50 protein-coding genes and 2 riboswitches (1 of these 52 running past the window's edge) are annotated in these 57,671 nt (G+C 40.9%); of the genes, 37 read left to right on the forward strand and 13 right to left on the reverse strand.

Annotated elements, in window-relative coordinates; all coding sequences use genetic code 11:
- Positions 1–311: 311 nt before the first annotated feature.
- The gene (locus AC6CHV_RS24220; protein WP_341333187.1) at positions 312–773 is read right to left on the reverse strand and encodes a hypothetical protein; all 462 of its coding nucleotides are present in this window, start codon (positions 771–773) and stop codon (positions 312–314) included.
- An 829-nt stretch (positions 774–1,602) separates the two neighbouring features.
- Here AC6CHV_RS24220 and AC6CHV_RS24225 point away from each other — a divergent pair.
- The gene (locus AC6CHV_RS24225) at positions 1,603–2,139 is read left to right on the forward strand and encodes a glycerol-3-phosphate responsive antiterminator (protein WP_498079820.1); all 537 of its coding nucleotides are present in this window, start codon (positions 1,603–1,605) and stop codon (positions 2,137–2,139) included.
- Positions 2,140–2,488: 349 nt separating this feature from the next.
- Here AC6CHV_RS24225 and AC6CHV_RS24230 read toward each other — a convergent pair whose 3' ends face one another.
- Positions 2,489–4,849, reverse strand: a complete 2,361-nt coding sequence (locus tag AC6CHV_RS24230) for an EAL domain-containing protein (protein ID WP_498079821.1) — start codon at positions 4,847–4,849, stop codon at positions 2,489–2,491.
- Positions 4,850–5,108: 259 nt separating this feature from the next.
- Here AC6CHV_RS24230 and AC6CHV_RS24235 point away from each other — a divergent pair, with 259 nt between their 5' ends.
- The 21 genes from AC6CHV_RS24235 (at position 5,109) to AC6CHV_RS24335 (ending at position 28,744) form a co-directional block, all read left to right on the forward strand.
- On the forward strand, positions 5,109–5,339 hold the full coding sequence (locus AC6CHV_RS24235; RefSeq protein WP_121449197.1) for a DUF1659 domain-containing protein: 231 nt from the start codon (positions 5,109–5,111) through the stop codon (positions 5,337–5,339).
- 36 nt (positions 5,340–5,375) lie between these two features.
- Positions 5,376–5,591 carry a DUF2922 domain-containing protein gene (locus AC6CHV_RS24240; RefSeq protein ID WP_341333184.1) on the forward strand — a complete coding sequence of 72 codons (216 nt, stop codon included), beginning with the start codon at positions 5,376–5,378 and terminating at the stop codon, positions 5,589–5,591.
- Positions 5,592–5,652: 61 nt separating this feature from the next.
- Positions 5,653–5,823, forward strand: a complete 171-nt coding sequence (locus AC6CHV_RS24245; RefSeq protein WP_121449195.1) for a YvrJ family protein — start codon at positions 5,653–5,655, stop codon at positions 5,821–5,823.
- A 314-nt stretch (positions 5,824–6,137) separates the two neighbouring features.
- Positions 6,138–11,525 (forward strand): LysM peptidoglycan-binding domain-containing protein, encoded by a 5,388-nt coding sequence (locus AC6CHV_RS24250; protein ID WP_498079822.1) that lies wholly within the window; start codon positions 6,138–6,140, stop codon positions 11,523–11,525.
- A gap of 570 nt (positions 11,526–12,095) precedes the next feature.
- Positions 12,096–13,190, forward strand: coding sequence for an SEC-C metal-binding domain-containing protein (locus tag AC6CHV_RS24255; RefSeq protein WP_498079823.1), 1,095 nt, complete (start codon positions 12,096–12,098; stop codon positions 13,188–13,190).
- A gap of 300 nt (positions 13,191–13,490) precedes the next feature.
- Positions 13,491–14,495, forward strand: coding sequence for a 3-dehydro-L-gulonate 2-dehydrogenase (gene yiaK / locus AC6CHV_RS24260; protein ID WP_498079824.1), 1,005 nt, complete (start codon positions 13,491–13,493; stop codon positions 14,493–14,495).
- A 111-nt stretch (positions 14,496–14,606) separates the two neighbouring features.
- Positions 14,607–15,581: an NAD(P)-dependent oxidoreductase gene (locus AC6CHV_RS24265; protein ID WP_498079825.1), complete on the forward strand. Its 975-nt coding sequence runs from the start codon at positions 14,607–14,609 to the stop codon at positions 15,579–15,581.
- 205 nt (positions 15,582–15,786) lie between these two features.
- Positions 15,787–16,824 (forward strand): DctP family TRAP transporter solute-binding subunit, encoded by a 1,038-nt coding sequence (locus AC6CHV_RS24270; RefSeq protein WP_498079826.1) that lies wholly within the window; start codon positions 15,787–15,789, stop codon positions 16,822–16,824.
- 184 nt (positions 16,825–17,008) lie between these two features.
- Positions 17,009–17,500: a TRAP transporter small permease subunit gene (locus AC6CHV_RS24275; protein WP_498079827.1), complete on the forward strand. Its 492-nt coding sequence runs from the start codon at positions 17,009–17,011 to the stop codon at positions 17,498–17,500.
- Positions 17,501–17,526: 26 nt separating this feature from the next.
- Complete coding sequence (locus tag AC6CHV_RS24280) at positions 17,527–18,831, forward strand: TRAP transporter large permease subunit (RefSeq protein WP_498079828.1); 1,305 nt, start codon at positions 17,527–17,529, stop codon at positions 18,829–18,831.
- A 72-nt stretch (positions 18,832–18,903) separates the two neighbouring features.
- Positions 18,904–19,908, forward strand: a complete 1,005-nt coding sequence (locus tag AC6CHV_RS24285; protein ID WP_498079829.1) for an alcohol dehydrogenase catalytic domain-containing protein — start codon at positions 18,904–18,906, stop codon at positions 19,906–19,908.
- A gap of 10 nt (positions 19,909–19,918) precedes the next feature.
- Positions 19,919–20,674 (forward strand): glucose 1-dehydrogenase, encoded by a 756-nt coding sequence (locus tag AC6CHV_RS24290; protein WP_498079830.1) that lies wholly within the window; start codon positions 19,919–19,921, stop codon positions 20,672–20,674.
- An 89-nt stretch (positions 20,675–20,763) separates the two neighbouring features.
- Positions 20,764–21,756 (forward strand): Gfo/Idh/MocA family oxidoreductase, encoded by a 993-nt coding sequence (locus AC6CHV_RS24295; protein WP_498079831.1) that lies wholly within the window; start codon positions 20,764–20,766, stop codon positions 21,754–21,756.
- A 27-nt stretch (positions 21,757–21,783) separates the two neighbouring features.
- Positions 21,784–22,242 carry a YhcH/YjgK/YiaL family protein gene (locus AC6CHV_RS24300; RefSeq protein ID WP_498079832.1) on the forward strand — a complete coding sequence of 153 codons (459 nt, stop codon included), beginning with the start codon at positions 21,784–21,786 and terminating at the stop codon, positions 22,240–22,242.
- Positions 22,243–22,346: 104 nt separating this feature from the next.
- Positions 22,347–23,024 carry an FCD domain-containing protein gene (locus tag AC6CHV_RS24305; protein WP_498079833.1) on the forward strand — a complete coding sequence of 226 codons (678 nt, stop codon included), beginning with the start codon at positions 22,347–22,349 and terminating at the stop codon, positions 23,022–23,024.
- A 135-nt stretch (positions 23,025–23,159) separates the two neighbouring features.
- Positions 23,160–24,179 carry a zinc-binding dehydrogenase gene (locus AC6CHV_RS24310; protein WP_498079834.1) on the forward strand — a complete coding sequence of 340 codons (1,020 nt, stop codon included), beginning with the start codon at positions 23,160–23,162 and terminating at the stop codon, positions 24,177–24,179.
- A 130-nt stretch (positions 24,180–24,309) separates the two neighbouring features.
- The gene (locus AC6CHV_RS24315) at positions 24,310–24,675 is read left to right on the forward strand and encodes a hypothetical protein (protein WP_498079835.1); all 366 of its coding nucleotides are present in this window, start codon (positions 24,310–24,312) and stop codon (positions 24,673–24,675) included.
- 129 nt (positions 24,676–24,804) lie between these two features.
- Positions 24,805–24,933 carry a YwzD family small protein gene (locus tag AC6CHV_RS24320; protein WP_498079836.1) on the forward strand — a complete coding sequence of 43 codons (129 nt, stop codon included), beginning with the start codon at positions 24,805–24,807 and terminating at the stop codon, positions 24,931–24,933.
- 315 nt (positions 24,934–25,248) lie between these two features.
- Positions 25,249–26,220, forward strand: a complete 972-nt coding sequence (locus AC6CHV_RS24325; protein ID WP_498079837.1) for a Gfo/Idh/MocA family protein — start codon at positions 25,249–25,251, stop codon at positions 26,218–26,220.
- A 337-nt stretch (positions 26,221–26,557) separates the two neighbouring features.
- Positions 26,558–26,643, forward strand: a riboswitch (cyclic di-GMP riboswitch).
- An 88-nt stretch (positions 26,644–26,731) separates the two neighbouring features.
- Complete coding sequence (locus AC6CHV_RS24330) at positions 26,732–28,408, forward strand: methyl-accepting chemotaxis protein (RefSeq protein ID WP_498079838.1); 1,677 nt, start codon at positions 26,732–26,734, stop codon at positions 28,406–28,408.
- A 186-nt stretch (positions 28,409–28,594) separates the two neighbouring features.
- Positions 28,595–28,744 carry a DUF4083 family protein gene (locus AC6CHV_RS24335; protein WP_498079839.1) on the forward strand — a complete coding sequence of 50 codons (150 nt, stop codon included), beginning with the start codon at positions 28,595–28,597 and terminating at the stop codon, positions 28,742–28,744.
- 88 nt (positions 28,745–28,832) lie between these two features.
- Here the strand turns inward: AC6CHV_RS24335 and AC6CHV_RS24340 are convergent, their stop codons facing one another.
- From AC6CHV_RS24340 to AC6CHV_RS24350, 3 genes are all read right to left on the reverse strand, one after another.
- Positions 28,833–29,288, reverse strand: coding sequence for a hypothetical protein (locus tag AC6CHV_RS24340; protein WP_498079840.1), 456 nt, complete (start codon positions 29,286–29,288; stop codon positions 28,833–28,835).
- 179 nt (positions 29,289–29,467) lie between these two features.
- The gene (gene tagU, locus AC6CHV_RS24345) at positions 29,468–30,400 is read right to left on the reverse strand and encodes a polyisoprenyl-teichoic acid--peptidoglycan teichoic acid transferase TagU (RefSeq protein WP_498079863.1); all 933 of its coding nucleotides are present in this window, start codon (positions 30,398–30,400) and stop codon (positions 29,468–29,470) included.
- A gap of 459 nt (positions 30,401–30,859) precedes the next feature.
- Positions 30,860–31,681 (reverse strand): purine-nucleoside phosphorylase, encoded by an 822-nt coding sequence (locus AC6CHV_RS24350; RefSeq protein ID WP_498079841.1) that lies wholly within the window; start codon positions 31,679–31,681, stop codon positions 30,860–30,862.
- A 133-nt stretch (positions 31,682–31,814) separates the two neighbouring features.
- On the opposite strand from AC6CHV_RS24350, the gene rbsK reads away from it, so the two are divergent.
- The 14 genes from rbsK (at position 31,815) to AC6CHV_RS24420 (ending at position 47,267) form a co-directional block, all read left to right on the forward strand.
- The gene (gene rbsK / locus AC6CHV_RS24355; RefSeq protein ID WP_498079842.1) at positions 31,815–32,747 is read left to right on the forward strand and encodes a ribokinase; all 933 of its coding nucleotides are present in this window, start codon (positions 31,815–31,817) and stop codon (positions 32,745–32,747) included.
- An 81-nt stretch (positions 32,748–32,828) separates the two neighbouring features.
- The gene (locus AC6CHV_RS24360; protein WP_498079843.1) at positions 32,829–33,755 is read left to right on the forward strand and encodes a nucleoside hydrolase; all 927 of its coding nucleotides are present in this window, start codon (positions 32,829–32,831) and stop codon (positions 33,753–33,755) included.
- Between the two features lie 200 nt (positions 33,756–33,955).
- Positions 33,956–35,104 carry a M20/M25/M40 family metallo-hydrolase gene (locus AC6CHV_RS24365; protein ID WP_498079864.1) on the forward strand — a complete coding sequence of 383 codons (1,149 nt, stop codon included), beginning with the start codon at positions 33,956–33,958 and terminating at the stop codon, positions 35,102–35,104.
- A 171-nt stretch (positions 35,105–35,275) separates the two neighbouring features.
- Positions 35,276–36,163: a formyltetrahydrofolate deformylase gene (purU, locus tag AC6CHV_RS24370; protein ID WP_498079844.1), complete on the forward strand. Its 888-nt coding sequence runs from the start codon at positions 35,276–35,278 to the stop codon at positions 36,161–36,163.
- A gap of 213 nt (positions 36,164–36,376) precedes the next feature.
- Entirely contained in the window at positions 36,377–37,243 is an 867-nt protein-coding gene (locus AC6CHV_RS24375; RefSeq protein WP_498079845.1) for an SIS domain-containing protein, read from the forward strand.
- Positions 37,244–37,429: 186 nt separating this feature from the next.
- A complete protein-coding gene (locus AC6CHV_RS24380; RefSeq protein ID WP_498079846.1) occupies positions 37,430–38,464 on the forward strand; it encodes a DctP family TRAP transporter solute-binding subunit in 1,035 nt (344 codons plus the stop codon).
- A gap of 68 nt (positions 38,465–38,532) precedes the next feature.
- Complete coding sequence (locus tag AC6CHV_RS24385; RefSeq protein ID WP_498079847.1) at positions 38,533–39,045, forward strand: TRAP transporter small permease subunit; 513 nt, start codon at positions 38,533–38,535, stop codon at positions 39,043–39,045.
- Positions 39,045–40,322 (forward strand): TRAP transporter large permease subunit, encoded by a 1,278-nt coding sequence (locus tag AC6CHV_RS24390; protein ID WP_498079848.1) that lies wholly within the window; start codon positions 39,045–39,047, stop codon positions 40,320–40,322. Before AC6CHV_RS24385 ends, AC6CHV_RS24390 begins: the two co-directional genes overlap by 1 nt.
- Before the next feature lie 116 nt (positions 40,323–40,438).
- Positions 40,439–41,476 carry an alcohol dehydrogenase catalytic domain-containing protein gene (locus AC6CHV_RS24395; protein ID WP_498079849.1) on the forward strand — a complete coding sequence of 346 codons (1,038 nt, stop codon included), beginning with the start codon at positions 40,439–40,441 and terminating at the stop codon, positions 41,474–41,476.
- 130 nt (positions 41,477–41,606) lie between these two features.
- Entirely contained in the window at positions 41,607–42,431 is an 825-nt protein-coding gene (locus AC6CHV_RS24400; protein WP_498079850.1) for a 2-amino-3,7-dideoxy-D-threo-hept-6-ulosonate synthase, read from the forward strand.
- A 19-nt stretch (positions 42,432–42,450) separates the two neighbouring features.
- Entirely contained in the window at positions 42,451–43,956 is a 1,506-nt protein-coding gene (locus AC6CHV_RS24405) for an FGGY family carbohydrate kinase (protein WP_498079851.1), read from the forward strand.
- Positions 43,957–44,916, forward strand: a complete 960-nt coding sequence (locus tag AC6CHV_RS24410; RefSeq protein ID WP_498079852.1) for an NAD(P)-dependent oxidoreductase — start codon at positions 43,957–43,959, stop codon at positions 44,914–44,916.
- Between the two features lie 110 nt (positions 44,917–45,026).
- Entirely contained in the window at positions 45,027–46,010 is a 984-nt protein-coding gene (locus AC6CHV_RS24415) for a ribose-phosphate diphosphokinase (RefSeq protein ID WP_498079853.1), read from the forward strand.
- Positions 46,011–46,130: 120 nt separating this feature from the next.
- Positions 46,131–47,267 (forward strand): SEC-C metal-binding domain-containing protein, encoded by a 1,137-nt coding sequence (locus AC6CHV_RS24420; protein WP_498079854.1) that lies wholly within the window; start codon positions 46,131–46,133, stop codon positions 47,265–47,267.
- 78 nt (positions 47,268–47,345) lie between these two features.
- Here AC6CHV_RS24420 and AC6CHV_RS24425 read toward each other — a convergent pair whose 3' ends face one another.
- From AC6CHV_RS24425 to AC6CHV_RS24455, 7 genes are all read right to left on the reverse strand, one after another.
- Entirely contained in the window at positions 47,346–48,650 is a 1,305-nt protein-coding gene (locus tag AC6CHV_RS24425) for a solute carrier family 23 protein (protein ID WP_121445516.1), read from the reverse strand.
- The gene (locus AC6CHV_RS24430; protein WP_498079855.1) at positions 48,650–49,240 is read right to left on the reverse strand and encodes a xanthine phosphoribosyltransferase; all 591 of its coding nucleotides are present in this window, start codon (positions 49,238–49,240) and stop codon (positions 48,650–48,652) included. The genes AC6CHV_RS24425 and AC6CHV_RS24430 overlap by 1 nt, the downstream gene beginning before the upstream one ends.
- A 109-nt stretch (positions 49,241–49,349) precedes the next feature.
- Positions 49,350–49,451: riboswitch (purine riboswitch) on the reverse strand.
- A 452-nt stretch (positions 49,452–49,903) separates the two neighbouring features.
- Positions 49,904–50,389: a CBO0543 family protein gene (locus AC6CHV_RS24435; RefSeq protein WP_498079856.1), complete on the reverse strand. Its 486-nt coding sequence runs from the start codon at positions 50,387–50,389 to the stop codon at positions 49,904–49,906.
- 3 nt (positions 50,390–50,392) lie between these two features.
- Positions 50,393–50,887 carry a CBO0543 family protein gene (locus AC6CHV_RS24440; protein ID WP_498079857.1) on the reverse strand — a complete coding sequence of 165 codons (495 nt, stop codon included), beginning with the start codon at positions 50,885–50,887 and terminating at the stop codon, positions 50,393–50,395.
- A gap of 340 nt (positions 50,888–51,227) precedes the next feature.
- Positions 51,228–52,511 (reverse strand): allantoate amidohydrolase, encoded by a 1,284-nt coding sequence (locus AC6CHV_RS24445; protein ID WP_498079858.1) that lies wholly within the window; start codon positions 52,509–52,511, stop codon positions 51,228–51,230.
- A gap of 874 nt (positions 52,512–53,385) precedes the next feature.
- A complete protein-coding gene (locus AC6CHV_RS24450; protein ID WP_498079859.1) occupies positions 53,386–53,916 on the reverse strand; it encodes a hypothetical protein in 531 nt (176 codons plus the stop codon).
- 229 nt (positions 53,917–54,145) lie between these two features.
- Positions 54,146–54,625, reverse strand: a complete 480-nt coding sequence (locus AC6CHV_RS24455; protein ID WP_341333167.1) for a sigma-70 family RNA polymerase sigma factor — start codon at positions 54,623–54,625, stop codon at positions 54,146–54,148.
- A gap of 590 nt (positions 54,626–55,215) precedes the next feature.
- Here AC6CHV_RS24455 and AC6CHV_RS24460 point away from each other — a divergent pair.
- Positions 55,216–56,400 (forward strand): acetyl-CoA C-acyltransferase, encoded by a 1,185-nt coding sequence (locus AC6CHV_RS24460; protein WP_498079860.1) that lies wholly within the window; start codon positions 55,216–55,218, stop codon positions 56,398–56,400.
- A 116-nt stretch (positions 56,401–56,516) separates the two neighbouring features.
- Here AC6CHV_RS24460 and AC6CHV_RS24465 read toward each other — a convergent pair whose 3' ends face one another.
- Positions 56,517–57,671: the 3' portion of an ATP-binding protein gene (locus tag AC6CHV_RS24465; RefSeq protein ID WP_498079861.1), read on the reverse strand. 402 nt of this gene lie beyond the right edge of the window; only the last 1,155 of its 1,557 coding nucleotides appear in the window; its start codon lies beyond the right edge, outside the window — the gene reads right to left on this strand; it ends in the stop codon at positions 56,517–56,519.

The raw sequence follows: 57,671 nt of genomic DNA on the forward strand, positions 1-57,671 counted from the left end.
ATATAAGTAGAGTTATGTCCGATAAAATTCGGGCAATGTCCGATATCTGGGAAACTCTGTCCGATATATTCACAATTTTGTCCGATACCCCAAAATCCACTATGGTTCGGAGTTGCCAGTGGGTCGCGGGGACAGGTCCCTTGCCCCTGACAAAAAATGTTCCCTCGGGATGAGGCATTTTCAAGCAAAAAAGAGACTCATAGAGTCCCTATAAGCGCGGCGAAATCTCCTGATAGAGTCCTTCATCCTTCGCACACTGTCCGCCATATGCGAAAACGACGAGAATCGGCCCCGTGGTTCAGTCACCACCCCTAATGATACGACCACAAAATCGTCCAGTTGCCGTTTTCGTTTACAACGAAGACGTCTTGGTGGATGGTGAAGGTGCCGTATGCGCTTTTGTATGTTTGGGTGATGGGCACTTTATAGACGTCTTGAAAAGTTTTAGTGTTTTTGGCCATTTGCCAGCTTTTGAGATGTTCAACTTCCTCTACCGTATATTTGAAGGTATCGGTCCCGAAGTGACCCACGAAGACATGATTGCGCTGCTGGATGTAGTCGGCTTTTTCAAACCGCTCCTGCATCAGGGGATGGAACAATTCCCATGAGCTGCCAAAATCCGCATCTTGCTCAAATTTATAAAAGGAGTGGACAATCTCCTTTGCATCCTCCTCCGGTGATGAACGAAACATTGAAAAAAATAGAATCACAATCAGAATGGCCCCAACTGAAACTAGGATCAGTTGAATCGGCACGCCGCGTCGTCGTCTCATATATAAACAAAAGCCTCCTTAAGCTTGTTTACTAATATGGATATGCCCTCGGAAAGTTGTCCTAGTACAAGAACAGAATAACTTTATGGGTCAGGGGGACAGGTCCCTCGTCCCGCGCATGTGGGACAAGGGACCTGTCCCTGTGTCCCTCAGACAATAAAAAAAGCTAGAGCTTAAACTCTAGCGCTGGTTTTACTGAATCGGGTTAGAAATGGACGGCGTGGACCGTTTTTGACTCGTATGAAATAAATCCGATCTTGGAGTCGTTTGTAAAAGCGAACTCCGATGATACTTAAGGGTGTCCAGATTTCTTTAAACGTATAATAAGACACTTTTAGAACTCCTCCCCTAATCTTAATAGTGATCTCTATTTACTGTCTTAATTTTAGAATTATCTGAAACTTATAGTTATAGGATAGCATGTCCACTTTGCATAAAATGTGGAAACTTGTAGAAAAAAATTAAAATTTTTATGCATTTTTAGACAAATATCATCAAAAAAGGCCTGTTTTAGGAAAGTTACCCTAAAAATACCCCAATAATCGCTATAAAATTACATCGATTTTCCCAATATACATTTTTCTAATACATTGTTAGTATATAATTATAGTAAAATACTACATTGGATAATTTCATGTTAAACTAGTTATTCATTCTTGTTAGTTAATGTAGGGAATGGAGTTTTCTACATTTGACTATAAATTTTTTACCTGTAGACTTTTTTCTCTTTTGCCCTGCTCCAGTGTGAGTAGGGTCTTTTTTTGCTGTTTTTCAATAGGTGAAGGGAGTGTATACTACTTATAAAAGACGGAAGAAAGAGGTGAGACAGTTGGATCAACAGATATTGCCCGCGTCTACAACGATGAAGGAATTCGAGTCCTTTTTAAAAAGCAAATATGAAATTGGGATTTTCACGGAAACTCACATCGCTCAGCTGAAAAATATTAATCGAATGGCAAGGGAACATGGGAAGAAGATGATCTATCATGTGGATATGGTACAGGGGATAAAAAGTGATGAGTATGCAACCGAATTTATTTGCCAGGAGTTTCGACCGTATGGGCTGATTTCGACAAAATCAAGTGTCATCCTAAAGGCGAAGCAAAAGGGAGTTTTTGCGATTCAGCGGATGTTTTTAATTGATACGCATGCTCTTGAAAAAAGCTATAAGTTGATTGGAAAAAATAAACCCGACTACATTGAGGTGCTGCCAGGAGCCATGCCTTGGATGATTAAAGAGGTCAAAGAAACATTGAACATTCCAGTGCTAGCAGGTGGTCTCATTCGGACGAAAGACGATGTCCAAAGAGCACTTGAGGCAGGAGCGACAGCGATAACGACGTCTAAAAGGGAGCTTTGGGTCTAACGCGAAAGCTCCTTTTTGAATTATTTTGGCATAATTTGTTGGTAAGTTTTTATGAAAACGTTATCATTTTTCCGTTATAATGTTCATAAGAGAAATGAAGGGGGCGAAGTGATGGAAGAGAATACGAATCAATTAGCTGTTGGTATGGTGTGGGGAACAACATTGAGCATTCCCTTGTGGATCGCGTTTTTTGGTTGGATAAAGCTTCTATCACAGCTCTTCTTATAATCGGATTTTGGGGGTGGTCTCTTACAAAGAGGACCACCATTTTTTATATTTGGTGGGACTTAAGAAACACACCCTTATTGTAAAAAAATGGTGGGACAAGGGACCTGTCCCTGTGACCCACTTATTTTTTTAGCCATTTTTTTTCGAATTCTGCTTTTGGGAGTGGCTTGCCGTAATAGTAGCCTTGGCCATAGCTGCAGCCTTCTTGGATGAGGAAGTCGAGTTGTTCCTTTGTTTCAATGCCCTCGGCGACGACCTTGACGTTCAGATTATTAGACATTTGGATGATCATTGTGATGATGCTTTTAGCGTCTTTATTAAATGCTTTGATGAAAGATTGGTCAATTTTCACAAAATCAATTGGCAATTGGTGAAGTACATTAAGGGAGCTATAGCCTGTGCCGAAATCGTCAAGACTGATGCTGATTCCTAGTTTCTTCAATTGCAGGACATGATCAATTGATTTTTCCAAATTGAGTAAGGCGCTTTCTGTGATTTCGATGTCTAAGCAACTGAGACAGGCAGTTCCTCCTGAGTTCACATCCTGGATAAAACGAAAGAGATTCTGCTTTTCAAAATGCTTTGCTGAGATGTTTACCGAAACTTTTCCGATCGTAAAACCTGCTTTTGCCCATGAATGAATCGATTCTAACACTTGAGTAATCGCCCACTCACCGACATCTACAATTAGGCCTGTTTCCTCCAACACATGGATAAAGACATCTGGACTAACCAAACCTTTATCAGGGTGATTCCAGCGTAATAAAGCCTCTGCGCCACGAAAAGTGCCTGTTTGGATTTCAAATTGTGGTTGATAATACAGCTCAAATTGATTTTTCTCAAGGGCTTCTTTTAAGTTCTGCTCAAGAAGAAAGCGTTCCTCGACCTTTTTTAAGAGAGTTTCGTGATAAAACACAATGTCACTTCCGTCAATTTCCTTTGATGCATACATCGCAAGGTCTGCCTTCTGAAGTAATTCTTCTACGTTTCTAGCATCAAATGGGAAACGTGCAATCCCAATACTAGCAAAAACCTCTAAAGTAAACTCTTGAAAGGTGATCGGCAGGCGAATTTTATCTGCAATTTGAATGACCATTTTTTTTAGCGTTTCTTTATTCACAACTGAAAAAGCAACGGCAAATTCATCTCCACCGATATGATAGGCAGCACCGTGATCCTTTGTTTCCCTAAGTCGGTTGGCGACCTCAACTAAAACAGCATCTCCAGCTAAATGTCCGTAGCGGTCATTTGTCTTTTTAAATTCATTTAAATCAAGGTATACAAGGCTATAAGGGATTTGTTCCGCCATGTTTTTGGCCATATCCTCACTAAGCTTTCGTTTGTTCGGCAGATTTGTGAGGGGGGCATGATAAGCCATGAATTGAACCTTTTCCAGATTTCTTTTTTCTTCTGAGATGTCTTTAATCATCCCGTAGATTCCATGAATCTTATGATCGACAGAAATTGGAATATTTCTGACAGTTAAATCTATGATTTCACCAGAAGAATTGTACATTTGAACTTCATACTCAACCACTTCACCTGTCAACGTTTTCTCAAATTGCCGTTTCGCAAATGCTTGGTCATGTTCAGGTATGAATTGTAGATAATGCATTCCGATCATTTCTTCTTTTTTCATCTCTGCAAGGTTTTCTGCAGTTAGATTTAAATCAATAATGGTTCCCTTAAGGTCCATCATGATAATTGCAAGCGAATTTAACTCATAGAGGGAGCGATAATAGCGCTCCTGACTTGCTAATTTTCTTTGTTCAGCAAGTAGTCTTTGATGATACCTATTGCCGATTAATGCAATGAACATAAACAAAAATACACTTAATAAAAGGAATGGCACAATAACATTGCTCGTATAGACTTGATCATCGTATGTTATCACATGCTGAAGTCCTTTTATCGAGAGCAGATGAATGCTTATCATGGAAATTCCAAATAACACACCGATTAATCCTATTTTCACCGAATGGTTTTTAAGTAGTTTCTGCTTAACTAGGTAGCTGGCAACCGTGTTAAGAATGAGGCTAGTAAGCACGCTAAATAAAAACCATTTATTATAAAAAGACAGAGTGAAGGCACTGTTTGATACGATGATGATAAAATAGGCAGCACTGTTTCCGATTGTAAATAAGGTTGCCGGTACAAGATACGGAGTATTCCGATTTAATAGTAATTTTAATCCTAAAAAGCTCGTTATGAACATCACCATAAAAGATACACAGAATGCCGCAATCCGAAAATTCACAGTAGAAAATTCGAAAAGACCAGAAATTCCGACGACATAAGCTGTCTTGGTTCCAAGGCTAAAGGTTAGGGTAGCGAGTAGAAGCCAAATGATCTCGTTTCGTTTAGTAGACTTCGGGACTAGGTTTAACGCGATATCAAAGCAAATGATGCTCGCAGAAAGCGCAATGAAAATGGAAAATAGAGAGTATGCAATATTGAGTTCAGACATAAAAATAGATATCATACGTACACCTCAGCGACATGCAAATGTACGATTAGTATGAGCCAATAGGGGGAATTTAATGGGACCTCCAATAATTTTTTCTTTTTTAGGTATAAGATGGGTGAAAAGGGGTCATGCTGTATAATGTATTCCCCCCCTTTGTTATATATTTTTGTTGGCCTCCCTAGTGGAGGTATTTTTTTTGCCTAAATTTCTTTTAAATGATGCCCCTTTTTGCCCCTTCCCCCTCTATAACAATAGTGTAAAGGAGGTGAGGGACATGGCAGCAAAACAAGAGATTCTAGATACACAGTTACGTCTTGTGTTTGAAAACGGTGTGGACAGTAAGGGTAAGCTTATCTATAAAAACAAAAACTATAACAACATTAACCCTTCTGTATCTGCGGATGATTTACATGCAGTTGCAACAGCAATCATCGGTCTTCAAACATTAGAACTATCTGACATTGAGCGTAACGATAGCTTTATGTTAGTAGGCACTGCAGAGTAATCTTTATGTTGAATTTTAAGAAAGGGGGAGTAACGAATGGCAAAAACACTAGAAATGCAGTTTACGAATTTGGGTGGGAAAACAGCAACCGTTTCGATTGAAAATCCAGTGGAACCAGTAGATGTACAAGCTGTCAATGCAGCAATGGATTTAATCGTAGCGACGGATGCGTTCCTAACATCTGGTGGACCAATTGTAGCAAAAAAAGGCGCACGTATTGTAGAGCGCAATGTTGAAGAAGTTCAATTGTAATGAAATTGGAGCCAGCTCTCTTTTGAGAGTTGGCTTTACTTTTAGAAAGGAGGAAAATGGGGTGGATCAGCTACTGCCTTTTATCCAGGAGGTTGGCTTTCCAGTCGTCGTGACATTCTATCTGCTGCATCGAATCGAAACAAAGCTTGATAGTGTCATAGACTCGATTCAAATGCTGCCACAAAGCATGAAGGCCGAACCACCATTTGATACGAAGAAAAATATATCGTAGAGAGCAGACACCTGACTTGGATGAGTCGGGTGTTTTTTATAGGGGTAAACTGGTCGAAAGTCTAAAAAAAGGAATGAATAAGAGGGAAGTTGAGAAACTAAGACGAGAAGTATCAACGTTATTCAGTGGATTCGAATCTGTCTGAATAACGGGCCTCCGGCGGATGCCGCGATTTTTTAGAGGAAACCTTTCGAGTAAAGACCAAAGACTAAGAGCGCAACATCCTGTTGCAACGTCTTTGTGACCCACATCGTGTGGGCCTAAAAAATCGGGCGCAAATAAGCCAGGGCGCATTTGATTAGGAGGTGTTTCGTTTGGAGATTCGAGGGTATAAGCTAGAAAAAAATAATAATGAATATATACTAGTTGTCTATGTGGAGTCTCATATGACAGAGTTTGCCTCTGAGTTTGGCAACCATATTCATGAGGAAAGAAAGGAACTGAACACACAAATTCGTCATCTTGCAAAAGAAAAATTCCCGCACCTGCCGGTTAGGATGGCAAAGGTGATAGCGGGATCGATGCTAATCACCACTTTTTACTTAGGAGCAACCGCGCCAAATGTGGGGGCGCAAACTACTAGTGGGCAAACACAGTCCGTCTATGATATGTACACAGTAAAAGCGGGTGATACGCTTTACTCGATTGCAACTCGTTACAATGTATCGGTCGATTCAATCAAAAAAATCAATGGCCTTACATCAAATATGCTATTTGTCGGTCAACAACTAAGGCTACCGTTCTTTACATATACTGTAAGCTCAGGCGATACATTGTATAGTATCGCCAAGCGATATAACACGACAGTAGACCAAATTCGTAGTACAAACCAATTAAAATCTGACATGCTGATGATTGGCCAAAAACTGAGAATTCCGCAACTCCAGGCGGCAAGTACGACTACACCACCGCCAGCTGAAGAGACAGTAGCAACACCACCGCCGACAGAAGGGACAATTGCAACACCACCCGTCGGAGAAACTATACCTACACCGGCACCAACGACGGAAACATCAACCTACACGGTTAAAGCGGGCGATACGTTGTATGGGATTTCTGTAAAAGTTGGTACGACCGTTGATCAGTTGAAGTCACTTAATCATTTGACGACAAATGTGCTTAGCATTGGGCAGGTATTGAAGGTTCCAGGGACGACGAGCCAAGTACAGCCTGAGGAAACGGCACCTACACCGACTGAACCAGAACCTGCACCGACAAATCCAGCTCCGGCTACATCGTATACGGTTGTGGCAGGCGATACTTTATATAGTATTTCGCAACGATTTGGCGTATCGGTAGGCGATATACAAGCAGCAAACAATTTATCTTCAACAAATTTATCGATCGGCCAGGTGTTGGCGATACCGGGGGAGGTGAATGCTCCAGAAGCACCGTTGCCTCCACCAGAGGAGCCAACCGTTGTACCAGAAGAGCCTGAGTCACCGCCTGCAGACACTACTGCACCAATCGTGCCTACACTTGCGTCAATTCCATTGGTTTCAACAACGAATCAATCAAATCTTAAGGTGACGGGTACGACCGAGGCAAACGCGTTAGTAACGCTTCGAATAACTAACGAAGTTAACGAGCCAAAGACGATTCAGGTTAAAGCAGATGGAAATGGTGCGTTTCAGACAGGAATTGATCTTTCCGGTTTCCAGGATGGCTCACTAACAATCACAGCAACAGCGACGGATGAAGCAGGAAACAAGAGCACGGAAGCAATCCAAACCATTAAAAAAGACACAAAAATAGATGCGCCAACCATGGTTAATACGCAAATCATCAATAGTCAATCTACGTCTGCTTATCCTGTAAGAGGTACGGCTGAGCCTGCGTCGCGAGTGCAAATTGTCTTTTTTGATGGAGTGAATACACCAATTACCACTGAGGTACTGGCGAATGAAAAAGGAGAATTTAGTGCGTTAGTTAACCTTGGTCAATTGCGTGATGGCCCAATTGCAATCACCACAAAGGCCGTGGATTCATTTGGTAACGAAAGTGGTATAACAAAACTAACAGTGAAAAAAGATACCACTATTGATGCACCCGTTTTTCAGGAACTTGCGAGCATCACGAATGAAAATGCGAACGGATATACATTTGCAGGAACAGCGGAGCCAAACTCAACCATTACGATTCGCGCCACAGATGGTGTGAACACAGCCGTAGAAACGATGACTTCAACAGGTGCGAATGGTGAGTTTCGGACAAATTTAGATTTATCAGGTCTAAAGGATGGAGCGATCATGGTTACTGCAACCGCCACTGATGAAGCTCAAAATAGTTCGCAACAGCAGCAGGTAACCGTAACAAAAGACACTTTCGTAGGTGAGCCTGTACTTGATACAGGGCAAACGGTTACGACACAAAATGCGAATAGCTATACGTTGGTTGGGATGGCCGACTCAGGTTCCACTGTACAAATTGTTCTATCTGATGGGGTAAACCCTGAGATAACAGTAAAAGCTGTAGCGAACGACAGTGGTGAGTTTCGGACCAATGTTGACCTGCGCAACTTGAATGATGGGGAAATTTTTATCACGGCAAGTGCAATCGATGAGCACGGAAATCGTAGCAAAATTGAGCAAACGACCTTAATCAAGGAAACGACTCTTGCGCCGCCAGTGATTAGCAATACCGAGATAATTAATAGTAAAAATGCATCAAGTTATCACATTTTTGGTATGGCACAGCCAGGTACAACCGTTGATATCACAGTGTCTGATGGGGTGAATCCTGATATTATCACATCTACAACAGCAAACGAAAACGGTGAGTACAATATCGCAGTTGATGTGAGCACCTTGCTAGACACAAGCCTCACGATTACGGCGTTCCAAACGAGCGCTGCCGGTATTACAAGTAATGCCAGCAATACTACGGTTGATAAAGATACCGAGGCGCCAACTGCACCCATTTTTCACAACGATCATTTCATCACCACAGAAAACCAGGCGAACTACGAGCTGCTCGGAAAAGCAGAGGCAAACACGGACATCCAAATTCGCATTTTTAACGGCAATGGACAGGAAAAAATGGTCACTGCAACTACAGATGAAAACGGGGAATACCGTGTGCCAGTTGACCTAACGGAGTTTTTAGATGGGGATTTGTCGTTTGAATTAACCCAGGTTGACCAAGCAGGAAATGTGAGTCCTGCAGTGACGAAGACTTTGATCAAGGATACCGTGGGACCAGACGAGATTAAGATGGAAACACCTCTGCCGATCTTTTCAGATAATGTTTTGGTGTATCCAATTCGAGGTGTTGTGGAGCCACATGCCACAGTCGTTGTTGAAATTTCCGATGGTGTCAATGCGATTACCAAAAAGATTGAAACGGATGGCGAAGGCAGATTTGAGGAAATCTTTGACCTAAGTACGCTCAGGGATGGCAAACTCAAGGCTACTTTCCGTGCGACAGATAACGCAGGGAATGTTGGTGAAGCGCAAACATTTACGCTAGAAAAAGATACAGCAGCACCGGCCGGTGTAGTGACGAATAAGCCTGTCTATGTCAACAGCGGGAACATGTCCAATTTTACAATTACGGGCTCAAGCGTTGAAGAAGGCGCAACTGTTGAGATGGTAGTGAGCGATGGGACGACAACGGTGAGGCAGACTGCTCAGGTTGTAAACGGGGCTTTCCGGGCCAGTTTTAACCTTTCGGGGCTGAAGGACGGGCCATTAACCTTTGAAGCACGACAAACTGACCGTGCTGGAAATAGAAGCATCGTTGAAGCGACAACAATTGTGAAGGATACGGTGGTTGAAAATGCAATCGCAACGAAAAATGGCTTCCGTTATGAAAACCTGCAGTACATTTATACCGTCATTGGAACCGCTGAGGCAAATGCAAAGGTGGAGGTTTCCCTCTTTGATGCCAATAAGAAGGTGCTGGTAACGCGAATTGCGAATGCAGACAAAAATGGATTTTATTCCTTAGATATATTTGTCGACAATGTCTCTAAGGTTGCTTCGGCATCTGTTATCCAAACCGATGTCGCTGGAAATAAGAGTGAGGTGACGAATGTTTCGTTAAGTTCATACACAGTTACGCAGGGCGATTCCTTGTATGCCGTGGCAAAGCGCTATAATACAACCGTTGATGCATTGATGTCGCTAAACAATTTGACGAGTAGTACGATACAGCCGAATCAGACATTGCGCCTGCCGATTACGGCGAGTGAAGTTGTCAATCTTGGGTACATGTATTTTGGTAATACGAAGCAGTATGTGAGTACGGTAAATTCCACAGGACATGCGGTAAACATTGTGTCGCCAAGTTATTTTGATATTAACGCGGATGGAACGCTGAAACTTACTTACCAGGTAGATCCGAATTTTGTCGAGACAATGCACCGCCAAGGAATTCGTGTTGTTCCGTTTTTAAGTAATCACTGGAATCGTGATGTCGGTCGTGCCATGCTTGCAAACAAGGAGCTTGCGGCTCAGCAAATTGCCGATGCGATCGCGCGCTACAACTTGGATGGTGTCAATGTAGATATTGAAAATGTGACGGATGCTGACCGTGCAAATTATACGGAATTTGTAAGATTGTTGCGTGAAAAAATCCCACCGACAAAGGAAGTTTCAGTTGCGGTGGCAGCGAATCCAAATGGCTGGACAGCAGGCTGGCATGGGTCATATGACTACACAAGTCTTGCGAAGTATGCCGATTATCTCATGATTATGGCGTACGATGAGAGCTATCAGGGAGGAGACCCTGGGTCAGTCGCAAGTTATTCGTGGGTTGAAAAGTCAATCCAGTATGCGCTCGCGCAAAATGTAGCGCCAGATAAAATTGTCCTTGGCATTGCGCATTTTGGACGCTATTGGATTGAGGGTCAAAGCTATGGCGGTTACGGAATTTCGAACACGCAGGTCCAGATGATGATTGATCGCTATAATGGTAACGTTGTATTTGACGAAGTGAGTAAAACGCCAAAAGCGATTATCACGATTAAAAAAGGCGATCCCGTGACCGTAATAAACGGCACGACACTTTCTCCGGGCACTTATACGATATGGTTTGAAAATGAAGAGTCCATAAGTAAGAAGCTTGAGCTCGTCGGCAAATATAATATTCGTGGTGTCGGCAACTGGAGTCTAGGCCAGGAAAATAAAAATGTCTGGAACAGTTACACGACGACATTGCCAAACACCGTTCCTGTCGTGTCACCAGTGTATACGGGGCCAACTCAAAACTATAAAACGTACACCGTATCGGCAGGCGATACACTCTGGGGAATTGCCAATCGAAACGATACAACCGTAAGCGAATTGCGGGAAGCCAATGGCCTAACGACAGATTTACTGTTTGTTGGCCAAGTCTTACGGATTCCAACGGACGAGGCAAATGTGGTAACTCCACCTCCTGCGCCTGAACCTAGCACAACTGCACCTGTGTATATGGTGAATTATACAGTTGTAGCGGGCGATACGCTGTCAGGAATTGCTGTTAAAAATGGCACAACCGTGACCGCCATTAAAAATGCCAACAACTTAACATCGGACATGATCTACATTGGGCAAGTATTAAAAGTCCCAACAAACGTTGTGGTTCACACTGTGGCATCCGGCGAAACCTTGTATGGTATCGCCAAGCGATATAACACGACCGTTGCAAACATTAAAACAACCAATAACTTAACAAGCGACATACTCAGTATCGGACAAACGTTGAAGATCCAGGTTTAGATTGAAGACCCGAATGCCTTTTGTGGCATTCGGTTTTTTGGTAGTGGGAGCGAATTTGGGCTAGTGGCAGTAAAATTTGATTAGTGGCAGTATTTTTGGGCTAGTGGCAGTATTTTGAGATTAGTGGCAGTAAATCTGGAATAGCGGCAGTATTCCGGCTAGTGACAGTAAATTTAAAACAGTGACAGTATTTCTGGGATAGTGATAGTATTTTGAGATTAGTGACAGTAAATCCCCGGTGCATTTACCTCGCAAAATTTGAGGCGAAGCGCTATCGTCCATAAATTCTGTTTATCAGCCATAATTTTCGATTATCGGCCGAAAAAATCATTTATTGGCCATAAAATTTAATTATTAGCCATAAATCTTTGTTCCAGTTATTAGATTGTCTTTATTTTAATAAAAACAATCATCTACCATTGCCGATAGCAAGTATAATAATGCTGATTTTCACAGGTAAGATAAGAAATATTAACAATAGAATGAATTTATCGCCAATTGGCCACAACACCCACTGATATATCCAGAAGATGTGATATGATAGTGTCATAGGATAACAGAGAAGGGTGAATGAAATTCATGAAGGTAGCGGGACGGAATGACCAGTGCACGTGCGGAAGTGGAAAAAAGTATAAAAGATGCTGCGGACGGACTACGGTTGTTTCCATTGATCAAGTCGTTGAAAATGAACTGAACGATGTCCAACATGATATGTTCCAGTACGCCATCCATTTGTATGAAGAGTTTTTTGATGACGTTCTGGATCAGTATAGTGATATTTTTAATGAGCTTCCAGATGATGTCTATGATTTATTTTCATTCTTTTCGCGCGTTTGGATCATTAGTTCGATTCCGACTGATGGAAAAACGATTTTGGAAGAGTATGTTGATATTTACGGTCCAAAATATAGCCGCCCACGAACACGCGACCTTTTACAGAGATGGAAGGCTGCAAGACCGTCTGCATATACCGTGACAGAGCTTGATGAGCAAAGAACGTATATGAAGGTTCAGGATATTTTTACGGGTGAGCAGCATCAAGTGCGAATTTATGAGATGGAAACAGATGTGGAGGCAGGCTATTTTGTGTTCGGAACGTTGTTGCCTGCAGGTGCGAATTCAATCTTTTTCCCGACATTTCTTGAATTGCCAACGGAATATGCGGGCGATATGCGAAACATGATTCTTGAACTCTTTGAAAAAAGCAGTGAGACCAGTCCAGTTGAGTTTATGTCCAATGAATTTATCGATGTATTCATGGTTTTTATGTTCGGAAAGGCGAAAGTAACGGCGGATGATTACCACTGGCAGACCTCCAAACAGCGAGAGGTCGCCGAAATGTTTCAGATTCGGATGAAAGAGTACGATTATGACGAGGAAATCGTAGGAATTGGACTTTCACTATGGCATAAATACTGCGAACGCAAAAACCCAAGGATTATCAAAACAGGCATTTATGAGGCAGCTTTGGTCTATATGCTTGAAATGATCTATCCGTATGAAGGTCTTTCTACGCATGAGGAACTTGCGGAAGAATTTGATGTGTCGCCAAGCAGCATCTCGACGAAATTTAGAGAACTCGAAAAAGTCCTTCAGGAAGAACTCGAGAAATACGATGAGATAATCAATGGCCCAAATCTAGATGATGAATTTTTATTCGAGTAAGAAAATCGTGACAATCCATTTGATGGGTTGTTTTTTTGTGGGTAAAAATCTTTGTTTCTAACAAAACTTTTAATAAAATAATTTCTGCAATTTTCTAAAAAAGGGGATTGCTATTTTTACTGTCCCTATGTTAGCATACTTGTATACAAGTACTCATGTATTTTAAGATTTACCAAGTAGGCCAAACTATATTTTTTTAACCGCAATGTAAGGGCTTACTTAAATAAAAAACCATTTTCTTGCAATAAAAGGGTCCACAAAAGGATCCTAAGTGCAGAAAACAAAGAGGGGGATATATTTATGTATATTGCTTTTGAGGATATGAAGCATGAAATTAAACAAGCATTTTTACGAAATGGTCTTAGCGAAGAGCAAGCAGAGCTTTGTTCACAGGTGCATACGGAAAACAGTAGAGATGGAATTGAATCTCATGGCTTGAACCGTGTTCCTCGTTTTCTGAATTACGTTAAAAAGGGTTGGATCAATCTTGATGCTGAGCTTGAACTAGTGAACAGTTTTGGTGTTGTTGAACAATATGATGGACATCGTGGTATTGGTATTATCAATGCGAAAAAAGCGTCACAGCGCGCGATTGAATTAGCGAAAGAAAATGGTGTTGGAATTGTGGCTTTACGTAATACAACACACTGGATGCGCGGTGGTACATATATTCTGGATATGATTAATGAAGGATTAATGGGAATTAGCTGGACGAATACAGAGTCTTGTATGCCAGCATGGGGTTCTGCAAATCAAAATATCGGGAACAACCCAATCTGTATGGGGATTCCGAGAGAAGAAGGTCCATTCCTGCTAGATATGGCTGCAAGCCAATTTTCTTGGGGTAAAATCCAAGTAACACGTCTAGCTGAAAAACAGCTACCATTTGCTGGTGGATTTGATTCTGAAGGTAACGTGACAACAGACCCAGGTAAGATTGAGGATTCTGGAAGAATTATGCCTATGGGTTACTGGAAAGGTTCCAGCTTTGCGATTTTACTAGATTTATTTGGATCTGTTCTTGCAAACGGTAACACAACAGCTATGATGGATGAAATTAATCAAGGAAGCTGTACAGGATGTTCACAAATCTTCATGGCGTTTGATCCAAAGCGCTTTATGACAGAGGAGCAAATGGAGTCAATTATCCAAGGCACTGTAGACCAACTTAGAAATAGCACTCCAATACAAGAAGGTACGACAGTACGATATCCTGGTGAAGGTCAAGCATCAGCTCGTGAAAGAAGTAAGACAGAAGGCATTCATGCCGACGATTCTGTTTGGGAAAAGGTTAAGAGTCTGTAAGACTTTTACCTTTTTCAGCAGAAGCATGAACATAACGTTATTGAAAATTCACATAATTGACAGCGTTTACGGTCTATTTATGGTGAAATTTGCGGAGGTGTAGTAGACAACATGACTGAAAGAAAAGTAATTATTACAGATTGTGATCATGATAATTTCGATGCAGAGCAAACTGTATTTTCAAAAGCGGGTTATTCATTTGAATTGCTTCAGTGTAAGACGGAGGATGATGTGATTAACCAATGTCAGGGTGCGGTAGCATTTATTAACCAGTATGCACCGATTACGGAAAAAGTTTTTGCTAGTTTACCAGATTTGAAGTTTGTTGTACGCTACGGAGTTGGTGTTGATAATGTTGACTTGAAAGCGGCAACAAAATATGGCGTTCAGGTTTGTAATGTGCCTGACTATGGCACGAATGAAGTGGCGGACCATGCATTAGCTTTAATGTTGGCGTTAACGCGAAAAATTCCATTCATGAATCAGCTTGTTAAAGCTGGTACATGGGATTATTCAAAAAGTATTCCGGTCTACCGCCACAGTGTACAAACGGTAGGAATCATCGGCCTTGGTCGAATTGGTACAGCCTTTGCTCATAAGGTACATGCTCTTGGCTGTAAGGTGATTGTTACGGACATTAATCAAAAAGAAACATATCCAGACTTTGTCGAGTTTGTTTCACTTGAAGAATTACTTACACAATCAGATGTGGTGTCGATCCACTGTGGACTTGACACGTCTAGAAACTTAATTAGTGAAAAAGAGCTTCAACTTATGAAGCCTTCTGCTTATATTGTCAATGTTTCCCGTGGCGGCATCATTGATGAGGATGCTCTAGATCGCGCGCTTGAAGAAAATTGGATTGCTGGAGCGGCCATTGATGTGGCAAAGTCTGAGCCAATGAGTGCAGACGCCAACTTAATGAGACACGAAAACTTCCTGATTACGCCACATATGGCTTGGTATTCAGAGGAAGCAGCAGTTGAGTTGAAACGCAAGGTTGCAGAGGAAACAGTCCGATTTTTAAATGGGGAGCAGGTTCATTACCCTGTTAACTTTATTCAGGATAAAACTCATATTTCTTAACTATGGATTTATGCAATTAATGTATAGAATGCAGCAGTGGCTAACCTGGGCTGAATAAAGTTAACGCCTCCGGCGGATGCCACGATTTTTCAAAGGAAAGTTTTCGATCAAGATCCAAAAAAATCGGGCGCAAATACGCCAAGGCGCATTTGATACAACTAACCGTAGGTAGTAAGTAAATTTAAATATATAGGAGTGAAGGAAAATGAAAAAGGGGTTTAAATTATTTTCAATTCTTGCAGTAGCAATCCTAATGATGTCATTCTTGGCAGCGTGTGGAGGAGGCGGCTCAGACTCAGCTTCCGGTGGAGATTCAGAAGGCAAAAAAGATACAAAAGTATTAAAACTAGGTTTTAACCAACCAGAAAACCACCCGCAATATCAAGCGATGGAAGAATTCAGTGAAAAGTTTTACGAGGAAACAGATGGCGCTTATAAAATTGAAATTTATCCAAACGAATTACTAGGCGCACAGCGTGAAGTTCTTGAGTTAGTTCAATCTGGTACAGTGGCAATGTCAATCACACCAGGAAGCTTATTAGAAAACCTAAATCCTGATTTCGTAGTGTTTAACTTACCATATGTATTTGATTCTGTTGAACACCAACAAGCTGTACTGAACAATCCTGATGTAACAGGAGAACTATTCTCTTCTTTAGAAGGAAATGGTTTAACCGTTCTAGGTGGATTCCACGGTGGAGTACGTAACGTATACAACAGTGAGAAGCCAGTTAATACACCTGAAGATTTAGCAGGTATGAAAATACGTGTTATGGAATCTGATACAAATATTCAAATGATGGAACTTATGGGTGGCGTTGGTACACCAATGGGTCAAGGTGAAGTGTATACAGCTATTCAATCAGGTGTTCTTGAAGGTGGAGAAAACAACGAGTTAATTTTTAACAACCTAAAGCACGTTGAAATTGCACCATATTATTCTTACACAAAACACTTAATGGTACCTGACTACTTAATGATTAATGCAGATGTGTTAAAAGGTATGTCTGAAGAGCATCAAAAGTTACTAAAAGAAGGTCTTACTTCAGCATTCGACCGTGAATTCGAATTATTCGCTGAGTTCGTTGCAGAAGCAAAAGCAGCAGCAGAAGAGCAAGGTGCTAAGTTTAACGATGTTGATATTACAATCTTCCAAGATGCAGTTGCACCATTATTAGAAGAAAAATTAGTAAATGATTTCCAAAAAGATCTATATGAAAAGGTACGCGAATTGGCTCAATAAAGTGAAACATCATCCAGTGGGGAGCTATCCCTGCTGGATGTTAGATAAGCCCACATGATGTGTGTTCGTAGTCTTTGTTCTTCTTAATCGGGCAGCTAATCCCCCTATTCTTTATCTTCACATTGAATACTTCAAATATAAGGGGTACTGCCAGTTAATGCGGAATAAATAATGGAGTGATTATATGAAACTCATAAAAAGCATTTTAGACAAAATATTAAGCGTAATCTGCATTATTTTGTTCGCGGCCATGGTAGTACTTGTAACTTGGCAAGTTATCACCCGGTTCATTTTTAACGACCCGAGTGCTTTTTCAGAAGAGCTTGCGAAATACTGCTTTGTATGGCTCGGACTGTTTGGCGCAGCATTTTTGTTTGGGGAAAATGGACATATGGCAATGGACTTTGTTAAGGATAAGTTTCCAAAACCACTTAGACTAGGTGTTGAATTATTCATTCAGCTTGTCATCATCGCATTTGCTGCGATTGTTCTTGTCAAAGGTGGAGGCAATGCCGCTGAACTAGCATGGAATCAGATTAACCCAAGTCTTAAGCTTCCAATGGGTTATTTATATGTAGGGATCCCAATAAGTGGTGCCTTTATTATTTTCTATGCTATTAATTGTATTTACTTAATTTTAGCGAAAAAGCAAACTTTAGAAGAGCAGCAGCAATAACTTCTTTTGTAGGAAGGAGATAAACTATGGATCCGGTCGTCATTCAAGCCGCACTGATTATGTTGATAGGGCTAATTATCCTACTGGTTCTCGGTGCGCCTATTAGTATCGCTGTTGGGGTTCCATCAGTATTGGCAATGTTTTTAATAGTTGATTTTGATAATGGAATGCTCACATCAGCCCAACGTCTTTTTACAGGAATTAATTCCTTCCCATTACTTGCAATCCCCTTTTTCGTCTTAGCCGGGGTAATCATGAATAATGGAGGAATTGCTACAAGATTAGTAAACTGTGCAAAAGTATTGAGTGGTCGTATGCCAGGGTCTCTTGCACAGACAAACGTATTAGCTAATGCTATGTTTGGTTCGATTAGTGGATCTGCCGTAGCAGCCGTAGCAGCTGTTGGTACTTCTTTAACACCAGAAATGGAAAAAGACGGATATAAGCGTGAGTTCTCTGCAGCGGTTAACGTTGCATCGGCACCATCCGGAATGCTTATTCCTCCTAGTAACACATTGATCGTATTCTCCCTCGTGAGTGGTGGAACATCGATTGCAGCGTTGTTCATGGGTGGATATATTCCTGGAATTCTCTGGGCACTAGCCTGTATGGTTGTTGCATTTGTTGTTGCAAAAAAACATGGATACCGAAGCTCTGAGCGAGTTTCTTTAAAAGTAGCACTTAAGACTATTCTTGATGCCATCCCAAGCTTATTACTGATTGTTATTGTAATCGGAGGGATAATCGGAGGAATTTTTACTGCTACTGAAGGGGCAGCGATTGCGGTTGTGTATTCTCTGTTATTATCATTCATTTATCGTGCAATTAAAATCAAAGATCTACCAAGAATTATTTTAGAATCAACAAGAACGACTGCTATGGTTACTTTGTTGATTGGAGTTTCGTCCATTATGTCATGGGTTATGGCTTTTACGAACATTCCAGGCCTAATTGCCGATACTCTATTATCTTTAACGGATAGCCCTATTATTATTCTATTAATCATGAATATTGTGTTATTAATTGTTGGAACATTTATGGACCCAACTCCTGCGGTTCTTATTTTTACACCAATCTTTCTACCGATTGTAATGGACTTTGGAATGGATCCTGTTCATTTCGGAATCATGATCGTTATGAACCTATGTATTGGAACCATTACACCACCAGTTGGAAACGTTTTATTCGTAGGGGCTAAGGTTGCCAATCTGAAAATTGAAAATGTGATTAAGCCATTACTACCATTCTTTGGAGTATTGATTATAGCCTTATTGCTAGTCACATATATTCCACAACTTTCACTCTGGCTTCCAAGTTTGTTCGGCTTGTAAATCTATGAAACTTTAATCTGTATGAGTAAATAAAGATTCATCTAAGTTATGACTGAAAAAGGAGTGCTAGAATTGAAGGCTATTGTGTATGAAGGACCTCAAACAGTAAATGTCCAAGAAAAAGAAATGCCTGCAGTAAAGGAAGGCTGGGCTTTAATTAAAGCCTCACACGCTGGCATTTGCGGTACAGATTTAATTATATATGGCGGCACGCATCCGCGTGCTGCTGCTCCCCTTATTCCGGGACATGAATTTTCCGGCACGATTGTAAGTGGTCATCCAACCCTACAGCCAGGAACCCCAGTAACAGTGAATCCATTACTAAGCTGTGGTACATGTCCACCATGTCAATCTGGTCAAGCCCACGTATGTGAAACATTACAATTAGTTGGAATCGACTGCGACGGAGGCATGGGCGAATATGTGCAAGCTCCGATTGATAAGATTATCCCACTACCTGAAGGTGTTTCCCTAAAGCTGGGTGCGCTGATGGAGCCAATTGCAGTAGGTGTCCATGCTGTAAGACAGGCTGGATTTGTACCAGGAGATGAAGCCCTCGTTTACGGAGCTGGAACAATTGGTTTATGCGTAGCTCTCTCATTAAAGAACCTAGGTGCACGTAGAGTTGTGATTGTTGAAACAAATCCTGACCGTATTAGAAAAGCGGAGGAACTTGGTTTCACAGCGATCCATTCGCTCACCCAAGATGTGAAAGAAGTTGTATCAGCTGAAACTAACGGCAGTGGTTTTGACTTTGTTTTTGATTGTGCAGGGCATCCTGCAGTAGCAAGTCAAGTGACTGAGGTTGTAAAAGTAAGAGGCACAGTTGTCATTGTTGCTTCCTATAAAAAGCCTGCTGCGCTTCAATTGCAGCAAGGAATGTTCAAAGAGCTTTCGATTCGATTTGTTCGTGTTTATACACATAAAGATTTTGAAATCGCAGCTGAATTAGTAGCGAAAGATCCAAACTTTGAAAAAATCATTACACATGTCCTCCCTCCTGTAGAAGCACAAAAGGGGTTTGAGCTGTTAACAACTCCATCTGATGCTGTCAAGGTCATGTACCATTTCGAGTGAGGTGAGGAAAATGAATAAATTATTTGATTTAACCGGAAAAGTAGCTGTTGTTACAGGTGGTACGCGTGGCCTAGGTAAAGACATTGCCGTTGGGTTAGCAAGTGCTGGGGCAGATGTTGTCGTCGTGGCGCGTAAGATAAAAGAAGAAGCACTTGAAGAAATCCGTAGCCAAGGTGTGAAGGCAATTGGAATTTCATACGACCTAGGTGATGTGGACGGACTTGACGGCTTAGTTGAGCAAATCATCGGAGAAATGGGCAAAATTGATATTCTAGTTAATAATGCCGGAGTTCAACGTCGACATCCTTCTGTGGAGTTTCCAAAAGAAGATTGGGATCTCGTTATGGACGTCAATGCAAATGCTGTCTTCTTCCTCTGTCAAAAGGTGGGCAAGCATATGATTGAACAAGGGAAGGGTAAGATTATTAACTTAGCTTCGATGCTATCATATTTTGGTGGCTTTACGGTACCTGCTTATGCAGCGAGTAAAGGCGCGGTCATGCAATTTTCAAAAGCATTGGCAAATGAATGGGCAAAGCATCGTGTGAATGTGAACTGTATTGCTCCAGGCTATATGGCAACGGAAATGAATTCAGCGTTAATTGCGGACGAGACACGCAATAAGGAAATCTTAGCCCGGATTCCAGCAGGACGTTGGGGGACTGGTGAAGACTTACAAGGTGCTGCTATTTTCTTAGCCTCAGATGCATCCGACTATCTGCACGGATTTACAATAGCAGTCGACGGAGGCTATCTGGGTAGATAATGGGACGCGGGGACAGGTCCCTCGTCCCAGGAAAAAATTGGTGGGACAAGGGACCTGTCCCTCTGACCCAATAAGGAGGTTAATCTAATATGGCTTTGGAAAGTGTTCGTTGGGGAATTATTGGTTGCGGGGATGTCACTGAAGTGAAAAGTGGGCCTGCGTTTCAAAAGGTTGAGAACTCTGAATTAGTTGCGGTTATGCGTAGAACGGGTGAGCTTGCGAAGGATTATGCAGAGCGTCATAATGTTCCAAAATGGTATGATGATGCGGATGCACTCATCAACGACCCTGAGGTCGATGCCGTCTATATCGCGACACCACCTGCATCACATAAGGAATATGCGATTAAGGTTGCACAAGCAGGAAAACCTGTTTACGTAGAAAAACCAATGGCGTTAAATAGTGCAGAATGTGAGGAAATGATCGTAGTCTGCAAGGAAGCAGGAGTACCATTATATGTTTCCTTTTATCGTCGGGCAATGCCAAGATTCTTGAAAATCAAGGAACTGATTGAATCGAATGCAATTGGTGAGGTTCGATTTGTGAAGACGACTCAATACCAGAAGGTAGCTGAAGATGTTTTAGATAAGGATAATCTACCATGGCGTGTTCAACCGGAACTTGCAGGTGGAGGATTATTTTTTGATTTAGCGAGCCATACCATTGATTTATTGGACTTTTTACTAGGACCGATCACAGATGTAAAGGGCTTTGCGTCCAATCAAGCTGGACATTACCCAGCTGAAGATATTGTAACGGGGACTTATTTGTTTGAATCAGGCGTCCATGGAACAGGTAGCTGGTGCTTTTCCGCCTTTGAAAATGTAGATATGAATGAAATTATTGGTAGTAAAGGAAAGATTTCTTTTTCCACTTTTAGCAATGATCCGATTTTACTTACAACTTCAGAAGGCACACAGGAATGGAGCTTTGAACAGCCAAAGCACGTTCATCAGCCGTTGATTGAAACCCTCGTTGCGGAACTAACAGGTGTAGATGCAAATTGCTCATGCACGGGTGAAACAGCATTAAGGACAAGTAAAGTCATGGAAGAATTGGTGAAGAGTCATTATAAAGATTAATGGCGATTTCGTATTGGAGGAATCATTGTGATTATTGATAAATTAGCAAATGCACATTTGTATGAAGGTGTGCGACCACGTTTGAAAATGGCACTCGATTATTTACGCGAAACAGACCTTACGGAACTTCCTGTAGGGGAATACGAAATTGATGGCGATAATGTTTTTATCCAAATTCATGAATATGAAACAAAGAGCAGTGAAGAAGCGCGTTTTGAATGTCATTCTCGCTATGCCGATGTGCAGTATATCATTCGTGGTGAGGAAAAAATGGGTTATACAAATGTCGAGAATACTAGAGTAGTAGAAGAGTTGAAGGAAAAAGATCTTTACTTCTTAGAGACTGTAGCAGAGGACCGCTTCCTTGTGAAGGAAGGCATGTTTGCTCTTTTTACACCAGAGGATGCTCATATGCCAGGGATGTACACAAGTGCACCGAAGCCAGTGAAAAAGGCTGTTGTCAAAGTTCTTTGGAATGAACGATAGGACCTATTGGTAGAAAAATAGGCTGAAAGCGCTTTGAACACCTCTTGCGAAAGGAAATTCTTTAAATTATCCTAAAGATAGAAGATTGAAAGGTGGGAAGATATTTGGAGTCTGTTACGGATTTACCCGGTGCTTCATTGGGAGAAAAAATAGCATATGAGCTTCGCTTAGAAATTATAAAAGGTACGATTAAAAATGGTGAGACGTTATCAGAAAACCAAATAGCTTCTAAATTTGGAACAAGTCGATCGCCTGTAAGGGAGTCGCTCAAAATCCTACAACACGAGGGGTTAATTCGACTTGAAAGAATGGGCGCTGTTGTACAAGGTCTAACCCCTAAAGGAATGAGTGAGTTATATGATGTACGGATTCTCATCGAAAACTTTGCGATTAAAAAACTTTTAGCGGATGATTGTGAAACAACGGTTCAAAAGCTTTCTGTTACCATTGATAAAATGGAAATGGCAGCAAAGCACGGAAACTATATGGAGTTTGCCTATTATGACTTGCAATTCCATGAGACTATTATCATTGATACAGGACATGAAAGAATATTACATTTGTGGAATAGCATCTGCCAAATCATATATGCGGCCATGCTTGTTGCAACTGAAAAAAGGTTTTCTTCGAATGCCCATGAAATCGAACCTTTATTAAATCAACACCGAGCTATCGTGCAATACCTCAGTTCTAAGGACAGCCAACAAATTAATAAAATCTTAAATGAGCACTTTGAAGATATGATTGATAGTGTTGGAAAAAGTATTTCAAAAGGACAATAAGTATCTGAAGACAGGCATAGCAACGGAAAGGCACATGACGACTTTCAGTGCGGTACACCTGTTAAGATACTTTTTAAAAATATAGGTTGTCGACAAGTATACAGACGTCTAACGACTCAATAAGGAGGATGAGATATGAAAGCAATCATGATAAATAAACCCTTTGAAGTGGAAGTCAAGGAGGTTCCAAAGCCAGAGATTACTGACAGGAAAGACGTTATTATAAAAGTCATAGCTGGTGGGATTTGCGGTTCAGATGTGGGGATCTACAATGGTTCAAACTCGCTTGCGACATATCCACGATTAATCGGTCACGAATTTGGTGGGATTGTGGAATCTGTTGGCAGCGGGGTAACGAAGGTTAAAGTGGGCGACTTAGTCGCTGTCGATAATGTCAATAGCTGTGGAACCTGTTACGCTTGCCGAACTGGTCACCACAATGTTTGCTCTACTGTTGAGGTAACAGGTGTACATCGTGATGGCGGATTTGCTGAATATGTAAAAACAACCGAAGAAAATGCCTATAAGGTAAACAAGGATACGACGAATCCACTTCATGTGTCTCTTGTTGAACCATACTCAATTGGCGTTGAGGTGAATGAACGTGGCCGAATCACAAAAGGAGACAAGGTGTTGGTGATGGGTTCGGGTCCAATCGGGGTTGCTGTAATGCAGGTGGCTAAATCACGCGGAGCAGAAGTGATCATGACGGATCTTGTGAACAACCGTTTGGAGCGTGCAACAGATATGGGTGCAGACCGAGTGGTAAATGTTCTTGAGGAGAGCCTAGCAGAAGCAATTAACGAGTTTACGGATGGAGAGGGTATACCCGTGATTGTTGACTCTGTTTGCTCACCGAGAAGTTTAGAAGAGGCATTGGAATTCGTTTCTCCTGCAGGTCGAATCGTCGCATTAGGGACTGGTAACAAACCATCAGAAATTCCACAAGTCGCTTTTACAAAAAAAGGTGTCGATGTAGTTGGATCACGTCTGAACAATTATCGATTCCCACATGTCATCGAATTACTAGAATCGGGTGCCATTACACCTGAAAAAATGCATACACATACCTTCGAATTTACTGATATCAAAGCAGCACTGGAAGAAGTCATTAACAATAAAGATGAGGTTTGCAAGGTTGTATTGACTTTTTAAATACGAATAGGTTAATAGAACTAGTTCAGAATGAAGTGCCCTACCTTTAGTACCATTTTTACAGAAAATAAAGGAATTTGTCGATTTCTGTGTAATCTGTAGAATGAAGCTACTAAAGGGAGGGTTTTGAATGGGGAACTTTGTCAAAGTTTTAGGGATTGTGCTGGTGTTGTTAATGCTTGTACTACCTGGAAATACTGCATTTGCTCATGGGGATGATTGCGGATGTGGCGACTATTTGCAAGGAGCAGAGCGTAACAAGGCGGTTGCGAGCATATTGAAATCGAATGAATTTAAAGTGGTGAAAGCAGATAAAAAGAGTAACGGATACCAGTTTGTCGGGGCTAATCAGATTATGGCAATAAAAATGCCTAACTCTGAGGGGAAAGTCTACACAATGGTCGCTGTTCCGTTTGTTCACGAAAATGGCGAAGTGTTATTATCAGTTTTTGCGGATGGAGTTCATATGGGTGACGGACCTCCTCCAGTACAATAAGTAAGTTTTGGCCCCTGATAAATCGTTAGGGGTTTTTTGTTGAAGTTTTGTCACAATTTTCCTTTGCAAAATTTGCTGAATAGTGTAAAATGGATTTTAATTGGAAAATGAAAATGGTAGGTAAAAAGTATGAGTTCTGAACAACTTTTAAAAATAATGGTAGACATTCAGAAAAAAGTAGAAGAAACAACTACTATCACAACTGAAGAGGTTATGCAGGATTTAATTGGCAAGTTAAAAGATTGTCACTCTGTATAACTTGATCAATTTTAAGGATGAAGTCAGAGGATGAACTCTGGCTTTTTTTATTTCAAGATAAAGCCTTTCGTAATCTCCTAAAATATGAGAATATGTAATTGTTTAGTAACTTTATTGCTTAGAAGTCCACTACTTATATTAGTAAGACAATGGTAAAAGAGTTTACAATTTAAGGAGTATAACCCTTGGCTGAATAAAGTTATGCCTCCGGCGGATGCCACGATTTTTCAGTGGATTTTTTTCGAGAAAGCTCGAAAAAAATCGGGCGCAAATACGCCAAGGCGCATTTGATTCAATAATTTAGGAGGAACTCAGATGACAAAGGTTCGTTTTGGTGTTTTATCAACCGCGAAAATTGCGCGAAATACAGTGATTCCAGCGATGGAGCGTGCACATAATGCAGAGGTTGTGGCTGTTGCGAGTGAAAGCGGGAAGGCGAAAGACTTTGCTGTTGACCTTGGCATTCCAAAGCATTATGAATCATACACCGATTTATTGAATGACCCTGAAATTGATGCGGTGTACATTCCGCTTCCAAATCAACTACATAAACAATGGGCGATTGAAGCTGCGAAGCACGGAAAACATGTGCTTTGTGAAAAGCCAGCAGCATTGACCTCACAAGACGTGGAAGAGATGGCGACAGCTTTTAAAGAAAACAATGTGATTTTCATGGAAGCGTTCATGTATCAGTTCCATCCACAGCATAACCGTGTGAAAGAAATGATCGCAGGAGGCGAAATTGGTGATGTGAAGTTAATTCGCTCAACATTCTCCTTCCTCCATGATTTGAATTCTGGAAGCATTAAGATGCAAAAGGATCTTGGTGGCGGCGTGTTATATGATGTGGGTTGCTATTGCATCCATGCAAGTCGTTTGATTACGGGTGAAGAGCCAGTTGAAGTGAAGGCAGCTGCAAACATTCACCCGACACATGACGTCGACATTACGGCAGCAGGTACGCTGAAGTTTGAAAGTGGCGTAATTGCGAACTTTGATGTTAGTTTTGAGCAATCATTTAAGGAGCAGTATGAAGTGGTCGGCACGAAAGGTTCGATCGTAGTGAAGCATGCATTCCGTCCTGACAATGAAGGTGGAAACGGTGTGCTTGTGGTGAACAACGAAGGAGGCCAACGTGAAGAAACGGTGCAAGGTGACCAGTATAAGCTTCAGGTGGAGCATTTTGCAGAAAGTGTTCTTTCTAATAAACAACCGATGTACAACCTTGATGAAACGTTGAAAAATATGCGCGTGATCGAGCAGGCACTTACTTCCGCTCGTAACTAAAAAGTCAGCCCCCGGGCTGGCTTTTTCGTTTCTTCCTTTTTTACTCTCCCTTACTCAAATCTATCAAAATTTCTCTCCCAAACATGTATATCTATCAAAAATCCGGCAATACTAGATTACTAGAAGATGGGACACAGGGACAGGTCACTTGTCCCAGAAAAATGGAGGGATTCGAAGATGATGAAGGTGAATGTGGAGTTACCTGAGGTTCTACCGGCGAATAAGGAAGATTTTATGAAATTGTTGCTAGAATTAGTAGTGAAAAAGTAATGGGAATTATGATGTGGTCTATTGTTGAAGAGTAGAAAAACTTATATACTAATAGAAGAAAACGTATATCAGAATAGGGCAAACTCTCCGAAAGGATTGGACGCAAAGCCTAGGGTCTACCGTACACTGTACCATGATCGCCTGGCTGCCAATAATGTACGCTTGTTGGGCCATTCTTTTAGTGATTGGTCTTATTTTTTTGCCTGATTTTCTACTATTCTACGAGGAAGAGGTACCATAGATGAAAAGTATTCGAACAAGGTTATTTGTTAGTTTTTTTGCCATTATCATCCTTTGTATAGGCTTAGCGACCTATAATTACATAGCGGTGTCCAATATGAATCAGAAAACGGACGATGTTGTGTCGGAGGAACTCTCCGTTTTACTAGAATATGATAGTTTGAAATACAATATTGCCCAGAGTATTGCGCTTGCGAGGGCGTATGTACTGTATGGGGATGATACCTATAGAAATGAGTATGATGTTTACTCGGTAGAATTTGATTTAACGGATCGAAAATTAAATGCAATGAAGGTAAAAGAGGTTGAAGAGCTTATAAGAGAAATGAAAAATTGGCGTGAATTGATGAAGGAAAAAGTTTTTGCCCCTTATGATAGCGGGGATACTGAGCTTGCGATGCATAATTTGAAGACGTATATCCAGCCGAAGTCAAATGAATTGATGGAACAAGTTAAAAAGCTCACGGATGATCGAGAAAGACAGATTGTCTCAACGGGTACGGACGTTGTGAAATATGGTCAATCCGTGAACTTTGTAGGACTTCTGGTCACAGCTGCTGTGATTATTTTAGGAATTGTGATTTCGATTTATACCTCTGTGGTGATTGCTAGACCGGTAAAAAGTGTTGCAAGTCGAATGAAGGCGATTTCCAATGGCAATCTTCAATCGGACCCAATTAAAACGAAGCTCAAAGATGAAATTGGTCAGCTTGTTTTGGCGGTTAATGAGATGAATGAAAATTTAAAAGGCATGTTTAAGAAAATGGTTGTCGTCTCCGACAGTGTCACTGGTCAAAGTGAAGAATTGACCCAGTATGCGGATGAGGTTATGGCGGGCAGTCAGCAGATAGCAGTCACAATGGAGGAACTTTCACGCGGTGCAGAAGACCAGGCGACGTCTGCTACCACATTAATTGAAAAAATGTCCACGTTCTCGGACGAAATCATGCATGTAGCGGTTAAGGGCGATAGTATTAAGGAACAATCACAAGGCATGCTTGCCATGACAAACGACGGCAGTTCATATATGGAAACATCGATTCAACAAATGTCGAGCATCTATGAAAAAATGAAACAGTCACACGCGCTTGTTGTTGGTCTGGACCATAAAACAAACGAGATTACGAAGCTTGTTAAAGTTATTCAGGAGATCGCGGGGCAAACGAATCTTTTAGCATTAAACGCAGCAATCGAGGCAGCCCGCGCAGGAGAACACGGAAGAGGATTTGCGGTTGTTGCCGATGAGGTTCGAAAGCTTGCAGAACAGGTTGGTAAATCGGTCGCAGAGATCACAGAGATTGTAAAAGGTATCCAAACAGAATCAAAGCAGGTCGTTCAATCCTTAGATGACGGCTATCAATCCGTTGAAGAAGGCACCAACCAAATTCAAACGACCGGAAAAACCTTTAATGAATTGAAACGAACAATTGAAGAAATCGGTACACAAATAGAAGCAATGTCAAGCTCGTTATACGGGGTACTTGAAGATACAAGAGAGATTAGCGGTGCCATCGAAGGAATTGCGGCTGTCGCTGAAGAATCAGCTGCTGGCGTTGAACAAGTATCCGCAACCGCCCAGCAATCCAGTAGTTCCATGGAAGAAGTCGCCAAAAGCGCCAAACAACTCGAAGAAAACGCCGGCGAACTAAACGAACTCATCCAAGCCTGGGACAAATAGTGCTGGGGGAAGGACCCTTAGGGCAAATTTCATGTGCCAGGATTCCAGCCGCCGCTGTAACCTCCACTTTGGGTCCCAGCTGAACCTTGGGACACAGGGACAGGTTCCTTGTCCCAGAAGGCTGATGGACTCCTCCACAAGTGCCATGGTATATTATAGAAAAAAGGGAAGAGAGGAACTTCAGTAGTGGTAAATATCGGTGACATTCTTTTTCAATTATTTGCACTTCTCGTTCCATTAAGCATAATAGCGGTACTCGTTTATGTGGTACGGTTCTCAAAGCGGGTTAAACGAATGGAAGCGAAGCTAGATGAACTATCGAAAAAAGTAGAGTAGGACTTGGGAGAGAATCCCAGGTCTTTTTTTCTGAGAGTGTTGGTGACCAGTTTTTATCTCAGAAAAAGGATGCCAGTGTTGGCATCCTTCATTTTTTTACACTTACTTTAACATTACGAAACATGAATTTGGTTTTTTCTTGTTTGTTCGTGAGTACCATCGCGTCAATCTGGGAGGTGGTATCCTGCAGCTCGACCTCAAGCTGAATCGTCCGCCACGGATCATGCAAGCCAATCACCGGCGATACCGTCTCAGCTAAAAAAGTTCCTCTTGCATCAGTCTCATCCACAAGTAAGTAAACGGCGGCCTCTCCCTTCACCTGAACCTCAAATATAATTGTTTCCCCACCTTTTACCCCTCTAGGTGAAAAAACAAATCCTTCGTTTTCCTCAGCGCCCTTCGTTTTTACCTCAAAAGTACCTTCCTCGACCTGTACGACCGTAGCGCTCACACCAAAAAACGGTGACTTCTTCTCCGCAGCAGAAGCAGGCGATACCGAAAGAAATAATAATGCTATACAAAGTAAAAATTTGAATTTCATCATAAGGACCCTCCTTTGAAACAATGAGTCTGTTCCATTAGTATGTGGAAAAAGGAGGAAAACATGTAAGGCATAAAAAAACAACCGGTATTATAACCGGTTGTTTACCAACTTCTAATTCCAAGATGTGGTGGGACAAGGGACCTGTCCCTGTGTCCCACCGAACCCCTTTGCATATCTACCTATTCGATTTCTAAGTGTTTTTTCAAGCGGGATGAGACAGCTTGGCGTTCGTCTTCGGAGACGATCCAGTACCATGCGTCTAGGGTTTTGCCGACACCATCGATGCTGAATTGCTCAATGTTATGACGGGCATCCTTGTAGTTTGCCTGTATAGTTTTCATCTCGTCAAAGGAAATATCGGTTGTGACGTTATTGCCAAGTGCTCCAAGAATGTCATCAAATTTGGTGACGGAAGAGAAACTTGCTCCTTTGTTGATAATCCCTTGGATGACTTGCTTTTGACGATCTTGTCGACCAAAGTCACCACGAGGATCGTCATAGCGCATTCTTGCATATTTAAGGGCTTCTTCTCCGTTTAGAGTTTGAGTTCCTTCGGAAAATGACGCACCATCATATGAGAACGCAAATGTACTGTTCACTTGAACTCCGCCAAGCGCGTCAACGATTTGTTGCAGACCTTCCATGTTTACCTTTATATAATAATCCACCGGTACGTCTAGGAAGTTCTCGACGGAATCAATCGTCATATCAACGCCACCAAATGCGTAGGCATGGTTGATTTTATCTTGAGTTCCTCTGCCAACAATTTCAACGCGTGTATCACGTGGGATACTCAACATTTGCATGGAATTCGTATTTGGATTCACAGTAACCATAATTAACGTATCAGTACGACCCTTGTCGCCCGAGCGTTCATCAACACCCATGAGCAGAATGGAAATCGGATCTTTTTTACTGATATCGATCTGTGTAGTTCGTTTGTCGGAAGGACCTCGGTCTTCATGCATCTTTCCAACCGTACTCGCTACTGATTGATATAAATAGACGGCGTATCCACCGATAGCTAATAATATAACAAGAAAGATCGTTCCAATAACCTTTGGCCATTTCCGCTTCGTTTTCTGTTTCGAATGGCGGTCAACACGACTCATTTCAATCAACACCTTTTTTAAGATTAGGATAATCAAAAACTGCACAATATATTAGACGTATTAGAGGCAGAAAAGGTTTCAGATTTGCGTGAGAAAATGTCTATGTAGGTCGAAATTTAGCGAAGAGAGCAAAAGTGTGTGCGTATTTGTAACTCTATCCAAAATGTTAGATTAGTAGAGTCTCAAATCTGCAGGAAAATGTAACAAGGTACAAAATTTTCTAATTTATTTTACAAATTAAATCTGTTGTGGTATTTTTAAAATAATTAGTCACAAAACGCACTTAAAATTCCATTCTCCAAAACACTAATACATTTCAACGATGAACCATTTTCCCAGTCCTTGGGAGCTGCAACCGCAGTCGTATTGGATTTTGAAAGAGAATAAAACAGGCAGGGGAGATATCCCCTGCTTATTTACGTACACTCGAGACAAGGCCTACCCCTCGTCCCCTTCTCTTTATTCTATTCTCTCTAAAACCCCTTTTACTAGCTCGATGAATTTTGTTTTGACTCTACCTGCTACCTCGATTACTTCATCGTGGCTTAAGGGTTGGTCTAAGATTCCGCAGGCCATGTTGGTTAAACATGAAATACCAAGAACCTTCATGCTTGAGTGTACAGCGATAATTGCTTCTGGGACGGTTGACATTCCAACTGCATCGGCTCCAAGGGTACGGATCATCCGTATCTCAGCTGGCGTTTCGTTAGCTGGACCACTCCACCAGGCATACACACCTTGTTGTAATGTAATCTTTTTTTCATCAGCAACCGCAGTCGCAATTCCTCGTAGCCCTTTGTTGTAAACCTCGGACACATCAGGGAAACGGGTTCCTAATTCAGGATTGTTCGGACCAATCAATGGATTTATTCCAACTAAATTAATGTGATCCGTAATTAACATCAAATCCCCAGGGCTAAAGCTTGTATTCACAGCTCCACATGCGTTTGTGATAAGTAGATTTTCAATGCCCAGTGCTTTCATTACACGTACGGGAAAAGTCACCTCATCTAGCGTGAAGCCCTCATAATAGTGGAACCGCCCCTTCATTGCCGCAACAGTTTTTCCCATCAATTGTCCAATCACAAGCTCATTCGCATGGCCAACTGCTTCCGACTTCGCAAAATGGGGAATCTCGTTGTAAGGGATGACGATTGCATTTTCAATTTCATCCGCAAGCGTGCCAAGCCCCGAACCAAGAATCATCCCGATAGTCGGTCGATGATCCGTTTTACTCATTATGTAGTTCATTGCCTCCATAATATCTGCAGTTTTATGCATATGCATATTCCCCCTAATTTGTTTCAGAGCAATAGCTTTTGCTACTGCTCATTTGTTTGTCTATAATATTCTATATGAAAATCGTGTTTTTTCAAATTTGGGACGAGGGTCCTGTCCCATGGGAGGATATTAAATGAGTGCGGATGTTGTTGTGGTGGGTAGTTTGAATGTGGATATGGTGGTGAATGTGAAGGAGCGACCTGAATGGGGTGAGACGGTACTCGGTCATGGCTTTTTTACAGGAAACGGTGGGAAAGGTGGTAACCAAGCGTATGCAGCTGCGAAATTAGGGGCATTGGTCGCAATGTTGGGCTGTGTCGGGGACGATCTTTTTGGTAAGCAGCTTTTAGAAGGATTGAATGAAGTCGGGGTGGACACGTCAAATATTGAAAAGATAAGTGGCGTTTCATCCGGCGTTGCGGTGATCAGTGTAAATGCCGAAGGAGAAAATAGTATCGTTGTTTCACCAGGCGCCAACGACCATGTGACACCAGATTATGTGTCTAAATACGAAGAGGTCATCCGTAAGGCGAAGCTTGTGATGATACAGTTGGAGATTCCTTTGGAAACGGTCATCGAAGTTGCAAATATCGCGCATACATATAATGTCCCCGTTATGCTCGACCCTGCACCTGCACGAAAGCTTCCCGATGAGCTATTAAAAAAAGTGACCTACCTTGTTCCGAATGAGAGCGAGCTAGGAGTTGTAGCGGATACGAAAATTACGGATGTGGAATCTGCTAAAAAAGCTAGCAGTTGGCTATTGGATAGAGGTGTTGGGACTGTTTTTGCTAAGCTTGGCGGAAAAGGTGTTGTTGTGTCTAGGGAAGAAGACACGTTTGCTATCAACCCGCAATCTGTTGTTGCGGTTGATACAACAGCAGCTGGTGATGCATTCGCTGGCGCACTTGCCACAGCGCTTGCTGGCGGCAAAAGTCTGCAAGAAGCAACGGAGTTTGCAAATGCCGTCGGTGCCCTAACCGTCACCAAAAAAGGCGCTCAAGCCTCAATGCCAACACTAGAAGAAACAAACAAATTACTAAGGACAAGTGACAATGGCCAGTAGTGGGTCACGGGGATAGGTCTCTTGTCCCAGAAAAAAATGGTGGGACACGGGACCTGTCCCTCTGTCCCAGGGAGGTAAATGATGAAGAAGGTTATTTTTGATGTAGATACGGGGATTGATGATGCAATGGCGATTGCGTATGCAGTGAACTCGCCGGAGCTTGATATTATTGGGTTAACGACATGCTATGGAAATGTCGCAGTTGATGAGGCAACCAGAAACACATTGGCTGTTTTAGAAAAGCTAGGTAGAAACATCCCGGTATTTGCGGGTGCGGACAAGCCCCTAAATCGAAATCCGCGTGAAGGCTTTGCGAAACATGTGCATGGGGAAGATGGATTAGGGAATGTATTGGATTTTGAACCTCAAACATCAGCGAAATCAGAGTATGCGGTAGATTACATCATTGAACAGGTCAAAAAGCTACCTCATGAAGTAACAATTATTGCCGTTGGGCCGTTGACAAACCTGGCCTTAGCGGTTCAAAAGGCACCGGAGATTGTGGAGCTGGTCTCCGACGTGGTGATTATGGGCGGAGCAGTTTTTGTACCTGGGAACGTAAACCCATATGCAGAGGCGAATATTTTTACAGATCCTGAAGCTGCGGAAGTCGTGTTCGCATCAGGATTACCGATCACCTTAGTCGGATTAGATGTGACGATGCAAACCTTGTTACCAAGACAAAATGTGGATGCGTGGCGAAATGCTGGATCCGAAGTCGGGGAGTTTTTTGCGAATATGGTCGGCTTTTATCATGACTTTTATGAATGTGCTAATCCTGGAATTGGCGGCTGTGGTCTCCATGACCCATTGGCAGTCGGCGTGGCTATTGACCCGAGTTTAGTGAAAACAAAGTACATAGGAGTTGGCGTCATTACTGAAGGAGAAGAAGACGGCAGAACTGTGCCGCTTTCAGAAGAAGAAGAGCCTAAAATCAATGTCTGTACAGAGGTTGACGCACCAAGATTCTTAGAACACTTTCTAAAAAGAATGCCTGCAGGCCAATAAAAAAATTTCAAGCCCATGCTCTTAAAACTAGTAGCGTGGGCTCAGTTGTTGTAATATTGTAATAATAAACGGGAAATGGGTTTGGGACACGGGGACAGGTCCCTTGTCCCAGGAAAAAAATGGTGGGACGAGGGACCTGTCCCTCTGACCCAGGGAAGCAAAAAACCCTGGTCCCACGTATGAAGGTGGCATGGATTGTGATGGAACAACAGGTTGTGGCGTATTTGAAGGAGAAAGAGTCTGAGATGGTGGAGGTTCTGAAGGGGTTAGTCGAGATAGAATCTCCATCTCATGATAAAGAGGCGGTTGACCAAGTCGGTGAGCAGGTTCAGCAGCTCTATAAAAAGTATGTGGGCGGCTCAATCCAAAAGTTTGATAATGAGCATTATGGGGATCATTTCCGCTGTGAATTCGGTAAGGGAGATGAGCAAATTTTGATTTTGGCCCATATGGATACCGTTTGGCCAAAGGGCACACTTGAGGAACTCCCATTCCGGATTGACGGAGACAAGCTTTATGGACCAGGCTCATTTGATATGAAAGGCGGCATTGTGCAAGGTTTGTTTGCGATAAATGCGCTTAAAGCACTTAATGTTCCTTTGAAAACAAAGGTTGTCATGTTGTTTACGTCGGATGAGGAAATTGGTAGTGAGTCATCGCGTGACTTAATCGAAGCAGAAGCGAAAAAGAGTAAATATGTGCTTGTTCTGGAATCCGCGGCAGCTTCAACCCAGGGGAAACTTAAAACATCTCGCAAGGGTGTCGGCATGTTTACAATAAAAGTACAAGGTCGCGCAGCACATTCAGGCATCGAGCCTGAAAAAGGAATTAGTGCAATTGAGGAGTTGGCACGACAAACCATATATTTACATGACTTAACGGATTTCGAAAAAGGAACAACACTCAATATCGGGCTTGTAAAAGGTGGAAGTGCTTCAAACGTAGTCGCTGCAGAAGCAGAAGCAGAACTGGACTTACGTGTGAAAAATAACGCAGAATTTGAACGCGTTATTCCATTAATTCAAGGTATAAAGCCAACCAAAGAAGGTTTAACGGTAGAGGTAACGGGTGGAATTAACCGTCCAGTTATGGAAAAAACACCGGAAATCAGTAAAATGTTCGAAACAGCAAAAGATATAGCGAAGGAACATCTTGGCTTCGAACTAGAAGATCAAGCAAGTGGTGGAGGTAGTGATGGCAGTTTTGCATCACAATTTGCACCAACCTTAGATGGACTAGGGCCAGTTGGCGATGGTGCACATGCCTCAAACGAGCACCTCCTTATCTCGCAAATGCCAGTAAGGAGTGCACTAGTCGCCCTACTCATCGCAAAACTAGCAAACGAATAAGCGGGTCACAGGACAGGTGGGACACAGGGACAGGTACAGTGTCCCAGAGAAAATTGGCCAGACATAGATCCGCTTATCCCAATATGGGAAACAGGGACAGGTTCACTGTCCCAGGAAAAAATTGGTGGGACGAGGGTCCTGTCCCTTCGTCCCAAATGTGAGGTTATGGATATGTTTTTTAATAGGGAAGAGTTTCAGCGTAAGAATGAGAATCGTGGAAGGTTGTTGGTGAGTTGTCCTGACCAGCCTGGAATTGTGATGGCGATTTCTCAATTTTTATATTCGTTTGACGCGAATATTATTGAATCAAGTCAGTATTCGACCCACCATGAAGAGGGTACATTTTATCTTCGAATCGAGTTTGACTGCCCATCTTTAACGGAGAAAAAGCCTGAGATGGAGTCCGCATTTTTAGAGATTGTGGACAAGTTTTCAATGAAGTGGAAGCTAATTGACGTTCAAAATGTGAAAAGAACAGCGATTTTTGTTTCAAAGCAGCTTCACTGTTTGCATGAACTTTTATGGGAATGGCAAAGCGGAGACTTGATGACAGACATTGCGCTCGTCGTGAGTAATCATGAGGACGCAAGACCTGTTGTTGAAAATCTTGGCATTCCGTTTATTTACATACCGGCAAACAAGGACATCCGTAAACAGGTGGAAGAGCAGCAGCTTCAAATTTTAAAAGAGTATGATATTGATTTAATCGTATTGGCTCGTTACATGCAGGTGTTAACACCTGACTTTGTGGCGGAGTATCCAAACCAAATCATCAACATTCATCACTCGTTCCTACCAGCGTTTGTCGGGGCTAGACCGTATGAGCGTGCCTATACACGCGGGGTAAAATTAATCGGTGCAACCTCTCATTATGTAACGAATGACTTAGACGAAGGCCCGATTATTGAACAGGATACTGCTCGTGTTGACCACCGTGACGATGTAGCAAGACTGAAAAAAATCGGACAAAACGTAGAGCGAAGCGTGCTCGCACGTGGGGTAAAATGGCATCTGGAAGACCGAATTATCGTGGATAATAACAAGACAATTGTGTTTTAAACTGTAACAAATGTATTTTTATTGAGAAGTGTTCTACAGGAACACTTCTCTTTTTTTGATAACCTTACAAAGATAAAACTTTTTACCATAGCAGTAATAGAATTAAAATTATCTGTATTTGAGCAAAGCAAAAATAATACTAGTAAACAACACAATATTTTAATAAAATAATAAATACATTAAAATGTTTGTACATAAGAAAGGGGCAAATAGATGAGTGAGTTAAATGTTAATACCAATCCTGGCTTTTTTACAAGAATAAATGCTGCGATGACAAAGCTTAGAGATTCAGAAAAGAAAATTGTCGATTTCATTGAGAAAAACCAAGATGAAATTATTCATTTGTCAATAACTGAGGTGGCAGAAAGAAGTGAAACAAGTGAATCTTCTGTCGTACGCTTATGTAAGCGTCTAGGATATAAGGGATTTCAAGATTTAAAAATTCATTTGGCAAGAGAATTAATCTCTCCTGAAAAGCAAATACATGAAGTGATTGAAAAAGGAGATGATGTTGAAAAAATTAAAAAGAAGGTTTTTCAATCAAACATTCAGGCACTTTATGATTCGATGGAGGTCTGTAGTGATGAAGAGATTCAAAAAGCAGTGAATGCAATCTCGAAGGCTCGGTTGATAGAATTCTATGGTAACGGTGGGTCAGGAACTGTGGCATTAGATGCTCATCATAAATTGTTAAAACTAGGGATTAAATCTTTCGCTTATAGTGACTCTGTATTACAGGCAATGTCTGCAAGTGTTCTTACGGAAAATGACGTTGTTATCGGAATTTCTCATACTGGTTCAAATACAGATGTTTTAGCAGCGATGAAACTAGCAAAAGAAGCAGGCGCAACTCTCATTTGTATTACGAATGCATCTAAATCACCGATCACAAATATCTCAGATATTGTTTTACAAACAGCTTCTAAGGAAACGCTTTTTCGAACAGACGCTATCTCATCAAGGATTGCACAATTAACGATTATCGATATCCTAGTAGCTGCAGTTGCAAACCAAAAATATGAACTAACCTTTAACAATCTTCAAAAAACGCGAAGATCGACTATTGATAAAAAGCTATAAAAGACATCAAAAACAAATTGTGAAAAAAATATTCATTTTTTTTAAATATAACTTGAAGGAAATTACCACCATGTGATATCATTGAGTCACAAGTTAAGTATTCTGAAAATTCTGGGGTGCTTAATTCTTTTTTTATTCTGATAAGTAAGCGTTAACAAAACAAAAGGGGTTAAAGGGGGAAAAGAAATGAAGAAGATACTCACATTATTTTTAGCGGTATTATTATCAGTAGCTTTAGTAGCATGTGGTAGTTCTACAAGTGGTGGAGAGGAAAGTGGATCAGATAAGAAGGTAACTTTTACACTAGCTACTCCGGATCCAGATGAGGCATCTGTAACTCTAGCTGCAAAAGAATTTGCGAAGGTAGTTTCAGAGAAAAGTAATGGGTCAATTGAAATTAAGGTTCATGCAAATGGAACCTTATATGGTGGGGATCCTTCTGCTGCAGTTAAGCAACTAGGGGCAGGAAGTTTGGATATGCTTGTGCTTTCAACTTCTCTTTATGCAAACTTTGAACCGAAATTTAGCGCAATCAGTATTCCGTATTTATTTGATGATAAAGACCAATTTGTTTCTTTTTTAAATGGAGATCTTGGCACTGAACTATTAGGCTCAGTATCTGAGTTAGGCATTCATGGATTAGGATATTGGACACGTGACTTCAGACAAATCACAAACTCTAAAAATCCAATTACAAAACCAGAAGATTTAAAAGGACTTAAGCTACGTGTACCTAACAATCCATTATGGGTTGAGTTTTTCAAAGGGGCAGGTACAGTAACAACTCCAATGGATTTTAGTGAAGTATATAACGCGTTACAATTAAAAACAATCGATGGACAGGAAAATCCACTTGGTGTTATCACTTCAGCGAAAATGTATGAAGTACAAGAATACTTAACAATTTCTAACCATATGGCTGATGGCTGGGTAGTAGGAATTAACCAAGAAAAATTTGATTCTTTAACAGATGAGCAACAAAAGATCTTAAACGAAGCTTCAAAAGAAATTCAAGGTTGGGCTTTAGATTATGATAATAAAGAAGCTGCAACAGCGATTGAGTTCCTTGAAGGTGAAGGAGTTAAGGTTAATGAGCTAACAAGTGAACAGCAACAGTTATTCGTTGAAATTTCAAAGAAAGCGTATCCAACATTTAAAGAACTTGTAAAAGATGATGAGTTCTTTACAAAAGTACTAGAGTTTGTTGGGAAAAGTGAGTAAATTTAGGTGAGTTTACGGTCCCTAAATAAATAAGGGACCGTATTTAACATCAAGTGAGGGAGAGAGCTATGGTAAAGGATGGGAATAAAAAAATTAATCCTGTATTTCGAGCCATCAATAGCATAACTGATACATTGGCCTCCTTGACGGCTGCGGGCATATTTGTAGTAGTAATCTGGCAAGTCATTGGTAGATTAATAGGGCAACCGGCACCGTGGACTGAGGAATTAACAAGATTTATGTTTATATGGTTGATTTATTTGGGAATTGGAATTGGTTTTCGTAAAGTCGAATCTGCAAGGGTTACCTTACTTATAAGCTATTTGCCAAAATTTTTACAAAAGGGATCGGTATGGATTTATAGTATTGCCTCAATTGGATTCTTTATATTTATGGTTGTATTAGGAATCGAATTAATGTCACAGCAAATTAACACCAATGAAACTAGCTCTGTATTGTTATTACCAATGTGGATTATCGGACTTTGTGTTCCATTTTCGGGTTTGATTGGGATTATCAATACCATCCAATCACTCATATATGACCGTGCGCTTATTGAAGAAGAGGAGGTGGAGAATTAATGTCAATTTTTTTACTTGTATTATTCTTCATCTTAATGTTTATCGGTATACCTATTGCTACCTCACTTGGTATTTCAGTAGTTGCGAGTGTAATTATTTTTACAGATGTTCCAATTAGTATCGTTATTCAATCAATGTATAGCTCGATGAATAGCTTTATCATGGTTGCCGTTCCGCTCTTTATCCTGGCAGGAATTATCATGGATGAAGGTGGAGTTGCAGAAAAAATCTTTGACTTTGCAAAGAGTCTTGTTGGTTGGATGACTGGTGGACTAGGTCACGTAAATGTTCTAGCAAGTTTGATTTTTGCTGGTATGGCTGGTTCTTCTGTTGCGGATATTGCTAGTACTGGTCGTATTACAATAAATGCGATGACCAAAAACAAATATCCCTTAGAATATGCAGCAGCATTAACGTTAATAACGTCAATGCTAGCAACAATCGTTCCACCAAGTATATTAATGGTAGTAGCTGCATCAACAGCAGGTGTTTCAATAGGAGCAGCCTTGGTTGGGGGGCTAGTACCGGGTTTAATTATTGCTCTTATTTTTATGGGGTACAACCATTATTATAGCAAAAAACATAATTTTGGGGTTCATCAAAAATTTGAATGGAAGGTACTTGGTAGAGAATTCATACGTGCTTTCCCAGCATTGTTAGCGCCAGTAATATTGCTTGCTGGTATCTTAAGTGGAATATTCACACCGACAGAGGCAGCTGCCATTGCGGTATTATATACATTATTTGTAGCGTTATTTGTTTATAAAGGATTATCTTTTAAAAAATTACCGAATATCTTTTTTAGAACAGCAAACCTAACAGGTACTATTCTTTTTATCGCAGTAACTGCGAAGGCAGCAAGTTGGGTGTTTGAATATGATGGTCTTCCTACAAAGGTAGCAACCTTCATTAGTGGTATAAGTGATAATAAGATTGTAATTATGTTGTTGTTATTTGTATTTCTAATTATTGTTGGAATGTTCATGGATGCAACAGCTGCAATATTTATCCTTGTTCCAATTTTAATGCCAACAATCCATTCAGTAGGTATCGATCCTGTGTTTTTTGTGATTTATTTAGTAGTACTTCTTTCAGTTGGATTAGTTACACCACCGATTGGAGTATGCCTATATGCTACCTCTAATATTACAGGGATGAAGATAGAAACCTTAAGTAAAGCAACCTTACCATGGTTAGTTGTAACGTTTGCTGCATTACTGTTGTTTATTTTTGTACCTCAGTTAATAACAGTACCGATTAGTTGGTTTGATTTATAATAGCTAGATGAAATTAGGGAGAAAATATTCTCCTTAATTTTAATAAAAAATATGAAGGAAATTTCCACCTAATATTGTATACTATATATTAAGACGAAGCGGGAGTGTGGTTTGAGATGAAAGCAGCAGTTTTTCATGGACCAAACAAATTACAATTAGAGGAAGTGCAAAAACCACAAATTAACGAGCATGAAATTCTTTTAAAAGTTAATGCAAGTGCGGTTTGTGGAACAGACGTCAGAATCTTTGAGGGAAAAAAAACAAAGGGAGTACGTACTCCTTCCATTATTGGTCACGAGCTTGTAGGAACAATTGAAGAAGTGGGATCTGAGGTGAAAGATTTCTTCACAGGTGACCGAGTTGGGGTAATGCCTGTTATCCCTTGTCGTAAATGCTACTATTGCCAAAATGGGAGAGAAAATGTATGCGCAAACCGTACTGCTATCGGGTATGAGTATGACGGTGGTTTTGCTGAATATGTACGAATCCCAAGTGCTGCAGTAGAAGCTGGAAACATCGTTAAGATTCCTGACAATATTTCATTTGAGCAAGCGGTAGTAACTGAACCCTTAGCGTGCTGCATCAATGGCCAACGAAAAGCCAATGTAAAAATGGGTGATGTTGTCGTTGTTGTTGGAGGAGGCCCAATTGGACTAATGCATGTGCAATTAGCAAAAATTGCGGGTGCGAAGTCAGTTATTTTAAGCGAACCAATTGAACACCGTCGTGAAAGAGCTATTAAGGCTGGTGCAGATTTTGCAGTAAATCCAAATGAAGAATCTCTTGAGGATCTTGTATTAAATCTAACAGATGGCCTAGGTGCAGATGTTGTTCTCATGGCTATTGGCGTACCTTTCTTAGTAAAATCCTGCGCAAACCTTCTGAAAAAAGGTGGAACTTTGAACTTGTTTGCTGGATTTACAAAAGGAGTTTTATCTGAGATAGATCCTAACATCATTCACTATAATGAAATCACAGTCAACGGTACCTCTGCATTAACACGTGCAGATTATCATAAATCCTTAGCATTGATTGCCGCAGGTAAAATTAATACGGAAGTACTAACGACAACTGGATATACATTAGATACCATCGAACAGGCTATTTTAGATGTTAGAAATGGAAATGGAATGAAATCGGTTATTACGTTATAAGATTCGTAGTCTCCTAGGATTGGATAAACTTTAATGAAGAAAATAGTAAAGGTTCTTGAAAAGTGTGTGTGTGATTCCCTTTAAGGTAACTATAAAATGACAAATATTAATAACTAAGGAGTGTTTTATTATGGCATTATTAGGTAAAGAAGTTCGGATGAGTAGATTATTAAACCAAGATACTGGAAAACTATTAGCTGTTGCAGTTGATCAAGCGATGGCAAGAGGCATTTTCGATGAATTAATGCCAATCAATCGTAAGGTAAGTGAAATTGTTGCAGGTGGACCTGATGCAATGACAATGCATAAAGGGATTGCGGATATGAGCTATCGTCCACATGTCGGAAAAACAGGTCTTATCTTAAAGCTCTCTACTTTTTCACCATGGCAGCCAAATTATGATGCTTGGGTTACAGAAGTGGATGAAGCTGTTCGTTTAGGAGCAGATGCTGTTTCAATGGGTTGTATTGTTGGAGGAGATGATCAACCTGAACAACTTCGTAATCTAGGAATCGTTTCAGGTCAGGCTGCTGCCTTTGGAGTTCCAATGATTGCACATATCTATCCGAGAGGAAACCAAATACCTGATCATGAAAAGAATGATTGGAAGCATGTTGCATATGCGGTACGTGCGGGTGCTGAATTAGGCGTAGATATTGTGAAAACAAAGTATACAGGTAATCCTGATACATTCAGAAAAGTAGTTGAATCAACACCTGGTAAAGTTGTAGTTGCGGGTGGAGACAATGGAAATAACATTGAAGACTATTTCCAAATGGTATACGATGTTATTGATGCTGGAGGTACTGGTATTACATTCGGTCGAATCGTTTGGAATAACCCAAATCCGACAGCAGTTGTAAAAGCGTTTAAAAACATTATCCATCATGGTGGAACAGTAAAAGAAACAGTAGAATTGTATAATGAGTTAATTAATCAACCAGCAAACGTATAATACAAATAGGTGATAGTTTATGTCTCACGTTATTGGGATTGATATCGGAACAAGTGGTATTAAAGTAGGCGCAATGAACCAAGAAGGAGTATTGGGGTACCTTGAGTACCAACCATACTCCCTTCTTTATCCTAAAAAGACTTGGATAGAAATCGACCTTGAAGATATTTGGGATAAAACCAAATCATTGCTATTAAAAGTATGTAATGAAGTAGAGAAAGGTGGAAGCGTTGATGCAATCTCGCTATCTACCTTTTGTAATTCGTCAGTTTTTTTAGAAGAAGATGGAAATCCACTTCATCAGGGAATTATATACCTGGACCAGAGGAGTAAAGAAGAATCTGAATGGATAAAGAATGTAGTTGGTGTGGACACCTTGGACAGAATCACGAAAAATCGACTAGAGCCAGGGATGTATACCGTGACAACCTACCTTTGGTTTAAAAATCATTTTCCTAAGGACTATGAAAAAACATATAAATGGGGAAATTTATCCACTTTTATTTTGCATAAGCTAACAGGGGAATTTGTGATGGACTGGACTCAAAGTTCGTATTCAGGAATTTACGATGTCGTGAACTATGAGTGGTCAAGAGAGATTTCTGAAAAAGTAGGGGTCGATGAAAAGAAGCTGCCTAAAGTAGTAGATCCAAAATCAATAGTTGGAAATGTAAAAATACCTGAGTTGTCTTCGAAAAAAATTCCAGTTATTTCGGGTGCTGCAGATACTGCGTGCTCAACTGTTGCTTTAAGCACAAAACCCAATGAAATGTTTGAATCTGTTGGTACATCAAATGTCCTAACGGTTTGTACAGATCTACCTGATAACTTGGATAAGCGTTTCCTAAATCGTTGTCATGTCAACAAACACCAATGGCTTTCACATGGAGCTATGTCTTTTCCTGGGGCATCCATTCAGTGGTTCTATGACAATTTCTTAAAAACCGAGGGGCATACAAAAGAAATATATGGAGAATTGTATAATCAATCCTCTATAGGATCAAATGGCGTATATTTCCTGCCGTATATGCAGGGTGAAAGATCGCCAATATGGGATCCGAATGCAAGAGGAGTTTTTGTAGGAATCCATTTGAACACATCCAAAGCAGACATGTTCCGTGCTATTTTAGAGGGTTGTGCCTTTGGTTTAAAGCAAATTAATGAAATTATTGAAACAAAGTATAACCTTAAGTTCGATCGTTTTCAATCTATCGGTGGTGGTTCAAAGAACAAGGAATGGGCACAGATTAAAGCAAATGTTTTGAATAAGAACATTGAGATTAAGGATATATCTGAAACTGGTGTGTTAGGCGCCTGTTTACTTGCAGGAACAGCTATTGGTTATTTTCCATCCTTAGAAGAAGCAGCACATGTAATAGATAACAAAACGATTACTGTTGTAAAACCGAATAAAAGTGAGGTTGCACAATACGAACATTTATATAAAGTGTTTTGTGAATTATATCCGTCATTAAAGCAATTCTTTGTGAGTAGTGTTGCACAGAGGTTGGAGAGTGGTGAATAGATGAAAAAGACTGTTTATATTACAAGGAAGATGCCAAAGGAGATTTATGAGAAACTTGCAATGCATTTTAATGTAAAAATGTGGCATGAGGAGACAATACCTGTACCGCGTGAGGTTTTGTTAAAGGAAATTGAAAATGTAGAAGGTCTCTATTGTTTATTAACAGACACAATTGATAAAGAGATTTTCGATCATGCTCCCAATTTAAAGGTTGTTAGCAATTTAGCAGTTGGCTACAACAATATTGATGTTAAGGAAGCAACAAGCCGTGGAATTATTGTTACAAATACTCCTGGTGTATTAACAGAAACAACGGCTGATTTAACATTTGCACTGTTAATGGCGACAGCAAGACGGGTTATTGAGGCATCAGATTTCTTGCGTAGCGGTGAGTGGGGGGCTTGGTCACCCATGGAACTGACGGGCCAAGATATTTATGGGGCTACGATTGGAATTATAGGAATGGGCAGGATAGGAGAGGCGTTAGTTAAGAGGGCTAAAGGCTTCAATATGGAAGTCATTTATTATAATCGTTCACGTAAACTAGAAACAGAAAAAAATTTAGGAATTAAATACGTAGATTTACACACCCTATTAAAAAAATCTGATTTTGTATGTCTTCTAATTCCTTATAATCCAGAGGTTCGTCATTTAATTGGTGAAGAGGAGCTTTCTCTCATGAAGAAAGAAGCAATTTTAATCAATAGTGCTAGAGGCGGTATTGTTGATGAGGTTGCTTTATATAATGCCCTTAAGAACAATCAAATATGGGCTGCGGGATTGGATGTGTTTGAACAGGAACCAGTGCCTGTTGATCATCCGTTACTTACGTTACCTAATGTTGTAACTCTACCACATATTGGTAGTGCCAGTGTGAAAACTAGAACAAATATGGCGCATTTGGTAGCAGACAATATAATTAATGTACTTCAAGGTAGAGAACCCCTATCAAAAGTTTAGGTCACTGAAATGATTGATGAACAATACTGTCACATTTAGTAGTTTATTGTACAAAATTAACGAATTTTAGTTACAAGGGGATGCCCTCATACAGAAGATATATTATAATAATGGTATCACTACATCAGTATGGAGGACGAACAGTGGCTTATAAATTAAATCAGTGTTTTAAAATGTTTACTTTAAATTCGAATCCTAAACTTGCAGAGGAAATGGCGACGTTACTAGGGTGCGAATTAGGAAAGTGTTCAGTTACACGTTTTAGCGACGGAGAAATCCAAATAAACATAGAAGAAAGTGTTCGTGGAAGTGAGGTTTATTTAGTACAGTCAACTTCACAGCCAGCTAATGAACATATTATGGAATTATTAATTATGATTGATGCGTTAAAACGCGCTTCAGCAAAGAACATCAATGTTGTAATTCCATACTATGGATACGCGAGACAAGACCGTAAAGCGCGCTCACGTGAACCAATCACTGCTAAGCTTGTAGCAAATTTACTGGAAAAAGCGGGAGCAACTAGGGTTGTAACGATGGACCTACACGCACCACAAATCCAAGGATTTTTCGATATTCCTGTTGATCAATTACTTGGAGTACCCCTTTTAGCGAAGTATTTCGGTGAAAAAGGGCTTGAGGATGTTGTCGTCGTTGCGCCAGACCAAGGTGGAGTTGTTCGTGCTAGAAAACTTGCGAGCCGACTAAATGCACCTATCGCATTTATTGATAAACGTCGTCCGAAACCAAACGTGGCACAGGTGATGAATATCGTTGGTAACATTGAAGGTAAAAATGCAATCATCATTGACGACTTGATTGACACAGCTGGAACCATTACCTTAGCTGCGAAAGCATTAAAGGAAATGGGGGCAAAAGAAGTATATGCATGCTGTACGCATCCAGTCCTATCTGGCCCAGCGATTGAAAGAATTGAATCATCACCAATTCAGGAACTGGTAATCACAAATACCATCCAACTGCCTGAAGAAAAACAGATCGACAAAATCACAACAATTTCAGTAGCACCACTGTTAGTAGATGCTGTCGAACGTATACACAACGAAAAAGCCGTAAGTCCTTTATTTGAATAAATACATGAATCTGGGCTGTTCCACACTTTGGAACGGCCCTTTTTGGGACAATCCACTTTTATATGGTAATATGGTGGAACGAGGGACCTGTCCCTGTGTCCCAAGAAAGGATAGACTGTTATGACATTTTTAGAAAAAATAAAGCCACATCTACTTTCGGATGATATTTTGATTCAAAGAACAGTTTTGCATGCGCTACATGAATACCCAAATGTTCCCGAAGAGTGGACAGTTGAGTTACTGAAGGAAGCATTCAGAAATGAAGCGAAGCAAGCTGACATATTAATGTACCTAGATAAACAAAAAATTAATGAAGAAGCACTGGCTATTTTAATCGATAATATTCCTACTATGAAGCAGAAAGACCGTCACCTGGCTTTGGGGTTAATAAATAATATTGATACTCCACTTGCTTTAAAGTATAAAAAGCAACTTGAAAAATATATTCCAAAACAAATCTGGGAAATCCATGAGGTTATCGAACATGGCGAGGAAGAAGACGTATATTCCATGTACGGTGAGGTATTGAATAAAATTGAACGATCTCTTTCCCCTGGATATGACTATTACCCAATTGCGAAAAAGATATCTAAGTGTATTGTAGAAAAGGGTTGGATAACGGAGGAAGAGATTGACGGTGTTCTTGCAGAGGAAACCAACGAAGAGTGGTTTTCTGAAAATGGGATTATGAATGTCTATATGGCTGGATTGCTAAAACTAGAAAAACACATCCCACTTTTTTCAAGTTTCTTAATGAGAGATGATGACGCCTTATTGGAGGAAGTGAATGCAGCACTAATCCAATTTGATTCAGATCAAGTAGTAAAAGCGGTTGCTCCTTATGTAAGAAAGCCAGAGTCTGTCATATATGCAGCCTCGATCTTAGGAAATATCAAAACCGACCTTGCGCTTCAGGAATTAAAAAAGGCCTATCATGAAACAGATGAATTGGATGTACAAGAACCCATTATTGAGGCGCTTAGCTTCCATTTTTCAAAAGAGGGACTTCCTGAAATGAACGCCCATATGGAGTATGAATATGATTTTTCACTAGTGGAAATTGAGCACGTCGCCTACAGTTTTTACACGATCCTTGGCGAAAAGCACCCAGACCTACTCGAGTGGAAGAAAAATGAAATGGGAAAAGAAGGTCCAGCGCTTCAAATAACTCCAGTTATAAACGAAAATAAAATAGGCAGAAACGACCCATGCATATGCGGCAGCGGAAAAAAATATAAAAAATGCTGTGGAAAATAAACAAAAACGGCTGAATCCAATTTGGGGATTCGCCGTTTTTGTTTGGGATCCGAGGGACAGGTCCTTATCCCTGTGTCCCTAGGATGCTTTTTGACCTTCTAGGATTTGGACTGTTTGGTTGGCCGGTTTTTTCATAAAAATTAGGTTCATGATGATGGCTGTTAGGCTTCCGATGACGATTCCGTTGCTGGTTAGGATTTGGACGCCTTCAGGTAGATTTGAGAATAGGGTTGGGACGGTTGTGATACCGAGGCCCATACCGATTGAACATGCCATGATTAATAGATTCTCTTGTGATGAAAAATCAACTTTGCTTAGCATTTTAATACCTGCAGAGATAACCATTCCAAACATCGCAAGCATTGCACCGCCGAGAACTGGTGTTGGGATGACAGTTGTGAATGCACTGATTTTTGGGATGAATCCAAGGATGATTAAAAATGAGCCTGCTGCGTATATCACGGTGTTCTTTTTTACGCCAGAAAGTTGGATAAGTCCAACGTTCTGTGAGTACGTTGTATATGGAAATGCGTTGAAAATTCCACCTAAAATAGTCGCAATACCTTCTGCACGATAGCCTTTTGACAATTCTTTTTCCGATAACTTTCTACCAGTGATATCACCTAGTGCGAAGTATACGCCTGATGCTTCAACAAGCCCCACGATTAGCACGAGAATCATTGTGATAATTGCGGATGGTTCAAATGTTGGCATACCAAAGTAAAACGGCTCTGGCATGTGCAACCAATTCGCCTCAGTGACAGCTGAAAAATCAACGCGCCCTAAGAAGTAAGATACAATCGTTCCAATGATTAATCCAAGTAGAATGGCGATTTGACGCATAAATCCTTTGGCAAAACGGTATAACACTAAGATGAAAATAAGTGTTCCAAATGATAATGCAAGGTTTTGAAGCGAACCGAAATCTGCGCTTCCTTGTCCGCCTGCCATGTCGTTCATCGCAACAGGAATAAGTGTGATACCAATGATGGTAACAACTGACCCTGTCACAACTGGAGGGAAATATTTTATTAACTTACCAAATATCGTTGAAACAAGGACGAGGAATACTCCGCCAACTAAAATCGAACCGTAAATCGCGGATACTCCGTAGTCTGCGCCGATTGAAATCATCGGCCCAACCGCTGTGAACGTACAACCTAGCATAACTGGTAGCCCGATTCCAAAGTATTTATTCTTCCAAACTTGTAACAGGGTTGCAATTCCACACATTAAAAGGTCGATTGCAACGAGGTACGTGAGCTGTTCACCTGTTAACCCGATAGCGCCTCCGACGATAAGTGGCACAATCACGGCTCCTGCGTACATCGCGAGTACATGTTGAATTCCAAGAGATGCGGTTTTAAATAAGTTCTCCTTCATTAGCGACCAGCCCCCACTTCTTCCAAAAATGTAACTTTTCCACCCTGTAGTGATTGGATGCGAGCAAGTGATTCAACTTTGAAACCTTTGTCGAGAAGCATTTTTCCACCATCTTGGAAGGATTTTTCAATTACAATTCCAATTCCGGCTGTTTTAGCGCCAGCTTTTTCAACGATCTCAGTTAGGCCTAGAGCAGCTTGCCCATTTGCTAAAAAGTCGTCAATGATTAGCACATTGTCTGTTGGTTCAAGGAACTTTTGAGAAACGGAAATTTCATTGGTCTCATTTTTCGTAAAAGAATGTACAGACGCTGTGAGTAGGTCATCTACTAGAGTAAGAGATTTTCTTTTTCGAGCAAAGATCACAGGGACCCCAAGTTCAAGCGCAGCCATCATGCCAGGCGCAATCCCTGAGGACTCGATTGTTAAAACCTTGGTGATTTGGTCATGCTGGAATCGTTGCGCAAACTCTTTACCGATTTCCACCATTAACACAGGATCTATTTGGTGATTTAAAAAGGCGTCAACCTTAAGAACGTGGTCGGAAAGGACTCTACCTTCATTGATAATTTTCTGCTGTAAAAGTTCCAAGCAAACTTCCTCCTTTAAAATAAAAAAGCCTGAACATCATTGCACTCCTCATTTACGAGTGAGTCAATGACCTTCAGGCTTTCACGAAGGAAGCGGAATTAGCATAAATGCATTCCCATTGCTCACTCATAGTCAGCGCATTTACGGTACGCTGGTAGAAACTTACGGGCCATATCCCCGTGATTATATGAGTGAATGCCGATATTCAAAATGGTATGTACTTATTCTATTACGGCATGCGAAATTTGTAAATGGTTGGTGTTGGAAAAGTAATAGGAAGAGGGTGGCTACAGATGGGGTGTAACATACTGGATGCTGATATAACAGGGTTTTATGGGATTGTACAACTTGATGAAAATTGTCGAAATATGTGTATGAGTAAGTTAGCGAGACGCAAATTTGCGGATAAAAGCGATAATATCCATTTCCCCGTAATTTATATTTCAGCTGTAACCATGACATACAAAAACTACAGACTTATAGTCATGGTTACGTAGAAAAAACCACATACAAACGGGATTCAAGAATAATAGAAAAATGGGTGTAGATAGTTGATTAGTTGCATTTTTCCCATCGACAAAAAAGTAGCAAATAAGACGTAAACCATGATTACGAGTAGTACATGAAGATATTTCTTGGTTTGCGAAATGGCTCTATAAATCTTTATTCCTCATTGAAATATATAGCTTTCTCGTTTGAAAAAAACCAAAGACAAAATAAACGAGACAGATAAAATGTAATAAATAACGAAATCCAGGTAAAATACCATTCCCAGTGTACATATGTGATGAGCTCAGTGTATTTTTCAATCATAACTTCTACAACTGTCATCACTGAACAAAAAAGAACATAATAACTTAATTTAATTGGGGCACTCCGGTTATTGGGATACCGTGTGTTAAAGAGGGCACAGATAACAGGAAATGCATAATACTCAAACGTGAAACTTGCTCGATTAATGGAAGGAAATAATCGGATTGGGTATTCAAGCCATCCTAACTCAACGACCATTAAGCCAATGAGAAAAGTAATAATCTGTTTGAATAAAAATGCAACAACTGCCAAACGAATCTTTTGTTTTGGGATGAAAAATAGAATTCCTGTTGATACGAAATAAACTAATATCAGGATCCACCATTCAATTCTCATGGGTCATCCACCGCTTGCTTGAGATATAGAATTTTGACGATAGAACCAGTTACAACAGACCTCGCTTACGTAAAAGAGAAAAGCGATATAAACCACCATTCCGTACCTTGTAAGGGATCCATATTCTAATAAATCTGTATATCTCTCAATTAGAATATCGAAAACCGTCACAATTGTGACCCATGAAAAAAAGATTGTCCAGTTGCGCTTTTTTCTTTTATGGACATATTTTTTCTGGTGTACATAATAGATAGAAAACAAGACCGGGTAGAAAATATAATCGATGGTAATTGCAAGATCTGTTGCTTTAGGGAGCAATCGGACTGGGGCGCTTATTAACCCGTAATAAAAGGAAGGCATGTCACAAAGCCAAATAATGCCTTGAAACATAATCAGCGCCAAAACTCCCTCGCGCCGATTTTGGCGGGGAATAAAAAGAAAAAAACAACCAAATCCGAATAGCCACATGGCTCCCAAGATATAATGCTCCATCTGCATATTGCCTAACCCCCGATTAATGATAATGGTGCAAAACGAACATTATTAATATTATCCATTTTCTTCAGTTGTATGTAATGACACCTACCAATACATAACCGAATTGCCAGCTTATATAGTAAAGAGCGAAAAAGGCAAATCATTCAATAACACGAAGTCATCATTAAATACATTGAGAAAAAGAGATCCACAAAGCCAATCAAGCCGTTAGGGACCACACCTTAAAAGGTTACAACTACATTAAAATGGGGTGAGAGACCTGCTGAAATTATAAAAAGGATGCACAAAAATCCGTGCATCCTCTTGTAATATTTATAAGGTTAAAACAAGATTACTTTAATCAATGATCAAATTTCTCCACAAAATCCTTCAACACATGGACAGACTGAACGCAGTCATTTAAAGAAGTCCACTCAGCTGGGTTGTGGCTAATGCCGTCTTTGCTCTGAGCAAAAATCATCGCTACCGGTAATACATGTCCCACAATCATCGCGTCGTGCCCAGCACCGCTTGGTAAATAGACCGGCTCAATTCCTTGGGCAACAACGGATTTTTCAAGCTTTTTCTGCATGTCTTCACTAATCGGAACAGGTGCTTCACGGAAAGTTTCTTCATATTGAAGTGCGATCCCATGTGCTTCAGAAATTGTTTGAGCTTTTTCAATCACCAATTCAATAAGTCGGTCTCGTGTTTCCTTTTTGATATCTCGAATGTCAACTGTCAGGCGAACTTCACCTGGAATGACGTTTGCGCCGTTTGGAAGCACATCAACTTTTCCAACGGTTGCAACTGCTGATGAACTCACCTGCCCAGGCAGAGATTGGACCTCATGAATGAACTGGCTCGCTGCAACCAACGCATCTTTGCGGTCGTCCATTGGGGTGTTGCCCGCATGTCCGGCAAGTCCCGAAAATGTCATTCGTAACCAACATGGACCAGCGATTCCAGTCACAATTCCAACTGGTACACCAGCTTTCTCCAATCTCTTACCTTGTTCAATATGTAATTCCACAAACGCCTCAAGTTTGGAAAGATCTCTTTTTGAATTAAAATATCCGTCAACTGAAAGTCCGATATTCTCTAAAACATCTGTAAAAGAGTCGCCATTGAAGTCAGTTTTTGCAAGATATTCCTCTCTTGTTACTTCCCCAATCATGGCTGCACTTCCACTAAAACCTCCATTAAAACGGGCGCCTTCTTCATCAGTAAAAATAACAACTTCAAATGGTCGTTCCGGCACAAAACCAGTTTGTTTCCATGCACTAGCCACCTCAAGCGCCGCAAGTACACCAAGTGGACCATCAAAATGTCCGCCGTTTGGAACACTATCAACATGGGAACCAGACATAAGCGCAGGTAGATTTGGATTTTTACCATCAATACGACCGAAAACATTTCCAGCTCCGTCTACAGTTACAACAAGGCCAGCTTCCTCCATCCATTGCTTTACCAAATCTTTTGCTGCCTTTTCCTCGGGGGAAAACCCAGTTCGGTGCGAACCATTGTCTGAGGTTAACCCAATTTCCGAAAGAGCAGACAGGCGGGATGCTAAACGCTCACCACTTACGCCGTTTTTATCTAATGATACATCATAAGTTGAAACTAACTTGTCAAATAAGTTCAAGGTAGGATACTCCTTTTTTGATTTTTTTTATAATTCTACCACATCTTGTAACTGTTATCGCGCAAAAATATTATTTTTGAAGGGAGAACAAAATAGGAACAAATGTTCTGTTTTTGCTAGTAATCTATTATCTGAAATGTTAAAATAGAGTTGCAGTTACATAAAGCGGTGGGCGGTTAGCCACTTCCTGGTTGAAGGGAGGTGGTAAAGATGACGACATACGAGGCAATGACCGTGGCAATGGAAGCTAATTTAGTTTTGCTAGGGGTCATCACAATTGTGGTAATGTTGTTCGTTGAAAACAAAAAGAAGTAACCGCCTATCCACGCCTAGGATTTAGGTAGTTACTTCTTTTTGGTATCACTACTATGTTCATGGGCAAGCCGCTCACTTGCGGCATGTAATTGTGTTGATCAGGTGTTAGCGCACCTGATCTTTTTTATTATATCTTTATTATAATCTTAATAATCGCTTAATTCAACTTGTTGAGGTGGCATTAGTAGCGAAAAAAGAATAATGTTGAAGACAAAAAGAAATAACCAGCACGCCAAACCAAGGTATTTGGGTGAATACTTCGTTTTGTCAATTTTCAATGTATAACCTCACCTGATTTTTTTTATAAGCCGATTCTACAGCGTATTAAAAGCGGGGGAGTTCCTAAAATGGTTATTACATAATTCTTTGAGCTTTAAACGCATTTCCGTCGAATAAAGCGCAATTCCCCGTACTTAGTGTGCATTTCCGCCGAATAAAACGCAAATGCTCGGACATAGTGCGCAATCCCATCAACTCATGCCAAAACCCGCCCAACCTAGAGCACAATTCGCACCGCTTAGGTCGTAATCCTCTCAACTCAACGCACAGCCCCCCGCCCTCACTCATAACTCCCCTGAACCTCGAGTGCTTTTTTCAGCATTTTCTTCTTCTTTTCCTCGTATTCATCCCGGAATGGGGTGGCCTCGTCCTTCGAAAACCCGCCTGCCTCAAGCTCGGCCTCAAGCTCTGAATAAATCTTCTCGAAAGCAACATCCGTATCTTTTTCCAGCGTCTTGAACTCATTATAATAACTGCTCATGACCTGCAATACGGCAATTCCATCAGCAGATTCCTCAACAAAGTCTGCCTTAGCCTGAGCTAGCAATTCCTTCGCTTTCTTTTTTGTTTCCTTCTCCAGACTCTCAAATTCAACCGTATATTTGTCTTTTATTACCGCCAAAGGGTCAGTCGTCGCCGCTGTTTCAACCGCAGGATCCGGTTCAGCAGCAGGGACCTTTTTCTTATCCAAATGAAGCTCGCGATGCGGCAATTTTGTCACTTGGACTTGGACCGTTTCCTTTTCCTGAATGACAGCCCAAAACACGCCAAGCTCCACAATGATTGCGAGAATTAGCAACCTCTTAATCATGTTCTCACCTCACCATACATTGTTGCCCATTGCCACACAATCCTAATCATTTATTATCCTCAAAAAATGAGCCAAAAACTCAAACAAGCGCTTGTTTGCATTCAATTAAACGTTTGTTTGAACTAGCAATCTCACAAACTGAATAACGTAAAATTCAATCAAACGTTTGTGTGAACACAAAATCGTATTTCAATCAAATGTTTGTTTGGGAAAAACACCTCTGAAATTACTATTCTAAAATAATAATTTCTCGTAACTTTTTAACGGCCTGCTTCCCCCAAGATTTCACCGATTCCACAGTAACACCGTGCTCAATTGCGATTTCTTTATAACTTTTATCCTCAATAATCCGGCCTTGAACCCATTTCACCTGATTTTTCGTCAATTTATCCCCATACATCTCGATCAAATCCTCTTGAAAGCCCTCCGAACAATCCGCGAGTTTCATAAAAATCTGTTCCCCTGATGGCTGGTAGTGTTCCTGATATCGAACCTCCTTTTTTAAATGATCCAGGAGCTTCCCTCGAATGGTTGAAAAGGCAAATGTCGAAAATTCAACACCTTTCCGAGGGTTAAAGCGGGTCGATGCTTCCCAAAGTCCAATCAAGCCAATCTGAAAAAATGTTTCTCTGTCTCCGTACAAGCGCAAGCTTTTGATCACTTGAAAAATTAATGGTTTATATTGTTCTGCAAGTTCCTCAAATTCCATGTAAAATGGTCCTTTTAAAAAACGCGTTCCTCAGTTATTCCGCCGGTAACACCAATTTACTAGGTTATAAGGAGGGGAGTCCAAATGGTAAACTTCACGTACGAGGGGGTAGGGAGGGTGTCGTATGTAACGTATGATATAGTGATACTTCACGTTTGAGTAAATTGAAAAAAGAAAAACTTAAAAAAATTGCAAAAAATATTAAAAAAAGTGACCTAGTTCACAGATATTTTGTCGAATTGTCGATTATTATAAAAACAGAAATACTACTTAAGACCTACATCCGCTTTGCTGAAACGCAGATAACCTACTTCTAAAAAGTTCACATATCATAATCCCAGCGTTTCATTTTGAATACATAGCTCTCATATTTTTATATTTCTCCCACTGATTAGAACAGCCAGAATTCGACAAACTAAAATGCAACCATGAATCGACAGAAACGCAACCACGATTCGGCATAAGACAACTGAATGAGTCTAAGCTTAGGTGTGCAGAAATGTACACCTCCTTCTAAAAGTGTACTAGTCAGAATATTCATTACAATGTGGTTGATATCATGGTAAACTAGTGTAAAAGGAGGTATTGTCATGGAACCAATTTTTATTATTGATGGAGCCCGTACGGCATTCACTAGTTTTGGAGGATCGTTTGCAGGAACAGGAGCAACCGAATTAGGACGTGCGACGGCAGTTGAGGCTATGAAGCGGTCAAAGGTCGACCCGGCGCAAATTGATCATGTGATTTACGGAAACGTGATTCATACGGAAAAAAATGCAACCTACCTGGCACGGCATATTGCACTACATAGTGGAGTTCCTCAGGAAGTACCCGCGTTTATGGTCAACCGCCTTTGTGGATCTGGTCTGCAATCAGTGGTTTCGGCCGCTCATCATATTTTAGTAGATGATGCCAACATCGTGCTGGCAGGGGGAACTGAGAACATGTCCCAATCCCCTTATGCAAATTTTAAGCAACGATTTGGCGGGTCAAAAATGGGCAATCTTCAGTTTGAAGACATGCTGCTAACAACCCTTACTGACCAATACACAGGAAAAGGTATGGGCATGACAGCTGAAAAACTAGCCAATCAGTATTCAATTTCCCGTGAAGAACAAGACAATTTTGCGGTCGAATCAAACCAAAGAGCATCTAGGGCCGCTGAGAACGGAACCTTTGCAGAAGAAATTGTTACGGTTGAGGTGAAAACAAGAAAAGGTAGTATTTTTATAGATAAAGATGAACACATCAAACCAACAGCGAATTTGGAGTCGATGAGCAAACTTCGCCCATCGTTTATATCAGACGGAACAGTTACCGCCGCGAATGCATCCGGCATCAATGATGGTGCTGCATCGGTAGTTGTTGCGGGTGAAAAAGCCGTTCGTGAAAATGGGCTGAAACCTCTTGCGAAAGTCGTTTCGTGGGGAGTAGCTGGGGTCGACCCAACCATCATGGGAATTGGACCAGTACCGGCCATTCAAAAAGCTCTCGCAAAAGCGGGACTCAGTTTAGCTGATATGGATTTGGTCGAAGTGAACGAAGCCTTCGCCGCCCAATACCTCTCAGTCGAAAAAGAACTCGGACTAGACAGAGAGAAAACGAATGTTAACGGAGGTGCCGTCGCACTTGGACACCCAGTCGGCGCAAGCGGCACTCGAATCCTGCTCTCAGCAGCATATGAACTAAGACGACGTGGCCAAAGATATGCAATAGTCAGCCTCTGTATCGGCGGAGGCCAAGGAATCGCCATGATCATCGAAAATAATAACTAATAAGATACTAAAGGCCTTCAGAAAATAATCTGAAGGCCTTTTTTAAATAGCTCGAAGTTTCAATGGGACGGAGGGACAGGTCCCTTGTCCCACGAACAGAAGCGATTTATGAAAAACTACTCCGCAGCAACCCCAGTAAACAAATAGTCATTCAATGCCAGCTGCAGCGTGCCTTTCGAATCGGCGATATCCGAAATACTGACGTCCAACGCAATCATCTTTTTCACAATTTCGGCGCGGATGCCAGTGAGGACTGTTTGGCAACCCATCATTTTAACGCCTTCAATCAGTTTCATAAAGCGAAAAATGACTTCATCCTCCATAAACGCGACCCCGGATAGGTCCATAATCAGCGTGCGAATATGCTCATTTTCAATGCTAGCTAATATTTTATCTTCAATTGTCAGTATACGTATTTTATCAATTCCTCCAATTAGCGGAATGATATGCGTTTCCTGGTTGATAGGGATAATCGGCACAGACAGATTTTCAACAAGCTGTCTCTGCGACTCAAGTAGTTCGTCCTTGAACCTTGAATAACTGATGAAAAAGTGTGTAAAGAAGTAGTCCAATAGAACGTTTACCCTTTTTTCAAGTGAGAAGAAGTCTTCTCGGTTGGTTTCAATATTGGATAATAGATCATAATTGTACAGAAAGTCCCATAGTGTACGCCGAATGGCTTGGACCCACTCAAGCTTAAACGCAACTGTCAGTGAATTTTTTGCCCAGGCGACCCCTTCTTGTTTTGCGAAGGTAATCAACTCATGCTGGCGCTCTTCAACGATAAAGACTACGAGTTTGTGCGCATTCTCGAGAAGATTGATGTCCCCGATTCTATGAATATCTTGAATTTTATCCTTCACGTTGATGGCCTCTTCAAGTAGCTTTTCTTCAAAAAGTCCTTTGTTTGCTAGGAAATACTCTTTAATGGAATCTTTGTATAGAACGTCCAATTTTCGTACACCCCGATTTATCGTATTGTGATGCCTTGGTAGTTTGATTGTAAAAGTTGTTCCTACATTTTCTTCGCTTTTGACCGAAATATCACCGCCATGCTGGTATACTGCGGAGAATACTTGAGCGAGTCCCATCCCGGTTCCGGCGTCCTTTGTTGAAAAAAACGGCGTTCCGAGTAGATTCATTTTTTCCTTTGGGATACCGACACCCGAATCTTGAATAATGACCATGACTTCTTTTTCGTCAGCACGGTGTGTAATTGAAATGTTTCCCGACCCCTCAATGGATTCAATTGCATTTTTTATCAGGTTAAA

Source organism: Ferdinandcohnia sp. GQ5 (assembly GCF_059759275.1).

Coding starts and splice junctions, on each gene's coding strand:
- tagU (WP_498079863.1), bottom strand. CDS start 30,400: ATGAGTCGTGTTGACCGCCATTCGAAACAGAAAACGAAGCGGAAATGG.
- AC6CHV_RS24385 (WP_498079847.1), top strand. CDS start 38,533: ATGGTAAAGGATGGGAATAAAAAAATTAATCCTGTATTTCGAGCCATC.
- AC6CHV_RS24420 (WP_498079854.1), top strand. CDS start 46,131: ATGACATTTTTAGAAAAAATAAAGCCACATCTACTTTCGGATGATATT.
- AC6CHV_RS24315 (WP_498079835.1), top strand. CDS start 24,310: ATGGGGAACTTTGTCAAAGTTTTAGGGATTGTGCTGGTGTTGTTAATG.
- rbsK (WP_498079842.1), top strand. CDS start 31,815: ATGAGTGCGGATGTTGTTGTGGTGGGTAGTTTGAATGTGGATATGGTG.
- AC6CHV_RS24440 (WP_498079857.1), bottom strand. CDS start 50,887: ATGCAGATGGAGCATTATATCTTGGGAGCCATGTGGCTATTCGGATTT.
- AC6CHV_RS24395 (WP_498079849.1), top strand. CDS start 40,439: ATGAAAGCAGCAGTTTTTCATGGACCAAACAAATTACAATTAGAGGAA.
- AC6CHV_RS24275 (WP_498079827.1), top strand. CDS start 17,009: ATGAAACTCATAAAAAGCATTTTAGACAAAATATTAAGCGTAATCTGC.
- AC6CHV_RS24450 (WP_498079859.1), bottom strand. CDS start 53,916: ATGATTAAGAGGTTGCTAATTCTCGCAATCATTGTGGAGCTTGGCGTG.
- AC6CHV_RS24325 (WP_498079837.1), top strand. CDS start 25,249: ATGACAAAGGTTCGTTTTGGTGTTTTATCAACCGCGAAAATTGCGCGA.
- AC6CHV_RS24455 (WP_341333167.1), bottom strand. CDS start 54,625: ATGGAATTTGAGGAACTTGCAGAACAATATAAACCATTAATTTTTCAA.
- AC6CHV_RS24270 (WP_498079826.1), top strand. CDS start 15,787: ATGAAAAAGGGGTTTAAATTATTTTCAATTCTTGCAGTAGCAATCCTA.
- AC6CHV_RS24320 (WP_498079836.1), top strand. CDS start 24,805: ATGAGTTCTGAACAACTTTTAAAAATAATGGTAGACATTCAGAAAAAA.
- AC6CHV_RS24290 (WP_498079830.1), top strand. CDS start 19,919: ATGAATAAATTATTTGATTTAACCGGAAAAGTAGCTGTTGTTACAGGT.
- AC6CHV_RS24235 (WP_121449197.1), top strand. CDS start 5,109: ATGGCAGCAAAACAAGAGATTCTAGATACACAGTTACGTCTTGTGTTT.
- AC6CHV_RS24340 (WP_498079840.1), bottom strand. CDS start 29,288: ATGATGAAATTCAAATTTTTACTTTGTATAGCATTATTATTTCTTTCG.
- purU (WP_498079844.1), top strand. CDS start 35,276: ATGTTTTTTAATAGGGAAGAGTTTCAGCGTAAGAATGAGAATCGTGGA.
- AC6CHV_RS24390 (WP_498079848.1), top strand. CDS start 39,045: ATGTCAATTTTTTTACTTGTATTATTCTTCATCTTAATGTTTATCGGT.
- AC6CHV_RS24230 (WP_498079821.1), bottom strand. CDS start 4,849: ATGATATCTATTTTTATGTCTGAACTCAATATTGCATACTCTCTATTT.
- AC6CHV_RS24410 (WP_498079852.1), top strand. CDS start 43,957: ATGAAAAAGACTGTTTATATTACAAGGAAGATGCCAAAGGAGATTTAT.
- AC6CHV_RS24310 (WP_498079834.1), top strand. CDS start 23,160: ATGAAAGCAATCATGATAAATAAACCCTTTGAAGTGGAAGTCAAGGAG.
- AC6CHV_RS24240 (WP_341333184.1), top strand. CDS start 5,376: ATGGCAAAAACACTAGAAATGCAGTTTACGAATTTGGGTGGGAAAACA.
- AC6CHV_RS24365 (WP_498079864.1), top strand. CDS start 33,956: ATGGAACAACAGGTTGTGGCGTATTTGAAGGAGAAAGAGTCTGAGATG.
- AC6CHV_RS24400 (WP_498079850.1), top strand. CDS start 41,607: ATGGCATTATTAGGTAAAGAAGTTCGGATGAGTAGATTATTAAACCAA.
- AC6CHV_RS24425 (WP_121445516.1), bottom strand. CDS start 48,650: ATGAAGGAGAACTTATTTAAAACCGCATCTCTTGGAATTCAACATGTA.
- AC6CHV_RS24280 (WP_498079828.1), top strand. CDS start 17,527: ATGGATCCGGTCGTCATTCAAGCCGCACTGATTATGTTGATAGGGCTA.
- AC6CHV_RS24350 (WP_498079841.1), bottom strand. CDS start 31,681: ATGCATAAAACTGCAGATATTATGGAGGCAATGAACTACATAATGAGT.
- AC6CHV_RS24375 (WP_498079845.1), top strand. CDS start 36,377: ATGAGTGAGTTAAATGTTAATACCAATCCTGGCTTTTTTACAAGAATA.
- AC6CHV_RS24435 (WP_498079856.1), bottom strand. CDS start 50,389: ATGAGAATTGAATGGTGGATCCTGATATTAGTTTATTTCGTATCAACA.
- AC6CHV_RS24460 (WP_498079860.1), top strand. CDS start 55,216: ATGGAACCAATTTTTATTATTGATGGAGCCCGTACGGCATTCACTAGT.
- AC6CHV_RS24415 (WP_498079853.1), top strand. CDS start 45,027: ATGGTATCACTACATCAGTATGGAGGACGAACAGTGGCTTATAAATTA.
- AC6CHV_RS24380 (WP_498079846.1), top strand. CDS start 37,430: ATGAAGAAGATACTCACATTATTTTTAGCGGTATTATTATCAGTAGCT.
- AC6CHV_RS24360 (WP_498079843.1), top strand. CDS start 32,829: ATGAAGAAGGTTATTTTTGATGTAGATACGGGGATTGATGATGCAATG.
- AC6CHV_RS24295 (WP_498079831.1), top strand. CDS start 20,764: ATGGCTTTGGAAAGTGTTCGTTGGGGAATTATTGGTTGCGGGGATGTC.
- AC6CHV_RS24220 (WP_341333187.1), bottom strand. CDS start 773: ATGAGACGACGACGCGGCGTGCCGATTCAACTGATCCTAGTTTCAGTT.
- AC6CHV_RS24255 (WP_498079823.1), top strand. CDS start 12,096: ATGAAATTCATGAAGGTAGCGGGACGGAATGACCAGTGCACGTGCGGA.
- AC6CHV_RS24405 (WP_498079851.1), top strand. CDS start 42,451: ATGTCTCACGTTATTGGGATTGATATCGGAACAAGTGGTATTAAAGTA.
- yiaK (WP_498079824.1), top strand. CDS start 13,491: ATGTATATTGCTTTTGAGGATATGAAGCATGAAATTAAACAAGCATTT.
- AC6CHV_RS24330 (WP_498079838.1), top strand. CDS start 26,732: ATGAAAAGTATTCGAACAAGGTTATTTGTTAGTTTTTTTGCCATTATC.
- AC6CHV_RS24265 (WP_498079825.1), top strand. CDS start 14,607: ATGACTGAAAGAAAAGTAATTATTACAGATTGTGATCATGATAATTTC.